This window comes from Streptomyces sp. NBC_00249, assembly GCF_026342355.1.
Taxonomy (GTDB): Bacteria; Actinomycetota; Actinomycetes; order Streptomycetales; family Streptomycetaceae; genus Streptomyces.
On record NZ_JAPEMV010000008.1, the window covers coordinates 1 to 55,100 of the forward strand.

Annotated in this window: 59 protein-coding genes and 1 tRNA gene (1 of these 60 running past the window's edge); 35 read left to right on the top strand and 25 right to left on the bottom strand. The window is 71.2% G+C overall.

Annotation, left to right across the window (positions count from 1 at the left end; translation table 11 throughout):
* On the top strand, positions 1-569 hold a 569-nt coding region (locus OOK31_RS29650; protein WP_267090463.1), incomplete at its 5' end, for an MAE_28990/MAE_18760 family HEPN-like nuclease.
* A complete protein-coding gene (locus OOK31_RS29655) occupies positions 566-1,663 on the top strand; it encodes a DNA cytosine methyltransferase (protein ID WP_267090464.1) in 1,098 nt (365 codons plus the stop codon). The genes OOK31_RS29650 and OOK31_RS29655, both read left to right, overlap by 4 nt.
* 502 nt (positions 1,664-2,165) lie before the next feature.
* Here OOK31_RS29655 and OOK31_RS29660 read toward each other — a convergent pair.
* Together OOK31_RS29660 and OOK31_RS29665 are read right to left on the bottom strand one after the other, a co-directional pair.
* Positions 2,166-2,843, bottom strand: a complete 678-nt coding sequence (locus OOK31_RS29660; protein ID WP_267090465.1) for an HAD family hydrolase — start codon at positions 2,841-2,843, stop codon at positions 2,166-2,168.
* Entirely contained in the window at positions 2,840-3,694 is an 855-nt protein-coding gene (locus OOK31_RS29665; protein ID WP_267090466.1) for a GntR family transcriptional regulator, read from the bottom strand. The genes OOK31_RS29660 and OOK31_RS29665 overlap by 4 nt, the downstream gene beginning before the upstream one ends.
* 124 nt (positions 3,695-3,818) lie before the next feature.
* Between OOK31_RS29665 and OOK31_RS29670 the strand changes: the two genes are divergently transcribed.
* From OOK31_RS29670 to OOK31_RS29730, 13 genes are all read left to right on the top strand, one after another.
* Positions 3,819-4,160, top strand: coding sequence for a hypothetical protein (locus OOK31_RS29670; protein WP_267090467.1), 342 nt, complete (start codon positions 3,819-3,821; stop codon positions 4,158-4,160).
* Positions 4,161-4,162: 2 nt separating this feature from the next.
* Positions 4,163-5,521: an FtsK/SpoIIIE domain-containing protein gene (locus OOK31_RS29675; protein WP_267090468.1), complete on the top strand. Its 1,359-nt coding sequence runs from the start codon at positions 4,163-4,165 to the stop codon at positions 5,519-5,521.
* Between the two features lie 77 nt (positions 5,522-5,598).
* The gene (locus OOK31_RS29680) at positions 5,599-5,745 is read left to right on the top strand and encodes a hypothetical protein (RefSeq protein WP_267090469.1); all 147 of its coding nucleotides are present in this window, start codon (positions 5,599-5,601) and stop codon (positions 5,743-5,745) included.
* On the top strand, positions 5,742-6,407 hold the full coding sequence (locus OOK31_RS29685; RefSeq protein WP_267090470.1) for a DUF2637 domain-containing protein: 666 nt from the start codon (positions 5,742-5,744) through the stop codon (positions 6,405-6,407). Before OOK31_RS29680 ends, OOK31_RS29685 begins: the two co-directional genes overlap by 4 nt.
* A 12-nt stretch (positions 6,408-6,419) precedes the next feature.
* Positions 6,420-6,611, top strand: a complete 192-nt coding sequence (locus OOK31_RS29690) for a mobile element transfer protein (protein ID WP_267090471.1) — start codon at positions 6,420-6,422, stop codon at positions 6,609-6,611.
* Between the two features lie 17 nt (positions 6,612-6,628).
* Complete coding sequence (locus OOK31_RS29695; protein WP_267090472.1) at positions 6,629-6,787, top strand: hypothetical protein; 159 nt, start codon at positions 6,629-6,631, stop codon at positions 6,785-6,787.
* A gap of 23 nt (positions 6,788-6,810) precedes the next feature.
* Entirely contained in the window at positions 6,811-7,128 is a 318-nt protein-coding gene (locus OOK31_RS29700) for a SpdD protein (protein WP_267090473.1), read from the top strand.
* 93 nt (positions 7,129-7,221) lie between these two features.
* Positions 7,222-7,770 (top strand): GGDEF domain-containing protein, encoded by a 549-nt coding sequence (locus tag OOK31_RS29705; RefSeq protein WP_267090474.1) that lies wholly within the window; start codon positions 7,222-7,224, stop codon positions 7,768-7,770.
* Between the two features lie 89 nt (positions 7,771-7,859).
* Positions 7,860-8,048, top strand: coding sequence for a hypothetical protein (locus OOK31_RS29710; RefSeq protein WP_267090475.1), 189 nt, complete (start codon positions 7,860-7,862; stop codon positions 8,046-8,048).
* Positions 8,045-8,377: a hypothetical protein gene (locus OOK31_RS29715; protein WP_267090476.1), complete on the top strand. Its 333-nt coding sequence runs from the start codon at positions 8,045-8,047 to the stop codon at positions 8,375-8,377. The genes OOK31_RS29710 and OOK31_RS29715 overlap by 4 nt, the downstream gene beginning before the upstream one ends.
* Positions 8,374-9,765 (top strand): replication initiator protein RepSA, encoded by a 1,392-nt coding sequence (gene repSA, locus OOK31_RS29720; RefSeq protein ID WP_323188269.1) that lies wholly within the window; start codon positions 8,374-8,376, stop codon positions 9,763-9,765. Before OOK31_RS29715 ends, repSA begins: the two co-directional genes overlap by 4 nt.
* Entirely contained in the window at positions 9,762-9,947 is a 186-nt protein-coding gene (locus tag OOK31_RS29725) for a helix-turn-helix domain-containing protein (protein ID WP_267090477.1), read from the top strand. The genes repSA and OOK31_RS29725 overlap by 4 nt, the downstream gene beginning before the upstream one ends.
* A complete protein-coding gene (locus OOK31_RS29730) occupies positions 9,947-11,101 on the top strand; it encodes a site-specific integrase (protein WP_267090478.1) in 1,155 nt (384 codons plus the stop codon). Before OOK31_RS29725 ends, OOK31_RS29730 begins: the two co-directional genes overlap by 1 nt.
* Positions 11,102-11,169: 68 nt before the next feature.
* Here OOK31_RS29730 and OOK31_RS29735 read toward each other — a convergent pair.
* Both OOK31_RS29735 and OOK31_RS29740 read right to left on the bottom strand, forming a co-directional pair.
* Positions 11,170-11,244, bottom strand: a tRNA-Val gene (locus OOK31_RS29735).
* Positions 11,245-11,403: 159 nt separating this feature from the next.
* Entirely contained in the window at positions 11,404-12,609 is a 1,206-nt protein-coding gene (locus OOK31_RS29740) for a transposase (protein WP_267090479.1), read from the bottom strand.
* Positions 12,610-12,752: 143 nt separating this feature from the next.
* Between OOK31_RS29740 and OOK31_RS29745 the strand changes: the two genes are divergently transcribed.
* The 3 genes from OOK31_RS29745 (at position 12,753) to OOK31_RS29755 (ending at position 15,091) form a co-directional block, all read left to right on the top strand.
* Positions 12,753-13,997, top strand: coding sequence for a hypothetical protein (locus OOK31_RS29745; RefSeq protein WP_267090480.1), 1,245 nt, complete (start codon positions 12,753-12,755; stop codon positions 13,995-13,997).
* Positions 13,998-14,093: 96 nt separating this feature from the next.
* Positions 14,094-14,786, top strand: a complete 693-nt coding sequence (locus tag OOK31_RS29750; protein ID WP_267090481.1) for a DUF4383 domain-containing protein — start codon at positions 14,094-14,096, stop codon at positions 14,784-14,786.
* A gap of 80 nt (positions 14,787-14,866) precedes the next feature.
* Positions 14,867-15,091, top strand: coding sequence for a zinc ribbon domain-containing protein (locus tag OOK31_RS29755; RefSeq protein ID WP_267090482.1), 225 nt, complete (start codon positions 14,867-14,869; stop codon positions 15,089-15,091).
* 25 nt (positions 15,092-15,116) lie between these two features.
* Here the strand turns inward: OOK31_RS29755 and OOK31_RS29760 are convergent, their stop codons facing one another.
* Genes OOK31_RS29760 through OOK31_RS29775 form a run of 4 tightly spaced genes read right to left on the bottom strand, consistent with a single transcriptional unit; the run spans position 15,117 to position 20,339 of the window.
* A complete protein-coding gene (locus tag OOK31_RS29760) occupies positions 15,117-15,776 on the bottom strand; it encodes an O-methyltransferase (RefSeq protein WP_267090483.1) in 660 nt (219 codons plus the stop codon).
* Positions 15,773-16,594, bottom strand: a complete 822-nt coding sequence (locus OOK31_RS29765; RefSeq protein ID WP_267090484.1) for an HAD family hydrolase — start codon at positions 16,592-16,594, stop codon at positions 15,773-15,775. The genes OOK31_RS29760 and OOK31_RS29765 overlap by 4 nt, the downstream gene beginning before the upstream one ends.
* Entirely contained in the window at positions 16,591-19,119 is a 2,529-nt protein-coding gene (locus OOK31_RS29770; protein ID WP_267090853.1) for a phosphoribosyltransferase, read from the bottom strand. The genes OOK31_RS29765 and OOK31_RS29770 overlap by 4 nt, the downstream gene beginning before the upstream one ends.
* Before the next feature lie 44 nt (positions 19,120-19,163).
* Positions 19,164-20,339 (bottom strand): HpcH/HpaI aldolase/citrate lyase family protein, encoded by a 1,176-nt coding sequence (locus OOK31_RS29775; protein ID WP_267090485.1) that lies wholly within the window; start codon positions 20,337-20,339, stop codon positions 19,164-19,166.
* 194 nt (positions 20,340-20,533) lie between these two features.
* Here OOK31_RS29775 and OOK31_RS29780 point away from each other — a divergent pair, with 194 nt between their 5' ends.
* Complete coding sequence (locus tag OOK31_RS29780) at positions 20,534-21,319, top strand: TerD family protein (RefSeq protein ID WP_267090854.1); 786 nt, start codon at positions 20,534-20,536, stop codon at positions 21,317-21,319.
* Positions 21,320-21,377: 58 nt separating this feature from the next.
* On the opposite strand, the gene OOK31_RS29785 is transcribed toward OOK31_RS29780, so the two are convergent.
* From OOK31_RS29785 to OOK31_RS29810, 6 genes are all read right to left on the bottom strand, one after another.
* Complete coding sequence (locus tag OOK31_RS29785) at positions 21,378-22,121, bottom strand: Tellurium resistance (RefSeq protein ID WP_267090486.1); 744 nt, start codon at positions 22,119-22,121, stop codon at positions 21,378-21,380.
* Positions 22,122-22,239: 118 nt separating this feature from the next.
* On the bottom strand, positions 22,240-23,355 hold the full coding sequence (locus tag OOK31_RS29790) for a DUF475 domain-containing protein (RefSeq protein WP_267090487.1): 1,116 nt from the start codon (positions 23,353-23,355) through the stop codon (positions 22,240-22,242).
* Between the two features lie 25 nt (positions 23,356-23,380).
* Positions 23,381-23,956, bottom strand: coding sequence for a TerD family protein (locus OOK31_RS29795; protein ID WP_267090488.1), 576 nt, complete (start codon positions 23,954-23,956; stop codon positions 23,381-23,383).
* Positions 23,957-24,097: 141 nt separating this feature from the next.
* Positions 24,098-24,673: a TerD family protein gene (locus tag OOK31_RS29800; RefSeq protein WP_030160471.1), complete on the bottom strand. Its 576-nt coding sequence runs from the start codon at positions 24,671-24,673 to the stop codon at positions 24,098-24,100.
* Positions 24,674-24,812: 139 nt separating this feature from the next.
* Positions 24,813-25,271 carry a peroxiredoxin gene (locus OOK31_RS29805; protein ID WP_267090489.1) on the bottom strand — a complete coding sequence of 153 codons (459 nt, stop codon included), beginning with the start codon at positions 25,269-25,271 and terminating at the stop codon, positions 24,813-24,815.
* A 154-nt stretch (positions 25,272-25,425) separates the two neighbouring features.
* Positions 25,426-25,851 (bottom strand): DUF3052 domain-containing protein, encoded by a 426-nt coding sequence (locus tag OOK31_RS29810; protein ID WP_267090490.1) that lies wholly within the window; start codon positions 25,849-25,851, stop codon positions 25,426-25,428.
* A 435-nt stretch (positions 25,852-26,286) separates the two neighbouring features.
* Here OOK31_RS29810 and aceE point away from each other — a divergent pair, with 435 nt between their 5' ends.
* Entirely contained in the window at positions 26,287-29,019 is a 2,733-nt protein-coding gene (gene aceE, locus OOK31_RS29815; protein WP_267090491.1) for a pyruvate dehydrogenase (acetyl-transferring), homodimeric type, read from the top strand.
* A 77-nt stretch (positions 29,020-29,096) separates the two neighbouring features.
* Positions 29,097-29,912: a potassium channel family protein gene (locus OOK31_RS29820; protein ID WP_267090492.1), complete on the top strand. Its 816-nt coding sequence runs from the start codon at positions 29,097-29,099 to the stop codon at positions 29,910-29,912.
* Here the strand turns inward: OOK31_RS29820 and OOK31_RS29825 are convergent.
* Together OOK31_RS29825 and OOK31_RS29830 are read right to left on the bottom strand one after the other, a co-directional pair.
* Positions 29,893-30,273, bottom strand: coding sequence for a peptidase inhibitor family I36 protein (locus tag OOK31_RS29825; protein WP_267090493.1), 381 nt, complete (start codon positions 30,271-30,273; stop codon positions 29,893-29,895). The two genes, OOK31_RS29820 and OOK31_RS29825, sit on opposite strands and share 20 nt — an antisense overlap.
* A gap of 187 nt (positions 30,274-30,460) precedes the next feature.
* On the bottom strand, positions 30,461-32,053 hold the full coding sequence (locus OOK31_RS29830) for a DHA2 family efflux MFS transporter permease subunit (RefSeq protein WP_267090494.1): 1,593 nt from the start codon (positions 32,051-32,053) through the stop codon (positions 30,461-30,463).
* A gap of 117 nt (positions 32,054-32,170) precedes the next feature.
* On the opposite strand from OOK31_RS29830, the gene OOK31_RS29835 reads away from it, so the two are divergent.
* The 3 genes from OOK31_RS29835 to OOK31_RS29845 all read left to right on the top strand — a co-directional run bounded on the left by OOK31_RS29835 (position 32,171) and on the right by OOK31_RS29845 (position 35,088).
* Positions 32,171-32,851, top strand: coding sequence for a TetR/AcrR family transcriptional regulator (locus OOK31_RS29835; protein WP_267090495.1), 681 nt, complete (start codon positions 32,171-32,173; stop codon positions 32,849-32,851).
* A gap of 234 nt (positions 32,852-33,085) precedes the next feature.
* Positions 33,086-34,225 carry an alpha/beta hydrolase gene (locus OOK31_RS29840; RefSeq protein ID WP_323188275.1) on the top strand — a complete coding sequence of 380 codons (1,140 nt, stop codon included), beginning with the start codon at positions 33,086-33,088 and terminating at the stop codon, positions 34,223-34,225.
* 98 nt (positions 34,226-34,323) lie between these two features.
* Entirely contained in the window at positions 34,324-35,088 is a 765-nt protein-coding gene (locus OOK31_RS29845; protein WP_267090496.1) for a DUF4429 domain-containing protein, read from the top strand.
* Positions 35,089-35,113: 25 nt separating this feature from the next.
* On the opposite strand, the gene OOK31_RS29850 is transcribed toward OOK31_RS29845, so the two are convergent.
* Positions 35,114-36,139, bottom strand: a complete 1,026-nt coding sequence (locus tag OOK31_RS29850; RefSeq protein ID WP_267090497.1) for an aldo/keto reductase — start codon at positions 36,137-36,139, stop codon at positions 35,114-35,116.
* The gene (locus tag OOK31_RS29855; protein ID WP_267090498.1) at positions 36,139-36,543 is read right to left on the bottom strand and encodes a MerR family transcriptional regulator; all 405 of its coding nucleotides are present in this window, start codon (positions 36,541-36,543) and stop codon (positions 36,139-36,141) included. Before OOK31_RS29855 ends, OOK31_RS29850 begins: the two co-directional genes overlap by 1 nt.
* A gap of 69 nt (positions 36,544-36,612) precedes the next feature.
* On the opposite strand from OOK31_RS29855, the gene OOK31_RS29860 reads away from it, so the two are divergent.
* Entirely contained in the window at positions 36,613-37,440 is an 828-nt protein-coding gene (locus OOK31_RS29860) for a serine hydrolase (protein ID WP_267090856.1), read from the top strand.
* Here the strand turns inward: OOK31_RS29860 and OOK31_RS29865 are convergent.
* Complete coding sequence (locus OOK31_RS29865) at positions 37,437-38,096, bottom strand: pirin family protein (protein ID WP_267090499.1); 660 nt, start codon at positions 38,094-38,096, stop codon at positions 37,437-37,439. The two genes, OOK31_RS29860 and OOK31_RS29865, sit on opposite strands and share 4 nt — an antisense overlap.
* An 81-nt stretch (positions 38,097-38,177) precedes the next feature.
* On the opposite strand from OOK31_RS29865, the gene OOK31_RS29870 reads away from it, so the two are divergent.
* From OOK31_RS29870 to OOK31_RS29890, 5 genes are all read left to right on the top strand, one after another.
* Positions 38,178-39,389 carry a CdaR family transcriptional regulator gene (locus tag OOK31_RS29870; RefSeq protein WP_267090500.1) on the top strand — a complete coding sequence of 404 codons (1,212 nt, stop codon included), beginning with the start codon at positions 38,178-38,180 and terminating at the stop codon, positions 39,387-39,389.
* 89 nt (positions 39,390-39,478) lie between these two features.
* On the top strand, positions 39,479-40,411 hold the full coding sequence (locus OOK31_RS29875) for an ACP S-malonyltransferase (protein WP_267090501.1): 933 nt from the start codon (positions 39,479-39,481) through the stop codon (positions 40,409-40,411).
* Between the two features lie 19 nt (positions 40,412-40,430).
* Positions 40,431-41,435, top strand: a complete 1,005-nt coding sequence (locus tag OOK31_RS29880) for a ketoacyl-ACP synthase III (RefSeq protein WP_267090502.1) — start codon at positions 40,431-40,433, stop codon at positions 41,433-41,435.
* A gap of 59 nt (positions 41,436-41,494) precedes the next feature.
* Positions 41,495-41,743 (top strand): acyl carrier protein, encoded by a 249-nt coding sequence (locus OOK31_RS29885; RefSeq protein WP_053677848.1) that lies wholly within the window; start codon positions 41,495-41,497, stop codon positions 41,741-41,743.
* 79 nt (positions 41,744-41,822) lie between these two features.
* Positions 41,823-43,100, top strand: a complete 1,278-nt coding sequence (locus OOK31_RS29890) for a beta-ketoacyl synthase (RefSeq protein WP_267090503.1) — start codon at positions 41,823-41,825, stop codon at positions 43,098-43,100.
* Between the two features lie 78 nt (positions 43,101-43,178).
* On the opposite strand, the gene OOK31_RS29895 is transcribed toward OOK31_RS29890, so the two are convergent.
* The 3 genes from OOK31_RS29895 to OOK31_RS29905 all read right to left on the bottom strand — a co-directional run bounded on the left by OOK31_RS29895 (position 43,179) and on the right by OOK31_RS29905 (position 46,513).
* Positions 43,179-44,393, bottom strand: a complete 1,215-nt coding sequence (locus OOK31_RS29895) for an IS30 family transposase (RefSeq protein WP_267090504.1) — start codon at positions 44,391-44,393, stop codon at positions 43,179-43,181.
* An 82-nt stretch (positions 44,394-44,475) separates the two neighbouring features.
* Positions 44,476-45,942, bottom strand: a complete 1,467-nt coding sequence (locus tag OOK31_RS29900; protein WP_267090505.1) for a PQQ-binding-like beta-propeller repeat protein — start codon at positions 45,940-45,942, stop codon at positions 44,476-44,478.
* A gap of 76 nt (positions 45,943-46,018) precedes the next feature.
* Complete coding sequence (locus OOK31_RS29905) at positions 46,019-46,513, bottom strand: DUF3145 domain-containing protein (RefSeq protein ID WP_030160508.1); 495 nt, start codon at positions 46,511-46,513, stop codon at positions 46,019-46,021.
* 249 nt (positions 46,514-46,762) lie between these two features.
* Between OOK31_RS29905 and OOK31_RS29910 the strand changes: the two genes are divergently transcribed.
* Complete coding sequence (locus OOK31_RS29910; protein ID WP_267090506.1) at positions 46,763-47,659, top strand: SGNH/GDSL hydrolase family protein; 897 nt, start codon at positions 46,763-46,765, stop codon at positions 47,657-47,659.
* Between the two features lie 147 nt (positions 47,660-47,806).
* Here OOK31_RS29910 and OOK31_RS29915 read toward each other — a convergent pair whose 3' ends face one another.
* Positions 47,807-50,257, bottom strand: a complete 2,451-nt coding sequence (locus OOK31_RS29915; RefSeq protein ID WP_267090507.1) for a beta-glucosidase — start codon at positions 50,255-50,257, stop codon at positions 47,807-47,809.
* A 150-nt stretch (positions 50,258-50,407) separates the two neighbouring features.
* Here OOK31_RS29915 and OOK31_RS29920 point away from each other — a divergent pair, with 150 nt between their 5' ends.
* The 3 genes from OOK31_RS29920 to OOK31_RS29930 all read left to right on the top strand — a co-directional run bounded on the left by OOK31_RS29920 (position 50,408) and on the right by OOK31_RS29930 (position 53,291).
* Positions 50,408-50,983 carry a TetR/AcrR family transcriptional regulator gene (locus tag OOK31_RS29920; protein ID WP_267090508.1) on the top strand — a complete coding sequence of 192 codons (576 nt, stop codon included), beginning with the start codon at positions 50,408-50,410 and terminating at the stop codon, positions 50,981-50,983.
* Between the two features lie 54 nt (positions 50,984-51,037).
* Positions 51,038-52,189 (top strand): low temperature requirement protein A, encoded by a 1,152-nt coding sequence (locus OOK31_RS29925; protein ID WP_267090509.1) that lies wholly within the window; start codon positions 51,038-51,040, stop codon positions 52,187-52,189.
* Positions 52,190-52,574: 385 nt separating this feature from the next.
* Complete coding sequence (locus tag OOK31_RS29930; protein WP_267090510.1) at positions 52,575-53,291, top strand: carbon-nitrogen hydrolase family protein; 717 nt, start codon at positions 52,575-52,577, stop codon at positions 53,289-53,291.
* A 7-nt stretch (positions 53,292-53,298) separates the two neighbouring features.
* On the opposite strand, the gene OOK31_RS29935 is transcribed toward OOK31_RS29930, so the two are convergent.
* The gene (locus OOK31_RS29935; protein WP_323188270.1) at positions 53,299-53,634 is read right to left on the bottom strand and encodes a helix-turn-helix domain-containing protein; all 336 of its coding nucleotides are present in this window, start codon (positions 53,632-53,634) and stop codon (positions 53,299-53,301) included.
* A gap of 96 nt (positions 53,635-53,730) precedes the next feature.
* Between OOK31_RS29935 and OOK31_RS29940 the strand changes: the two genes are divergently transcribed.
* Positions 53,731-54,630: an NAD(P)-dependent oxidoreductase gene (locus tag OOK31_RS29940; protein ID WP_267090511.1), complete on the top strand. Its 900-nt coding sequence runs from the start codon at positions 53,731-53,733 to the stop codon at positions 54,628-54,630.
* A gap of 24 nt (positions 54,631-54,654) precedes the next feature.
* On the opposite strand, the gene OOK31_RS29945 is transcribed toward OOK31_RS29940, so the two are convergent.
* Positions 54,655-55,100, bottom strand: the end of a protein-coding gene (locus tag OOK31_RS29945) for an EI24 domain-containing protein (RefSeq protein WP_267090512.1). 469 nt of this gene lie beyond the right edge of the window; only the last 446 of its 915 coding nucleotides appear in the window; its start codon lies off the right edge, out of view — the gene reads right to left on this strand; it ends in the stop codon at positions 54,655-54,657.

The window sequence follows — 55,100 nt, forward strand, 5'->3', positions numbered from 1 at the left end:
ACAACCTCGTGGAAGCTACCGTCTCCCGCTGCGTGGATGCGATAACCCAAGCGGCAGCTTTGGCCGGCCAGTGGAAACCCCACCAGCTTAACGCCGATCTGCAGCGCGAATGGGTCAGGTCTATAGCGCGCACCCATACGGACATGAGCCCAGAGAATCGCTTGAAGCATGCGATGCAGCTCAGTGAGCACATCGTCCAACAACTTCCCGTCGCAAGCTTCTCTGTCGAATCTGGCGGTGGGGGGAATTGGGACGACGAGGCGATCTTCGCCATGGGTAAGCGCCTGGGCTGTGTGATCTCCGTCACCGATTCCACGCGCAGAGGCGTCAAGGCCAGCATGCGCGACGACCTAGGCCCCCTGAAGCTGGTCAAGGATCGCAGGAACGGCCTGGCGCATGGGTCCATCTCGTTCGTCGACTGTGCCGATGGCGTTGACGTGGAAGAGCTCCGCCGGATGGCGTCCAGCGTCGAGAGCTACCTGCGAGAAGTGATAGACTGCTTCATTCGCTATATTGAATCCCATAATTTCTTGCGGCCAGATTGCAGGCCAAATGGCGGTGCACCGTGACAAGTACGACTCCAACCGTCTCCGCGGTCGATCTCTTCTGCGGCGTGGGTGGGCTCACTCATGGCCTGGTTCGGAGCGGTATTGACGTCCGAGTCGGCGTCGACTTGGATCCGTCAAGCAAGTACCCCTATGAGGCGAATAATCCGTCGCGTTTCGTCGAGCGCGACGTGAACAGCCTCACTTCGGATGAACTCGCGTCGTACATCGGAACCGGGGGGGACTATTCGCTCCTTGCCGGGTGCGCGCCGTGTCAGCCATTTTCCACGTACAGCCAGAGCGGCCGGAGCAAGAAGCGCGGCCTCGACTGGCAGCTTGTTTCCAAATTTGGCGAGCTAGTTGCTGATGTGCAACCAGACCTCGTCACCATGGAAAATGTTGCCCAGCTTGCCGACCATGACGTTTTTGAGCAGTTCCTCGGGAACCTAAAAGGGTACGACGTCCAGGTATCCGTTGTGGAATGCACGAAAATCGGGATTCCCCAGTCACGAAAGCGACTCGTAGTCGTCGCTTCCAAGTTGGGAATTATCGATTTCGACCCCACCACCGGCGGCATCAAGCCAAGAACGGTTCGCCAGGAAATTGGGAAACTTCCTCCGATCCGTGCAGGGGAACAGCACCCCAGTGACCCACTTCACGCAGCTTCAGGCCTGAGTGAAATGAACATGCGTCGCATCAAGGCTTCGAAGCCAGGAGGTACCTGGCGAGACTGGGATCCTGAACTGCTTGCCGCTTGCCATAGGAAGGCAACAGGAGCCACGTACCCCAGCGTGTACGGACGGATGGAATGGGATGCGCCGGCTCCCACCATCACCACGCAGTGTTTCGGGTACGGTAATGGCCGTTTTGGTCACCCCACTCAAGATCGCGCTATCTCGCTGCGTGAAGCCGCCATGATCCAGACTTTCCCTCGGGACTACAAATTCCTAGAAGCAGACGAGCCGGTCCGCTTTAACCGCCTGGGCAGGCTGATTGGGAATGCCGTACCAGTCCGCCTTGGCGAGGTGATCGGAGATGCCCTTATCGCGCATGTCCGTAAGGCCGCTGCCGGAGAGCTGAAGCCTTTGAGCGAGGCTACCTCCGGACGTCTCTTCTAAGTTTGGCTCAAGCTGGCGGATCGGCCTGGGGTGGGTGGACAGTGACTGGCTGCGGCAGACTGCACCCCGGCTGTCATCCCGTCTGCCGTCGTCCCACACGGAGTGGTAGCGGGGCAGTCGTCAGGGGCCCAGGTGGAGCGCCCCACTGGACGAACGACCTGGGCCCCTGACGGCTGGTCTGCTACGGCTTGCCCTGGGACGACGGCAGACGGGATGACAGCCCCCACCCCGAACCACAACGGAGCCGCGGTCGCACGACTGGCCCCCGCATCCCAGAGTCAGAGGGCCCCCGCCGGAGGCATCGTCTTGACGGGCGGCTCACCGATCAGGCCGGGCTCGTCCAGCCCATCAAGTCCTTAGCCATTGGCGCGCGGCCGGCGGTCCGGGCTGGAGCGGGGCGCAGACAGGAGCGCAGGCCCGGGGCGACGGGCGCGCGACGCCGCCTTGGCGGCGGAAGCGCCCTTGATGAAGTAGGGAAACTCTTACCGCATCGCGCTCGGGCTCAGATGGCGTTGAGCAGATCCGCCATGTCCTCGATGACTACGGTTGCACCGGCATGGGTCAACGCCTCGGCCTTGCCCGGCTTGTTCGCGTAGCCGATCGACAGCACCCCCGCCGCGCGGGCGGCCTGGATGTCGGTCACCGAGTCGCCGATGAGGACCGCGCGGCCTGGCTCCACCGCATGAGCATCGAGTGCCAGGAAAACCATGTGCGGGTCAGGCTTCATCTGCCGCAAGCGAGCCGGTTCACGGCCGATCAACGGTGCTACGTACTGATCAAGCCCTCGCGTTGCGAAATACCGCTGCAGGGCTGACGTGCTGTTGTTGCTGACTGCCGCTAGGCGACGTGAGCCGTTCCGAAGCGCCTTGATGACCTCGTCGGCGTGAGGAGTCGGGTCTGCCAGGTCGACAGCCGCGACTTCGAGGCTCGTCAGCATCGCTTCAAGCTCGGTGACCGCCGGCAGGTCGTGCTCGCTCGCGAGCTTCACCACTTCCAGTGGGTCATCACCTGGACTGAGCAGTGAGGCGGAGCCTTGAGCCTCGGCGTATGCGTGGCGTAGGGACCTTGCCACGTCCGCAGCGGACACGCCGGAGAAGACACGGCAGATCGGCCCGTCGAAGTCGAAGAAGACTGACTCGACCCCGCGCAACACCGCACGGACCTCCCCGGCCTGGGTCACGGCTGGAAGTCCTCGCCGAGGTTGTCCCACATGCTGTCGAACCAGAGCTGACCTTGCTCAAGCCACTGCGAGCCGTGTCCCCGGTCGTCGCCGTCGGCGTACGAGAAGAGCACCGAGTCCAGCCCGAGGATGTCCAGGATCTTCGTCGGCTTTCCGTTCACCGGCACGGTGTTGGGAGCGATCGGATAAAAGCCGAAGAACGCTTCCCGCCGGTTGAGGACGTAGAGCTTGAACGAGGGGGTGATGTTGTGCACTCGCACGCTCACGCGCGCCTGCTCGACCAGCCCCAGGGTTTCCAGCTCGTTGACCGCGTCGACGATGGCGCCGGCATTCCGCAGCATGATCTTGTGCGCCCGCTTGAGTGGGGTCTCGGCACCCTCGGCTGCTTCCGTGTCCGGAGCGTCGATGGGTGCCGGAATGACCTGAGGCTTGCGGGTGTCGGGGACAAGAATCCTGACGTTGATGCTCTGCGGCCTGAGTCGACCGGAGCGGATCTTGTCGATCGGCTCGCGGATCGCGCTGTGCAGCGTCTCACCGGAGAATCCGGCGAAGTCGATGGTGACCTCTTCCGCGGCGAACGCCTGCTCGATGTGCGGCCGAAGGCCCATCGGGCGCTCGGTCCGGCTGCGTACGAAGACGCCGCTGCCCTGGCGGGCCACGATCAGCCCTTCGTCCTGCAAGTCCCGTAGGGCACGCTGCACCGTTGCCCGCGAGACCTTGTAGCGCTTGGTCAGGTCGTTCTGTGAGGGGAGCTTCTCGCCCGGCGCAAGCGTCTTGGTCAGGATCGCAGCACGGAGGGCGTTGATGATCTGCGCGTATGGCGGGCGCGGGTCGTCTGGATCAAGGCTCATGTCCGAATCGTCTCACGACTGGTGCAGCTTGCCTAGCCAAGCATTGACATGACTAACCAACCTGGCTACGTTACTCACATAGCCAAGTTGGCCAACTGGCCAGCGCACACAAGGGAGTTCCGTCATGCGCCAGATTCCCGTCGACACCACCGGCGCGACCGTGATGGTCGCCCAGCCCCCGCAGCTCAAGATGCGTGACAAGAAGACCGGTCAGATCGCTGTCGACAGCGAGACCGGCAAGAACCTGATGACCGTGGACGTGCTGTTCGTGATGAACGGCAACGCCGAGGTGGTGTCCGTGACCGTGGCCGAGTCCGACATCTCCGGTGAGCTGATGACGGGGACCCCGGTGGCGCTGACCGGTCTGGTCGCCCGTCCGTGGGAGAACGAGTTCAACGGTCAGAAGCGCCACGGGCTCAGCTTCCGGGCCGTCGCGGTCACCTCGCTTGCCGCCAAGGCTGGCTGAGCGTGAACGCCTTATGGGTGACGCTGCTGGTGGCGCTGGCCATCGCGCTCGTTCTCCGCTGGCTGCGGCCCACCTGGTACTGGTTGACCTTCGGGGTCACCTTCGCGGCGGTCCGCGTCCTGGTCCGCTACCGCTCGGTGATGGATGCCTGTGGGCTCACCGTCCCGCCTTCCCGCTGGCGGCTGGCGTTGGCCCGGGTTGCGCACCGTCCCGTTCCTGAGGCACGCTCGCCGCGCATCCTGCGGCTTCGGCCCACCGCGACAGGCCTCGTCCTGAGGCTGAAACTCCGGCCCGGACAGGACGCGTTCGACTTCTCCGCCTCCTCCGACCGGCTCCGGCACTCCTTCGCCCTGCACAACGTCGTCTCGCGGGAGGTCCGCTCCAGCGTCGTCGAGCTGCGGATGACCGGCTACGACGTACTCAAGCGGGTCCGCATGCCGGCGGCCGTGCCCGCTGAGGTGCTCAGGGTGCCCGTGGCCTTGCGGGAGGACGGGGAGGTCCACTACCGGGACTACCGGCAGGTCCCGCACGCCCTGAACGTCGGTGCGACCAAGTCCGGGAAGTCCGTCTACCAGCGCACGCTGGTCGCCGGTCTGGCATCACAGAACGTCGCCCTCGTCGGGATCGACTGCAAGAACGGTGTCGAACTCTTCCCGATGGCACAGCGGTTCACCGCCCTGGCCGACAACCCGGACGACGCCGCCGGACTGCTGGCCGCGCTCGTCCAGTACATGGGCGGGGTCTACCAGGTCATCCGTGCCGAGCAGCGCATCAGCGTTTCCTTGCCGGATGAGGAGATCACCGCCGACATCTGGGACCTGCCGACACACCTGCGCCCCGTGCCCGTCGTGCTCTTCGTCGACGAGGTCGCGGAACTCGCGCTCGCCGCGAACAAGGCGGAGGAGATCCGCCGGGACCGGATCGTCACCGACCTGGTGCGCCTGGCCCAGCTCGGCCGCGCCGCCGGCATTCATCTGGAGGTCTGCGGCCAGCGCTTCGGCTCCGAACTCGGCAAGGGCATCACCATGCTCCGTGCCCAGCTCACCGGCCGCACCGCCCACCGCGTGAATGACGAGACCTCGGCGAACATGGCCTTCGGGGACATCTCCCCGGACGCCGTCCTCGCCGCCGTCCAGATCGACAAGGAACGCCCCGGCACCGCCGTGGCCGGTGACTCCTCCGGCGGCTGGTCCCGCATCCGGGCCCCGCACACCACGCTCCGCCAGGCCGTGGACACGTGCAACGCCCACGCCTACCGCACCCCGGAAATCACCGAGCTGGACTCCTTCCGGCCCGCGCCCCCCGTGCGCGTCCTCGTCGGCGAGGTCCAGCCGAAGACCACTGCGGCAAGCGCCTTCTAAGCGCCTGGCCCACCCGGTCGGCGCGGCCCATCGCGCCAGGTCCCTACCCCACCCATGCCCCGACCCGGGAGAACCCGATGTTCTGCACGCTCTGCGGCGACGACAACGGAGAGAAGACCGGCTTCGACCACGAGATCGACAACTGCATCTGGCGCGGCGTCTCCGAGGAGGAGATCACGCTGATGCTCGGCCTGCCTCACCCCGCCGACCGGCCGGGAACGTGACGGCCCGCCTGCGCCTGGACGCCGTCCTCGTCCAGGCCGTCATCGCCGGAGCTCTCTCCTTCGCCCACCTGCACGACCTCGCCGAAGCCGCCGGACAGCACGGCTGGAAGGCCTGGGCCTACCCCGTCAGCGTGGACCTGCTCCTCGTCGCCGCCTGGCACCGCCTCCGCACGTTGAAGGACGCCGGGGAACCGTCGCGCTCGGCCTGGTCCTGGTTCGCCGTCGCCCTAGCGGCCTCGCTCGGCGCGAACGTCGCGACCGCCGGCCTCCTCGACCTCGGCGATGTCCCGGACTGGCTCCGGATCCTCGTCGCCGGATGGCCCGCACTCGCCTTCCTCGGCGGCACGCTCCTGGTCCACCGGCCCACGCCGCCCAGCGAGCCGGAACCCGAGCCTGAGCCCGCTCCCGAGCCCCTGCCCGTGGTCGAGCGGGAGACAGAACCCGGCGTACAGGCCGACGCGGTCCCCGCCCTGCCCGCCCCGGCCCCGAATCCGGCACCCGCCCCGGCGGTCACCGCCCCGCCCGCCCTCGTCGCCCACGCCCAGAAAATCGCCGCTGACCACCGCACCCGCACTGGCTCGGACATCGACACCGAGACCCTGCGCGCCCGGCTCGGCGTCCCGCCCACCCTCGCCGAAGCCATCGCCGCCCAGCTCACCTGACCGGAGACCGCCATGCCCGCCCGGATCAACTTCCGCTCGCTCATGAAGATCGGCCCCGTCCAGATCGGCACCTACCGCGACCGCCACGGCCGGATGAAGGACGCCGCTGTCTGCACCAACGACGGATGCGGCTGGTCCTCCGACTACAGCTCCTCGACCGCCGCCCAGCTCGCCGCCCGCTCCCACCGCTGCCGCGTCAGCTGACCCGAAAGGCCAACGCCATGGACGTCCCGCTCTGGATCGCCCTGCTCATCGTCGGTGTCCTCGGCTACAAGCTCATCCGCCCGCCGCTCTGGCTCGTCGCCGTGATCCTCCTCGGCGGCTTCCTCCTCGCGGACAGCTTCCTCGCCCCCGCCATCGACACCGCGATCAACAAGTAGCCCACCCCGGAAGGAGAACGACCGTGTTCAAGCCCCAGTACCCCCGCCCCGACACCTACACCCCGGCGACCCGCCCGACCCCGGCGCCCGTCGAACCGTCCACCCCGGCACCGGCCCCGGTCCCCGCGAAGCCCCCGACCGCGTTCGGCGCCCTGGTCCAGCAGTCGCCCGGCTCCGCGCTCCTCCTCTTCGCCGGCGGAATCGCCGGAGTCCTCGCGCTGGCCTCCGTCGCCGTCTCGCTCCTCCTGGCCGTCGCCGTCACCGCCGTCGCCCTGTCCATCAGCGGCGTCGTCCTGCTCTTCCTCGTCCGCGCCCTGCGCCAGGAGTTCAAGGGCCACTGACCGGCCGGGTCTCCGCCAGGCGCCACAAGCCGCCAAGCATCGCCGCCACCCGGAACCCGCACACCACCACTTCCGACCGCACGAAGGAGCATCGTGGACACCCAATCGCTCGCCTTATCCCTGCCGCTCGTCGGCTGGGCCGCCCACTCCGCCCTGCTGACCCACCGCCTCGCCGCCGCCCGCCGCGACCCGCTGACCGGCCTCCACACCCGCGCCGGATGGACCACACGCGCCGAACGCTTCATCCGCCGGCACCGGGACTCCGTCGTCCTCCTCCTCGATCTGGACGACTTCAAGACCCTCAACGACACCCACGGCCACGCCGCCGGAGACGCCGCCCTCACCGCGACCGCCGACCGCCTCACCGCCTGGTGCGACCGCTACGGCTTCGCCGGGCGCCTCGGCGGAGACGAGTTCGTCGCCGTGCACCGGCACCCGCACCTGAACGGCCTGACCGCGATCCTCAACGCCCCCCTGATGTACGAGGGTCACTGGCTGCCGGTCTCCGTCTCGGTCGGCTCCTGCCACCTCGCGGACCTGCCCCACCGCAGCCTCTCCGAGGCCCTCGCCGCCGCCGACGCCGCCATGTACGAGCACAAGGGCACCACCGGCCGCCGAGGCCCGCGCACCACCACTCACTGACCGGCCTCCGGGCGGCGCACAAGCCGCCAAGCATCGCCGCCGCCCGGCGGACCGGCCCCTCCCAACCGCAATCGAAAGGGACAACCATCATGGCCCAGCCCCACCACACCCCGCCCCAGATCTGCCCGAACTGCGACGGCTTCCCCGCCGTCCACATCACCCTCGGCGGCCGCGACCGCACCGGCAACCTGCGCACCATCACCGCCCACTGCCCGGCCTGCCACGGCACCGGCAAGCACTTCGTCCGCCGCATCGTCATCACCACGGCCGGGCGGTGACCACCATGCTGACCGACCTCGACCTGACCAACCCGCTGACCGCACAGGCCGCCGTGTTCGCCGCCCTGGCCCAGCTGGCCGAGCTCCACCCGGATCTGCCCGGCGCCTACATCACCATCAGCCACATCACCCCCACCGAGGCATACGTCCTCCTCGACAGCCCCGCCGATGTGGAGGCCTGGCGCCTGGCCACGCACACCGACACCGATGACGTGCACCTGACCGACCGCAAGGGCGACAAGAAGCTCCACTTCACCGCGCCGCTCGGCCGGGTCACCCTGAAGGTGTTCACGGTCTTCGTCCCGGCCTGCGTGGCGGTGGCTGCGTGACCGACTCCGCGACCCTCGCGGACCTGGACCCCGGCCTCCTTCGCGACATGCTGAAGGTGGCCGGGGCTCCCGGTTACGCCCGCTGGGAAGACCAGATCCGCCGCACGGGCGGCTGCTCCGACCCGATCCACATCACCGGCTGGACCGTCGCCAAGGACAAGACCTCCGGCGAAGTCCTGCACCGCTACTCCACAGGCGACGAGCCCGGCGCCCGCCTCCGTATCGCCTGCGGCAACCGCCGCGCGTCCCGCTGCCCCTCCTGCGCCTGGACCTACGCCGGAGACACCTACCACCTCATCCGGGCCGGGCTCGCCGGAGACGACCGCCGCGACATCCCGGCCACCGTCCGCGAGCACCCCCGCGTCTTCACCACCCTCACCGCCCCCTCCTTCGGACCCGTCCACAACCGCCCCGCCAGCCGCCCCTGCCGCTGCGGCACCCACCACCAGGAGGACGCGCCCGAGCTCGGCACCGCCCTCGACCCGAACACCTACGACTACGCCGCCGCCGTCCTCTTCAACAACCACGCCGGACAGCTCTGGCAGCGCTTCACCACCCGCCTGCGCCGCGAGATCGCCGCTTACGCCGGACTGACCCAACGCGAACTGAAGGAAGAAGCCCGGATCTCCTACGGCAAGGTCGCCGAGTTCCAGAAGCGCGGAGCCATCCACTTCCATGCCGTCATCCGCATCGACGGCCCGGCCGGCCCTCTCAGCCCGCCGCCGTACTGGGCCAGCACCGAACTCCTCGACCGCGCGATCCGGGCCGCCGTCGCCCACTCCTACACCTCCGTCAGCGTCCCGGCCGCCACAGACCAGCCCGCCCGCACCTTCCGCTGGGGCACCCAGCTCGACGTACGCCCCATCAAGGCCTTCGGCGACGGCTCCGACATCACCGAACAGGCCGTCGCCTCCTACGTCGCCAAATACGCCACCAAAGCCGCCGAGAACACCGGCACCCTCGACCGCCGCATCGGCAATCGCGACGCCCTCGTCATCCTCGACGTCCCCACCCACACCGCCCGCCTGATCGAAGCCTGCTTAGACCTCGACCCGCTCTACCCGGACCGCCGCCTCGCCGCATGGGCCCACATGCTCGGCTTCCGGGGCCACTTCTCCACCAAGTCCCGCCAGTACTCCACCACCCTCGGCGCCCTCCGCCAGACCCGCGCCGACTACCGCGCCGCACAGGAAGCCGAAGCCCGCGGCCTCGACGACCTCGATCCGGACACCGTCCTCGTCCTCGCCTCCTGGCAGTACGCCGGCCACGGCCACACCCCCGGCGAATCCGTCCTCGCCGCCACCATCGCCCGCGACATCCAGCTCAACCGCCAAACAGCCCGCGAAGCCCTGCCCGACCAACTCGCCCTGGAAGGAGCCGCGTCATGACCACCGCCACCCCTGAACTGCTGACCGTCCCTGAGGTCATGCAGCGGCTCAAGCTCGGGCGCTCGACCGTCTACGACCTCATCCGGTCCCGACGGCTGGTCTCCATCACCATCGGCCGGGCCCGGCGCATCCCTGCCGACTCCGTCCGGAAGTTCATCGACCACGAGATCGAGGCTGCCTGATGGCCACCCAGCGCAAGCGCAACCCGAACGGAGCGGGCACCATCACCCAACGGAAGGACGGCCGGTACCAAGCCGCCGTCTACGTGCTCCAGCCCGACGGCACCCGCGCCCGCAAGTTCGCCTACGGCAAGACCTGGGCCGAGTGCGATGTGAAGCGGCGGGATCTGCTCGCCAAGGTGGACCAGGGCGTGCCCGTGCCCACCCGGTCCGCCAAGCTCTCCGAGTGGCTGCCGTACTGGCTCGACAACATCGTGAAGCCGCACCGTAAGCGCACGACCTTCGCCAAGTACGAGGTGCACGTCCGGCTGTACCTGGTGCCCCTGCTCGGGTCGAAGCGGCTGGAGTCTCTCAGCGTCGGGGACGTCCGGCGCACGCTCGTGCAGCTCCAGAAGAAGACCAGCGCCGCCACCGCCAAGGAGTCGCACCGGGTACTACGGACCGCTCTCGCGGCGGCCGTCCGGGAGGAGCTGGTCACACGGAACGTGGCAACGTTGGTCGAACCGCCCAAGGTTGAGGCGCGGGACCTCTCCCCTTGGAGCCTCCAGGAGACGCTGGACTTCCTCGCCGCCGGCCGCAAGGACCCGCTGTACGCCGCCTTCGTCCTGGCGATCGCGCTCGGCTTACGGCGGGGCGAGATCGTGGGGCTCAGGTGGGAGAACGTAGACCTCGACAAGCGCGAGATCCGGGTCCGAACCCAGCGACAGCGCGTCGGCGGCGAGGCCTACGAAGACGACCCCAAGGGCAAGCGGCGCCGGCAGACCCTCCCCCTGCCCGGGATCTGCGTCGCTCCCCTGCGCTGGCAGCGCATGAAGCAAGCGGAGATGCGGGCCAAGGCCGGGAACGCCTGGCAGGAGACCGGGTACGTGTTCACCACTCGGACCGGACGGCCCATCGAGCCCCGGAACGTCTACCGGTCCTTCACCCGCGTCGCCAAGGACGCCGGCCTCAGGGTGATTCGCCTGCACGACGCACGGCACGGGACAGCGACCCTGCTGACCGCCGCCGGCGTACCGCCCCGGGTCGTGATGGAGATCCTCGGGCACTCTCAGATCGCCGTCACGATGAACGTGTATGCGCACGTCGTCCAGGACACGCAGCGCGAGGCCATCGGGCATATGGACCGCCTGCTGAGGCAGCGACCCGGTCGTCCCTGACCGCTCCCGTTGATGTCAGATCTGGATGCAAAAGACCCCCCGCCATGATCGGCGGGGGGTCTTTTCACTGGTGGGCGCGGACGGTTTCGAACCGCCGACATCTGCTTTGTAAGAGCAGCGCTCTACCCCTGAGCTACGCACCCGTGGATGAGTGGACAGCCTACATGGAGGGCGTACCCCCCACGCAAACCCGTTCCCGTGGGGGAGAATGGACCGGGGCTTGGCGGACGCGGCACGGGAGAGGGATTTTGACTCCTCCCCTCCCTAAAGGGAGAGGATTCCTAGCTCACTTTGCCTGACACCTAGCAGGTGGCAGGTCTTACAAGATCAGCACTAGCCGGGTTGAGGCCAGCCCGGACGAGCACCACGCGGGCGGAGTTCTTGTCCCTGGGGGACACGGTTCCGCAGGCGGTGCACGTATACGTTCTCTCGGAGAGGGGGAGGCGGTGCTTGGCTCTCGCTCCGCAGTGCGCGCAGTCCATGGTGGTGTGCGCGGGGTGGACAAGGTGCACGGTCTTGCCGTGCTTGCGGGCCATCGCGATGAGGGCCGTCTTTGTGGCGCCGATCGCCGCGTCGGCCGCTTTGCGGGCCATGGTCGTCTTCGCGAGGAACTTCGGCCGGAAGTCCTCCACGGCGAGGTGGTCGAAGTCGCGTACGAGACGCTTGGCCCATTTCCGGCCGGTGTCCTGCCGCTGCCGGGCGATCTTCTTCGACACCTTCGCCGCCGCCTGTCGGGCCTTCTTGTATCCCTTGGTGTCGGGCTGGCTCTTCGGGGTCCGGCGTCGGGCCATCATCCGCTGGTAGCGGGCGAGCTTCGCAGCAGCACTCTTACCGTGCTGCGGGTGTGGCAGGTCGTGGGCGTCGCTGGTGGTGGTCGCGGTCTCCTTCACACCCCAGTCCACGCCGATCACTGCACCGGTCTCCGGCAGGGCCTCGGTCGCGGAGGGAACAACGAAACTGGCGTACCAGTGGCCGAGGCTGTCGCGGTGGACACGGACGGAGGACGGGGGCTTGGGCAGATCCCGCGACCACACCACCGCCAGTACGATTCCACCGGCCAGGTGCAGACGGCCGTCTTTGAGCCGGAACCCGCGCTGCGTGTAGTTCAGCGACGGTGCGGCTTCCCGCTTCCTCTTGATGCGGGGCATCCCGGCCCGCTGCCGCATCGGCAGCTCCGCCTTGATGTCCTTGAGCGCCTTCGTACGGGACTTCGCGAAGTCTCTGATGGTCTGCTGCTGAGGAACCGAGGCGCCCTCGCGCAGCCAGGGCATCGCGGCGCGGGCCTCAGTCAGCATCTTGTCGAGCTGCGCCGGCCCGCACGTCGTCTTCGTCCCGGCCGCCTTGTTGAGCTTGTGGACCTTGCGGGACATCGCCACGCACTCGTTCCACACCCAACGACACCGGCCCCACTCCGCTTCCAAAGCGGTACGGGCGGTGGACGACAGGCGCAGTCGGTAGGTGTACCGGGCGTGCCCGGCCACCTCGACGGCCATCGCTGCAGTCGTCATGATCGGAACCTAACAGCCGCCACTGACAACGGAAGAGAGTGCGGGTCAGAACAGATGAGCAGCGAACTCCGCCGCTTCGCGGTTCCGCTCCAAGGACCCAACCCTCCCCGGCCTGAAGCCCGGGGCATCCTGGGGGAAATCCGGTGACGACGGCATCCCGGCGGTGGTTCGGTGGGCGGGACGAGGGGCGGCGGGCCGATGCGCAGGCGGCCAAGGATGCCGCCGCGGCGGCGTTCTACGAGCTGGACACCGCGCAGCGGGATCTGCGGATCTCGATCGAGACCATCGCCGCCGCCGACGGGTCTCCCGCCGGGCGGCAGGCCACCGAGGGGTTCGCCGCGCTCGGCCGGCGGATCGACGAGGTCAGCCACGTCTACATCGAGGCCGTCGACGCGCACGACCTGGACCGGGTCGACCTGGAGGGCTCCGTCGCCTCGCAGGCGCGGGAGCAGCTGACGCGGGCGCGGGACGAGCTGGTGCGGGTGCAGAAGGAGCTGGAGCGGTTCGCGCAGGGGCTGCAGCCCTTGCTGGACAAGGCCGAGACGCAGCTGGCGCGGGTCGCGCCGGCCCGGGAGCGGGCGAAGGCGGCGCTGCTGGCGGCGAGCGACGCGTTGGACGCGGTACGGGCCGAGGGGATGCGGGCCGACGATCTGGCGGCGCGGCTGGCCGCGCTGGGGCCGGAGCTGACGAAGCTGAACCAGGGGGCCGCGCAGCACGGGGTCCAGGCGACGGTGCAGCGGGCGGACCGGATCCTGCGCGACGCGGAGGCGATACGGGCCGAGGCGGCCCGGCTGCCGGAGCGGGCGGCGGAGATCGACCGGCGGCTGGTGAGCCTGCGCACGCGGGCGCAGGCGCTGCGCAACCGTGCGGACCGGGTGGACCCGGTACTCAGCGAGCTGCGCCGCCGGTTCAGCGCGGCCTGCTGGCAGGACCTCCAGCAGGTCCCCGCCCAGGCGGTACGGGACGTCGCGCTGGCGGAGGACCGCCTGCGGGAGGCCGGCCGGGCGCGGGAGGAGCAGCGCTGGGCCGACGTAGGGGCTCTGGTCGAGGCGGTGCGGGCCTCCCTGGACGCGACCGACGAGGCGGTGTCGGCGGCGCAGGACCGGCTGACGCGGCTGGAGGCGGTGGCGCGGGATCCGCAGGCGGAGGTGCAGCGGACCAGGTTCGCGATCCGGGACGCGCAGCGGCTGGCGATGGCGGGCCGGAGCGTGCCCGAGCCGCGGCACGCGCGCCCGCTGGACGAGGCGGTGGCGCGGGTGGATCGGGCCCTCGCGGGGCTGGAGGAGCGGCACCCGGACTACTGGGCGTTCCTGCTGGAGATGGAGGGCGTACGGGGAGCCGTGCACCGGGTCGTCGAGGACATCCGCACGGAGCGCGGCCAGGGCTGAGCCCGGCCGTGGCGGGGCCTGCGGGCCCCGCAGAGTTGTCCGCGAGCGCCCCGCGGCGGATGCTGGAAGGGCAGGCCCGGAGCAGAGGAGGGCGTCATGGCCGCCCACACGTCCCGCACGCCCGCGCCCCATGAGTCCTACGCGCCTCATGCGGCCTACGGGTGCCACCAGCCCCACGAGCATTACGCGCCCTACATGGCGCACGAGCCGTACGAGTCCCACGCGCCGCAGCGTTCCCACCTCGTGCGGCGCCTCCTGCACCCCGTCAACGCCCGGCTCGACGAGCACCTGCCCAGCGACCACAAGCTCAGCAAGATCTACCGCGTCGGCGCCGGCCTGACGGGCCTGCTGCTGGTCGTCTTCGGGGTCCTGGGGCTCGTCCACCGCATCGGATTCTTCGACACCGGCGGCGACACGGTGCTGGCCCTGAACACCAACGGCGCGCTGAGCGTCCTGTCGATCTGCATCGGCGGGCTGCTCTTCGTGGGCGCGCTGATCGGCGGGACCTTCGCCTCGACCCTGAACATCGTGCTGGGCCTGCTGTTCATCGCGAGCGGCTTCGTGAACCTCGCGCTGCTGGACACGGGGCTGAACTTCCTGGCCTTCAAGATCCCGAACGTGCTGTTCAGCTTCGTCGTCGGCGTGATGCTGATGTGGTTCGGGATGTACGGGCGGGTGGGCAGCGCCCTGCCGCACGACAATCCGTACTGGCGCGCCCGCCACCCCGAGCAGGCGGCCCGGGAGCGGCGGGCGCCCCGTGGAGGAGGACCGGTCCTGCACGGCGGGTAGGGGCGGGGCGGGGTTTGCGGTCGGCGGCGGCGGGGCTGCCGGTGCTTCCCGCGCGTCGGCGGGCTGCGTAGCCTGTGCGCATGCCTCGTTACGAATACCGCTGCCGGACCTGCGACGACACCTTCGAGCTCAGCCGGCCGATGGCCGAGTCGTCCGCGCCCGCCGACTGCCCCTCCGGGCACGCCGACACCGTCAAGCTGCTGTCCGCCGTCGCCGTGGGCGGCAGCAGCAGTGCCCCCGCGCCCGCCGCCCGGGCCATGGGCGGCGGAGGCGGTGGCTGCTGCGGCGGGGGCGGCTGCGGCTGACCCCGGAAGGGACCGAAGGGACCGGCTAGCGCTTGCGCGAGAGCGTCAGGCCGTCCGAGATGGCCAGCAGGACGGACTCCATGCGGGTGTCCGCCATGACGTGGTCGTTGAAGGCGCGGACGCTCGCGCCCCGGCTGTCCGGGGACTCGTCGAGGACCGTCCCGTGGAAGAGGGTGTTGTCCGTGACGATCAGGCCGCCCGGACGCAGCCTGGGCACCAGTTCCTCCCAGTAGAGGATCTGGTTCTCCTTGTCGGCGTCCAGGTAGGCCAGGTCGACGTGCTCCTCGGACGGCATCGCGCGCAGGGTGTCCAGCGCGCGGCCGATCCGCAGGTCGATGCGGTCGGCGACGCCGGCGGCCTCCCACGCCTCGCGGCCGTACGCCGTCCACTTCTCCGACATGTCGCACGCGACGAGGCGGCCGTCGGCCGGCAGGGCGCGGGCCATGGACAGGGTGGAGAAGCCGGTGAAGGTGCCCACCTCGACGATGTGGCGGGCGCCGGTCAGCCGGACCAGGAAGGCCAGCAGCGGCCCCTGCTCCTCGGCCGACTGCATGTCGGCCCAGTCCGGGAACTTCTCCCACGTCGTCCGCACCAGGCCCCGCTGGATCTCGTCCAGCGGGGGGTTGTGGTCGAGGACGTACCGGTAGAGCTCATCCGTGATCTTGGTGCTGTTGCCCTTGGTCATGCGCCCAGTGTCGCAACCGCCCCGCCGAAAGCGCGGACGATTTCCTCCCCCGCGAGGACGCCGGCCGTGGCCAGTGCCGTCACCGAGGGCGCCGTCCAGCCGGCGTCCGCGAGCTCCCCGTGCCCCGGCCGCCAGGCCCGGTCGGCGGCCAGCAGCAGGTCGGCGTCCAGCAGGGAGTCGCCGGCGGCGAGCGTGGCCGTGGCGCCGGTGCGCCGGGCCACTTCCCGCATCGCCGCGCTCTTTGTCAGCGGGCGCGGCACGGCGTAGATCTTGCGGCCCTGGAGCGAGACCGTCCAGCCCCGCGCCTCGGCCCACTCGGCCAGGGACTTGAGCCATTCGTCCGGGACCAGGGCGCGCTCGACGACCAGGTACGCGAACAGGTCCTCCGCCACCCGCGTCTTGCGCAGCCACGCCGGGTCCGCCGAGGCCAGCAGGTGCGCGTGCACGTCCTCCAGCGGGGCGCACTCGCGCTCCAGCCGGGCCGCCACGGCCCGCCGCCAGTCCCGGTCCGGCACCCCGTCGACGAGCAGCTGCCCGCCGTTGGCGCAGATCGCGTAGCGGGCCGGGCGGCCGGGGAAGCGGATGCGCTGGTACTGCTTGCGGGTGCGGGTGGTCGTCGGGACGAAGACCACCGACGGGTCGGCGGAGAGCTCCGCCAGCAGCCCCGCCGCGGTCTCGGTCATGTACGAGAGCGGCTTGCTCTCGTGGACCTCGACGCACAGCAGCCGGGGGGCCTCCGCGTCGGGCATGGTCAGGCCGAGCGCGGCCGACGAGTAGATGAGCGTGCGGTCGAGGTCACTGGCTACGAGGACGGTCACTTGGCTGCCACGGCCTTTCCGTCGGCGCCGGTGGCGCCGCGTGTGAAGCGGGGATGGATGAGGCCCACGCAGCTGTAGGGCAGCCCGTCGACCTCCTCGACCGGCACCCCCCGCTGCTCCGCGAGCAGGCGTACGTGGTCCAGGTCGGCGCCGGCTCCGCGCTGGGCGAGGATCTTCCACGGGACGCGGCGCAGCAGCACCCGCGTGGTCTCGCCGACGCCGGGCTTGACCAGGTTCACGTCGTGGATGCCGTACTCCTCGCTGATGCGTTCCACCGCCGCCCAGCCCACCCAGGTGGGGGCGCGGTCGGCGGCGAGGAGCTCCTTGACCTCCTCGTCGACGGCGTCGGCCACCTCCTCGAAGCGGGCGGCCACCGCGTCGACGAACGCGGTGGAGACGTCGGCGCCGGCCAGCTCGCGGTAGAACTTCGCGCCGTGGAAGTCGGCGGGACCGACCAGGTCGGACCGCAGCACCGTGCGCGAGACGAGCCCGGAGACGGTGGAGTTCAGGCAGGCGGAGGGGATGAGGAAGTCCTCGCGGGTGCCGTACGTGCGCACGCAGGAGCCGGGGTCGGCGAGGACCACGATCTCCGGGTCGAAGCCCTGGAAGGCCTCCAGGGCCTCGCGCAGCTCGCGCGTGATGGCTCCCTTGCCGGTCCAGCCGTCGACGAAGACCACGTCGGCCGGGTCGTGGTGGGCGGCCAGCCAGCGCAGGGCGTTGGCGTCGATGCCCCGGCCGCGCACGATGGAGACGGCGTAGTGCGGCAGGTCCAGGCCGTGCCGCAGCTGGGCCCAGCGGCGCATCAGCACGCCGACGGGGGTTCCGGCGCGGGCCAGGGAGACCAGGACGGGGGCGGGCGAGCGCTCGGCGAGCACGGTCTCGGTGACGGTCCCGACCGCCCGGGCCATGCGGGCGGCGGAGACGTCCAGCGCGCTCCGGTAGAGGGCCTGGTAGGCCTCGGAGGGCTGGTACTCGACCGGCAGGGACTCGGCGTAGTGGGCGCCGCCCGCCTGGATGGCCTCCTCGCGCTCCTCGGTCGGGGCCTCCAGCTCCACCCCGGAGAGGTCCTGGAGGAGCCAGCCGACGTCCTCGGAGGCGTACGAGGAGAAGGCCGGGCCGCGCAGGGGCTCGGCCAGGGCGACGGGCTCGGACATGATCGGCTCCTGCCGGTCGGGGCGGTACGGGTCGGACACGTACGGGTCACGGGCGCGCGCGTCGGGGACGTACGACGGTACGACGGCCAGCAGGACCCGGCCGGTGTGCGGGGCGAGCGCGGCCAGCAGGCCCGTACGCAGCTCGGGGGTGTCGCCGGCCGAGTCGACGACGGCGACGACGGTGTCGAAGCCGGCGCCCCGGACGTTGTAGGCGTACCGGTCGCCGGGCCCGTCGGCCGGGGTGTCGTGGGCGGGGAAGACCAGCCGGGTGCGGATGGCGTAGCCGGGGTCGTCGACGGCCAGCACCGGGGAGCGGGTCGTGGTCGAGTAGCGCACCTCGGCGGCCGCCCGGGACTCCTCCAGGGCCAGGGCGAGGCGCAGCGGCGCGTACATCAGCTCCTCGTTGCCGAGTACGAGGACCCGTCCGGGCTCTGCTCCGAGCGCGTCGGCGAGCTGCCGGGCCAGCCGCGGGAGCGCCGCCTCCAGGGCGGCCCGGTGGGCGGGGGTGAAGCCGTGCCGGCCGCCGTCGGGGACCCCGGCCGGCCAGTCGAGGGCGACGCGGTCGAAGGCGGGGGCCGACTCGGCCGCCACCTCGGCGATGCCTGCCTGCGCCTCGTACTCCTCGACCAGCGCCTGCCCCTTGGCCAGTACCCCTTCGGGGAGGGAGACGGTGCCGGAGGCGAGCGCGATCAGGTCGACGCGGGCGCCCAGCGCCTCGGCGAAGGAGGTCAGCCGGTCGCGGTCGGCCGGGGAGCGCATGTCGACGAGGGCGACGACCACGTAGTGGCCGCGCGGGTTGCGGGAGTGCAGGTCGCGGATGGTGTTGAGGACGGTGTTCCCGGTGGAGAACTCGTCGTCGACGAGGACGAGCGGGCCGCTGCCCGCCAGCAGGCGCGGGTCCTCGGGCAGCAGGAGGTGCGAGGTGGCGTGCGAGTGGGCCTCCTCGAAGCCGCCCGCGGGCTCGACGCCCGGCACCGGGCGGCGGGTGGAGTGCAGGTAGGGGGCCGGGCCCAGGCCGTCGGCGACGCAGTGGCCGAGGCCGGTCGCGGTCTCGGCGTAGCCGAGGACCACCGCCGCGGCGGCCCCTTCGGCGCCGAGCAGTTCGCGGACCCGCTGCCCGAGGCCGTACCCGGCGGCGTGGACCACTGCCGGGGACTGCGGGACGTGCTTGCCCAGGACCTGCGAGACCAGCAGGTGGGCCCGTTTGGGGTTGCGCCGCAGGGCGAGCCCCAGCAGGCTCTCCAGCGGCGGGGCGGCCCCGGAGCCGCCGCCGTCCGCCGGGCCGGCGTCCTCCAGGCCCACGCCCAGCCGCCGCGCGACCCAGTCTCCCGACCACACCTCGTCGATCGTCTCGCCCTTCTCCACAGACATCTCTACCGGTATCTCCACGGGAATCTCCGTCGTCACGGCGGCCCTCACACCTGGAGCCCGGCCGTGAGGAGGTCGACGAAGCCGACCTCCTCCTTCGCCACACCGAAGACCTCGGCGCGCAGCATGGTGCGCTCGGCCCAGGCCCGGTGGGGCTTCACCTCGTTCATCTTGTTCGTGTAGGCGGAGCGCATCACTCCGCCGCCGCCGCGCTCGGGGCGCAGGATGTCCTGGGCGTCGCTGAACTCCTCGTGGGAGACCACCGACAGCGCGTGGACGGGCGTGACGTGCGCCGGGTGGATGCAGGTCTTGCCCAGCAGGCCGTTGGCCCGGTCGAGTTCGATCTCGCGCAGCAGCCCGTCGAGGTCGTGCTCGATCAGCGCGGTGCGCAGCTCCTCCACGCCCTCCTCCAGGAAGGGGCTGCGGCGCAGCTGTGGCTTGAAGAGGCGCTGCTGGCTGCGGAAGTACTCCCAGACGGGCCCGGTGACGGTGAAGCCGGTGCCGTCGGCGCGGCTGAGGACGTTGACCACGTCGGCGATCACCCCGGCCACGATCTGGACGTCGTAGGCGGTCATGTCGGGGGTGCGCCGCAGCCCGTAGACGGAGCAGAAGTCGGTGACGCCGAGCCGCAGGGCGAGGACCCGCTCGCGGTAGCGGTTCACGGTGCGGGAGATCCCGGCGAGGGCCTCGACGCGGGTTTCGAGGTGGAGGAGGTCGGGGGTCTCCAGGACGGGCATGGCATACAGCCGGGGCAGGCCGGAGGCGGCCTCCGCCTCGGCGACGGCGTCGAGGAAGGCCGTTCCGCGACTCTCCGTGAACTTGGGGAGTACGAATCCGGCCAGGTGCCGTACGGGGCCGCCGAGCCGGCGCACCAGATCGGGGATCTGCTCGGGGGTGCGGACGCGGATGAACAGGAGCGGGAGCTCGGCGCCGCCCGCGCTCCCCTCGTCGAGGGCCGCGAACTGCCGGACGAGGTTCTCCTCGCCGTCCACGACGTCGGCGTCGCTGATGGAATCCTCCAGGCAGAGGACCATGGAGACGACGCCGCGGCCGGCCTGCTTGCGGATGTCGGCGGCGAGGCTGGGCCGGGTGGCGGGGCTGTAGAGGGTGGCCCCGAGCGCGGCGGCGAGCGTACGGGCGGGAGAGGCGAGGGTGAATTCCGCCGGTTCCTGGTGGAAGAGGTCCTTGCGGACAGTGGGCGATATGTGCCCGAAGTGACGCATGTGCTTCCCCCGTACTGCCTCGGCGGCCCAACTGGCGTGGCCGGTAATAGTACGTACGAACACGAGTCAAGAGTTCCTCAAGCACATGAAGTTCAGGTAACCCTCTTGCACCATGCCCAGCCGCGGCCCTCAGGACAAGGCCCTACGGGGGGCCGCATTGTCCCGGTCGTGTCCGGGAGGGCAGGATGACCGGCATGACGCACGCGATGCAGAAGGGCTCGAACATCCCGGTGGCCCCCGTGGCGGTCCGGGCTGTGCTGCGCTGGACCACCGGGCCCGACGTGCCGGACGTGGACGCCTCCGCGCTGCTCGTGGGCGCGGACGGGCGTGTGCGCTCGGACGAGGACTTCGTCTTCTACAACCAGCCCCGTCACCCCTCGGGGGCCGTCTGGCGGCTGGGCAAGAAGCAGCTGGGCGACGGGGTCACCGACGCGGTCCAGGCGGACCTGCGCAACGTGCCCCCGGAGGTCGACCGGATCCTGGTGGTGGCCTCCGCCGAGGACGTCCCCTTCGAGCGGGTCCGGGACCTGCGGATCCTGCTCTACGACGCCACCCCGGGCGGCGGCCCCGAGCCGCTGGCCTACTTCGACGTGCGGCCCGAGACGGGCGCCGAGACGGCCCTGATCTGCGGGGAGCTGTACCGCCGCGGCGAGGGGTGGAAGTTCCGCGCCCTGGGCGAGGGCTACTCCGACGGGCTGGTGGGCCTGGCGACGGACCACGGGATCTCCGTCGACGAGAACGCCGCCGCCGCGGAGGGCGACGGGCCCGCCGCCCCCGGGTCCGGCGACGACCGGACGGCCGCCATGCGCCCGCCGGTGCCGCCCACCCCGGTGGCGCCCGCCCCGCCCACCCAGGCCCCGCCGGCCGTCCAGCCCGCCTACGGGTACCCGCAGCCGGTGTCCCCGGCGCCGGTGCCCGCCCCGGGCGGCGACCCGTCCTTCCGGCTGCCGGTACAGGGCCCGCAGTTCATCCGCCGCTGACGGCCGCACCACGGAGAGTCGCCCCGAGGCCTGACCGGAGTCCCGTACGGGGCCCCGGTCAGGCCTTGGTGCTCTTGTAGCCCCGCCCCCACTGGAGCCCCCAGCCGTACAGCCGGTCCAGCTCGGCCTGGAAGCCGTACACGAACTTCACCTCGCGGCGGACGATCAGCTCGCCCTTGACGTTCTCCAGGGAGACCACCGCGCAGGAGCGGGCCTGCGGGTGCCGCTCGTCCAGCGGGATCTCGATCCTCGGCCCGGTGACCGGGTAGAGGGTGACCAGGGCGTGCGTCCGGTCGAAGGCCGGGGTCTGGTCGTAGATGTATACGAAGACGAGCAGCCGCTTGATCTCGTCGGCGTGGTCGAGGTTGATGTACAGCGTCTCGCCGGAGGCCGAGCCGAAGCGGTCGTCGCCGCTGAGCTTGACGTACGGCGGGTCGTTGAGGTCGCCCAGCAGGTTGCCCAGCGGCTGCACGGCGCCCCGGGTGCCGTCGGTCAGCTCGTAGAGGCAGCCCATGTCCAGGTCGACGTTGACCATGCCCTGGGTGTGCGCCTGAACCATGTCGGGCTTGAACAGTTTGAACGGGTGCCGCAGCAGCTGCCCGCTCTGGCCCGCCGAGCGGCCGCCGATGTCGGAGGTGCGCATCCTCCAGGAGAGGTTCACGCGCAGATTGCCGTGCACCGCCTGCTGGCGGGTGAGCGACACCGTCGACTGCCGCTTGGTCAGCTCGATCGCGTTCGACGAGGCCTGGCCCGAGTCGAACCCCATGGCGCGTGCGCCCCTGATCCCGTCGAAGAACCCCATGTCCCCACTACCCCCTGGTCCCCTTGTCCCCTCACACGTACGAAATGCGGGGCGGCCCGCCGGGTCCGTGGACCCCCAGGCCGCCCCGCATCTGGAGCGTTCCGCATTACCGGCGAGGTCATGCCTCGGCGGCGGCACCCTCCACTTCCATGCGCTTGTTGCGGCGCACCGAGGACCAGAAGGACCAGGCGATCAGCACGACGCCGACGAGGCCGGTGATGACCTCGTTGATCTCGTACTGGATGGTGACGAGCAGGAGGACGGCGAGCGCGCCGATGGCGTAGTGCGCGCCGTGCTCCAGGTAGACGTAGTCGTCGAGGGTGCCCTGGCGGACCAGGTAGACCGTCAGCGACCGGACGTACATGGCACCGATGCCGAGGCCGAGGGCCATGAGCACGATGTCGCTGGTGATGGCGAAGGCGCCGATGACCCCGTCGAAGGAGAAGGAGGCGTCGAGGACTTCGAGGTAGAGGAACATGAAGAACGCGGCCTTGCCGGCCATGGCGACGACCGAGACGGGCTTGCCGCTCTTCTTCGCCTCCTCCTCGGCCTCGTGCTCGTTCTCCTCCTCTTCCTCCAGCTTGTTCTCGAAGTAGCCGGAGAGGCCGCCGACGATCATGTAGGTGATCAGGCCGAGGATGCCGGAGACCAGGACGGTCTGGGCCTTGTCCACGTGGACGCCGCCGTGCTGGTGGGCGTTGGTGGCGAAGGTCATCGAGGTGACGACCAGGACGATCAGCGCGATGCACGCGGAGAGCATGTCGATCTTGCCGAGCTTGGCGAGCGGGCGCTCCAGCCACGCGAGCCACTTGATGTCACGGTCCTCGAAGATGAAGTCGAGGAAGATCATCAGCAGGAACATGCCACCGAAGGCGGCGATGGACGGGTGGGCGTCCGTGACGAGCTGCTTGTACAGGTCCTGGTCGGACACCGCGAGATCGACGGCCTCGATCGGCCCGATCTTGGCGCTGATCGCGACGATCACGATCGGGAAGACCAGGCGCATGCCGAACACGGCGATGAGGACACCGACAGTGAGGAAGATCTTTTGCCAGAAGGCATTCATCTTCTTCAGGATTCCGGCGTTGACCACCGCATTGTCGAAGGACAGCGAGATCTCCAGGATGGACAGGATCGCCACGATCCCAAAAGCGGGCCATCCCCCGTAGAACACCGCTGCGACCAGACCGAGCGCAGTGACTGCGAACGACCAGCCGAAGGTTTTGAGAACCACTGGCACCCCATCGTCTTGTACGGCTTTACGAAACGTTGACCCCGAAGTCTAGAGCGATGCCCCGCAGGCCCGACGCGTACCCCTGCCCTACGGCTCGGAACTTCCATTCACCGCCGTAGCGGTAGACCTCGCCGAAGATCATCGCGGTCTCGCTGGAGGCGTCCTCGGTCAGGTCGTAGCGGGCCAGTTCCTGGTCGTCCGCCATGTTGACCACGCGGATGAAGGCATTGCTGACCTGGCCGAAGCTCTGTCGGCGGCTGTCCGCGTCGTGGATGGAGACCGGGAAGACGATCTTGTCCACCTGGGCCGGCACCTTCGTCAGGTCGATGATGATCGACTCGTCGTCGCCCTCACCCTCGCCGGTGAGGTTGTCCCCCGTGTGTTCGACGGAGCCCTCGGGGCTCTTCAGGTTGTTGTAGAAGACGAAGTACTCGTCCCCGAGCACCCGGCCGCTGTTGCACAGCAGCGCGCTGGCGTCGAGGTCGAAGTCGGCCCCCGTGGTCGAGCGTGCGTCCCATCCGAGACCGATCAGAACCCGGGTGAGGTTCGGTGCGGCCTTGGACAGGGAGACGTTGCCCCCCTTGGCGAGTGTGACGCCCATGTTGTGGTCCTCCCCGGACGACGTGGTGCGTGGCGATGGTGACGAAGCCACCGGGATCCATGGTGGCAAAGCCGGTCCGGCGCCGTACACACAGTGCACGGCGCCGGACGGACGAACTGCTCAGCTGCTCCCGCTCTGACCTCAGACGTTGACGCCGAAGTCCTGCGCGATGCCGCGCAGGCCCGAGGCGTAGCCCTGGCCGATGGCACGGAACTTCCACTCCGCGCCGTTGCGGTACAGCTCGCCGAAGACCATGGCGGTCTCGGTCGAGGCGTCCTCGGAGAGGTCGTAGCGGGCCAGCTCGCTGTTGTCGGCCTGGTTCACGACGCGGATGTAGGCGTTGCGGACCTGGCCGAAGCTCTGCTGACGGCTCTCGGCCTCGTAGATCGAGACGGGGAAGACGATCTTCGCGACGTCGGCGGGGACGCCGGCCAGGTTGACCTTGATGGCCTCGTCGTCGCCCTCGCCCTCACCGGTGGTGTTGTCACCGGTGTGCTCCACCGAGCCGTCCGGGCTCTTCAGGTTGTTGAAGAACACGAAGTTCGAGTCGTTGGCGACCTTGCCCTGGTCGTTGGTCAGGATCGCGCTGGCGTCGAGGTCGAAGTCGACACCGGTGGTGGTGCGAGCGTCCCAGCCGAGACCGACGATGACCGCCGTCAGGTTAGGCGCGGCCTTGGTCAGCGAGACGTTGCCGCCCTTGCTGAGGCTGACTCCCACGGGTCCTCCATTGGTATTGGTGTGGGGCGGAGCCCCGTCGTGCGGTTACTACCGGATCAACGGTTCGATCCTAGTGACGGGTTCCCGCCCGCAGGCGCTTTTCGGACGGATACGGCCCGCGGAACCCGCTCCGGGGACATCAGAGGCTGTCGAGGGCCTTGATGTACTCGTTCAGGTCACGCGCGTCGGGCAGTCCGTTGACGACAGTCCAGCGCACGATGCCGTCCTTGTCGATGACGAAGGTGCCACGGACCGCGCAGCCCTTGTCCTCGTCGAAGACGCCGTAGGCGCGGGAGGCCTCGCCGTGCGGCCAGAAGTCGGACAGCAGCGGGTAGTCCAGGCCCTCCTGCTCGGCGAAGACCCGCAGGGTCGGCACCGAGTCGTTGGAGACGGCGAGGAGCTGCACGTCGTCGTTCTGGAAGCGCGGCAGCTGGTCGCGCAGCTCGCACAGCTCGCCGGTGCACACGCCGGTGAAGGCGAACGGGTAGAAGAGCAGCACCACGGCCTTCTCCCCCCGGAAGTCGGAGAGCCGCACGGTGGCGCCGTGGTTGTCCTTGAGCTCGAAGTCCGGGGCCTTGTTTCCGACCTCGATCGCCATGTGTCGCATCCCTTCGATCCTGCGTGCCCCGTCCGGGGCCGTTCGGGTGAGTCCCAGCCTAGGTGTCCCGCCGGCCGCGGAACGAGCACACCCCGCCGACCTCGGAAGGATCCGGGTCGGCGGGGTGTGCGTCCGCTCGGCTGCGGGTTGCAGCTCAGCGCTTGGCCTTGGCGGCCTTCGGCGTCACCAGCTTGGTGGAGGTCCACTTCTGGCCGACGGGCAGGCCCTTGGCAAGAGAGAGACCGGCCGTCTCGGCGGCCTCGCTGATGTCGCTGGCCTCGACGTAGCCGTCACGGCCCGTCTTGGGGGTCAGCAGCAGGATCAGTGCGCCGTCCTCGACCAGCTCGGTCGCATCGACCAGGGCGTCCGTCAGATCGCCGTCCTCGTCGCGGAACCACAACAGCACCGCGTCGGCGACGTCGTCGTAGTCCTCGTCTGCGAGCTCGCTGACGAGCTTTTCGACGGCGTCACGGAATTCCTGATCGACGTCCTCGTCGTAGCCGATCTCCTGGACCACCTGTTCGGACTGGAAACCCAGCCGGGCGGCCAGGCTCTCCGCGTGGTCCGCGGTCGCGCTCACGGGGTGCCTCCTGCTCATGTTCGGTGAATGTCTTTCGGCGGCGCGCGTACGCGCAGCATTGGGCGTAGTCCACACGGGCGCGGCGGATCGCGCAAGTACCCGGCCGCCGAGACCGTCGAAACGGTGACGATTACGGCCGTCTCGCCGCAACTTTCAGGCTTCCCCGGTGTACCACTGGTGATTCATCCCACACCATTCCAGCTCATTCGGCATCGCATGAGGACTTTCCTACCTGTTTGAGGGACGAACGGCCTTACGAACCCACTGATCGACTTGGGCGTAGGGTGGCGATTCGACCAGGCCGCACCCGGCCCGGTGGCCGCTCCTTCCCCGCTCCAGGTGTTACCCAGTGGTAGAGGTGAAGATTTCGGCCGGGCGTAAGACCATGGGAGGCGGCGACCCAAGGCACGACTCCCCTGACAGCGAAGGAACAGCGTGGCTTCCGCATCCGATCGCAATCCGATCATCATTGGCGGCCTGCCGAGCCAGGTCCCGGACTTCGATCCGGAGGAGACGCAGGAGTGGCTCGACTCCCTGGACGCCGCCGTCGACGAGCGGGGCCGTGAACGTGCCCGCTACCTGATGCTGCGACTGATCGAGCGGGCCCGCGAGAAGCGCGTGGCCGTGCCCGAGATGCGCAGCACGGACTACGTCAACACCATCGCCACCAAGGACGAGCCCTTCTTCCCCGGCAACGAGGAGATCGAGCGCAAGGTCCTCAACGCCACCCGCTGGAACGCGGCCGTCATGGTCTCGCGCGCCCAGCGCCCCGGGATCGGCGTCGGCGGTCACATCGCGACCTTCGCCTCCTCCGCCTCCCTCTACGACGTGGGCTTCAACCACTTCTTCCGGGGCAAGGACGAGGGCGACGGCGGCGACCAGATCTTCTTCCAGGGCCATGCCTCCCCGGGCATCTACGCCCGCGCCTACCTCCTGGACCGGCTCTCCGAGCAGCAGCTCGACGCGTTCCGGCAGGAGAAGTCGAAGGCCCCGTACGGCCTGTCGAGCTACCCGCACCCGCGTCTGATGCCGGACTTCTGGGAGTTCCCGACCGTCTCGATGGGCCTCGGCCCGCTCGGTGCGATCTACCAGGCCCGGATGAACCGGTACATGCAGGCGCGCGGGATCGCGGACACCTCGAAGTCCCACGTGTGGGCGTACCTCGGCGACGGCGAGATGGACGAGCCGGAGTCGCTCGGCCAGCTGTCCATCGCCGCTCGCGAGGGCCTGGACAACCTGACCTTCGTCGTCAACTGCAACCTCCAGCGCCTCGACGGCCCGGTGCGCGGCAACGGCAAGATCATCCAGGAGCTGGAGTCGCAGTTCCGCGGCGCCGGCTGGAACGTCATCAAGCTGATCTGGGACCGCTCCTGGGACCCGCTGCTGGCGCAGGACCGCGACGGCATCCTGGTCAACAAGATGAACTCCACCCCGGACGGGCAGTTCCAGACGTACGCCACCGAGTCCGGCGCGTACGTCCGCGACCACTTCTTCGGCGGTGACCAGCGGCTGCGCGCGATGGTCGAGAACATGACCGACCAGCAGATCCAGCACCTGGGCCGCGGCGGTCACGACCACAAGAAGGTCTACGCGGCCTACGCGGCGGCCAAGGCCCACAAGGGCCAGCCGACGGTGATCCTCGCGCAGACGGTCAAGGGCTGGACCCTGGGCCCGAACTTCGAGGGCCGCAACGCCACGCACCAGATGAAGAAGCTGACGGTCGACGACCTCAAGCGCTTCCGCGACCGCCTGCACATCCCGGTGACGGACAAGCAGCTGGAGGACGGCGCCCCGCCGTACTACCACCCCGGCCGCAACTCCCCCGAGATCCAGTACATGCACGACCGCCGCAGCGCCCTGGGCGGTTACGTCCCGACGCGCGTGGTGCGCGCGAAGCCGCTCCAGCTGCCGGACGAGAAGACGTACGCGAGCGCCCGCAAGGGTTCGGGGCAGCAGTCGATCGCCACCACCATGGCCTTCGTCCGCATCCTGAAGGACCTCATGCGGGACAAGGAGATCGGCAGGCGCTTCGTGCTGATCGCGCCCGACGAGTACCGCACCTTCGGCATGGACGCCTTCTTCCCGAGCGCCAAGATCTACAACCCGCTGGGCCAGCAGTACGAGGCGGTCGACCGCGACCTGCTGCTCGCGTACAAGGAGTCCCCGACCGGCCAGATGCTGCACGACGGCATCTCGGAGGCCGGCTGCACGGCCTCGCTGATCGCCGCCGGTTCGGCGTACGCGACGCACGGCGAGCCGCTGATCCCGGTCTACGTCTTCTACTCGATGTTCGGTTTCCAGCGCACCGGTGACCAGTTCTGGCAGATGGCCGACCAGCTCGCGCGCGGTTTCGTCCTCGGCGCGACCGCCGGCCGGACCACCCTCACGGGTGAGGGCCTCCAGCACGCCGACGGTCACTCCCAGCTGCTGGCGTCCACGAACCCGGGCTGCGTGGCGTACGACCCGGCGTACGGGTACGAGATCGCGCACATCGTCCGGGACGGCCTGCGCCGCATGTACGGTCCCGACGCGGAGGACGTCTTCTACTACCTGACCGTCTACAACGAGCCGATCCAGCACCCGGCCGAGCCGGCCGACGTGGACATCGACGGCATCCTCAAGGGCATCCACCGGGTGTCGCAGGGCACCTCGGGCGCCATCGGGGCGCAGCTGATGGCCTCGGGCGTGGCGGTGCCGTGGGCGCTGGAGGCGCAGCGGATCCTGGCGGCCGAGTGGAACGTGCGGGCGGACGTCTGGTCGGCGACCTCCTGGAACGAGCTGCGCCGCGACGCGGTGGAGGTCGAGGAGTACAACCTGCTCCACCCGGAGGAGGAGCAGCGGGTCCCGTACGTGACGCGGAAGCTGTCCGGCGCCGAGGGGCCGTTCGTGGCGGTGTCGGACTGGATGCGCGCGGTGCCGGACCAGATCTCGCGCTGGGTGCCGGGCACCTACACCTCGCTGGGCGCGGACGGTTTCGGTTTCGCGGACACGCGGGGCGCGGCCCGGCGCTTCTTCCACATCGACGCCCAGTCGGTGGTCCTGGCGACGCTCACCGAGCTGGTCCGTGACGGGAAGATCGACCGTTCGGTGCTGAAGCAGGCCGTGGACCGGTACCAGCTGCTGGACGTAACGGCGGCGGACCCGGGGGCGGCGGGCGGCGACGCCTAGGCCCGTGAGTCACTCGTGAGAGGGGGTGCCGGGACAGCTGTCCCGGCACCCCTTACGCGTTCTTTACGATGCGTGGCATGAAACAACCCTCCCGTCAGGCGCGGTGGGAGCGCCGTACGCAGATCCCGCTGCTGGTGCTCGCCGTGGCCTTCGCCGTCGCCTACGCGGTGCCGATCGTCGCCCCGGACGCGGGCGCGGAGCTGCACCGGGCCTGTACCCACGCGGAGTGGGTGGTGTGGGGGGCCTTCGCCGCCGACTACCTCGTCCGGCTCGGCCTCGCGGCGGACCGCAAGGTGTTCGTGCGCTCGCACTGGCTGGATCTGGCGGCGGTGGTGCTGCCGCTCGTACAGCCGCTGCGGCTGCTGCGGCTGGTGGCGACCCTGATGCTGGTGGGGCGGCGGGCGCGGATGGCCCCGCAGGTCCGGCTGACGACCTACGTGGCCGGGGCCGTGGTGGGTCTGCTGATGTTCGGCTCGCTCGCGGTGCTGAGCGTGGAGCGGGACGCCCCGGAGGGGAACATCCGGAACCTGGGCGACGCGGTGTGGTGGTCCTTCACCACCATGACGACGGTCGGGTACGGGGACCACTCCCCCACCACCGGGCTGGGCCGGCTCGTGGCGGTCGGGCTGATGCTGTCCGGGATCGCCCTGCTGGGTGTGGTGACGGCGAACATCGCCGCCTGGTTCATCGCCCGCTTCGAGCGCGACGACCAGGTGGAGCGGCTCCAGCTGGCCGCCCTGAAGGAGCTCCAGGGGGAGGTACGGGCGCTGCGCGCGGAGGTCGCCCGGCTGGGCGGCGGCCCGGGCCCGATGCCGGTCCAGCCCCCCGCCCCGGCCCCCGCCTCCACCCCGGTCCCCGCCGGTCAGGCCGGGGTTACGTCTCCCACACCTTGAACGCCCTGACCTGGTAGGGGGACTGGGGCAGCAGGATCCCGTCGCCCGGGTAGGTCTGGAACTCGCCGGTCTCCGCGCACACGTCCGACTGGTACGTGGTCACCGGGCGCCCGGTCCGGTTGACCAGCGACTGGTAGTTCCCGGCGGGCAGCGCGGTGCAGCTGTTGATGGAGAGGGTGCTGAGGTCGTAGGTCTGCTTGGTGCCCTTGAAGTCCGGTTTGGCCCACAGGCACAGCTCCCCCGTGGCGCAGGACGCCGTGCCGGCGGCGTGGGCTCCGGTGGCGGTGCCCGGGATCAGGGTGGCGGCGGCCAGCAGGGCGGCGGCGAGGGTGGTGACGCGAGCGGTGGTCCACGTACGCATGACGAAGTCAGCTCCTCATTGACGACACGGGCCCCGGACGGTTTCCGAGGCTCCGTGGCACCACGCTGACCTGCGAGGACGGCCGGGCGGAAGGGGCTGCGGCCGGGTCCACCCTGATAGGCGACAGCCCCGCCGGAACCCTCCGGCGGGGCTGTCGGGGCCTCGGGTTGACCCGGCGGCCGGCGGCTCAGATGTGGGCCGCGCCCGCGCCCGCCTCGGCGTTCGCACCGCGCTTGGTGAAGCAGGCCACGACGGCGGCGAGGACCGCGACCACACCGGCGACGGTGAAGGCGGTGCCCATGCCGGACACGAAGGTGTCGTGGGCGACCGAGGCGATGGCCCGGGCGACCGGCTCGGGCGCGCCCTCCGGGACCGGGGCGAAGCCCACCTGGGCCGCCTTCTGCGCGAGGTCGAGCTGCTCGGGGCTGAGCGGGGGCAGCTGCGCCGCGTCCCAGTTGTCCCCGAACGTGTCACTGACCCGGGCGGCCATGACCGCTCCGAGGACCGCGGTGCCGAGGCTGCCGCCGACCTGCATGGCGGCCTGCTGGAGTCCGCCGGCCACGCCGGAGAGCTCCAGCGGGGCGTTGCCGACGATGACCTCGGTGGCGCCGACCATGACGGGGGCCAGGCCCAGACCCATCAGGGCGAACCAGAGCGACATGGTGAGGGTGCCGGTGCCCGGGGTGAGCTGGGACATCCCGAAGCAGGCGGCGGCGGTGGCGACCATTCCGGCGACCAGCGGGAGGCGCGGGCCGGCCTTGGAGATGGCCACCCCGGCCAGCGGTGAGCCGATGATCATCATTCCGGTGAGCGGCAACAGGTGCATGCCGCTGTCGACCGGGCTCATGCCGTGCACGTTCTGCAGGTAGAAGGTGACGAAGAACAGCCCGCCCATGAAGGCGAAGGCCATCAGGACCATGAGCACGGTGCCCGCGGACAGCGGCAGCGAACGGAACATGCCGAGCGGGATCAGCGGCTCGGAGACCTTGGCCTCCCAGACCGCGAAGAGCACGAAGCAGACCACCGAGAGCGCGAGGAAGAGCAGCGTCCTCGTGTCGCCCCAGCCCCACTCGGACGCCTTGATGAGCGCCCAGATCAGGGAGAACATCGCCACCGACAGCAGCGCGATGCCGAGCACGTCGAAGGAGCGCGGGGCGTTCTCGGCGCGGTGGTCGCGCAGGATGAACAGGCCGAAGAGGAGTGCGGCGCCGCCGACGGGCACGTTGACGAAGAAGACCGACTGCCAGCTCACGTGCTCGACGAGCAGGCCGCCGACGATCGGTCCGGCCGCGGTCGAGGCGCCGATGACCATGCCCCAGATGCCGATCGCCATGTTGAGCTTCTCGGCGGGGAAGGTGGCGCGCAGCAGGCCGAGGGCGGCGGGCATCAGCAGGGCGCCGAAGACGCCCTGGGCCACGCGGAAGCCGATGACGGAGCCGACCCCGGTGGACAGGCCGATCGCGGCGGAGGAGAGGGCGAAGCCGGCGATGCCTATGAGGAAGGTCTGGCGGTGCCCGAAGCGGTCGCCGAGCTTGCCGGCGGTGATCAGGGAGACCGCGAGGGCCAGCAGGTAGCCGTTGGTGATCCACTGCACCTCGGCGAGCGAGGCGCCGAGGTCCTTCTGGATCGCAGGGTTGGCGACGGCGACGATCGTGCCGTCGAGGGTGACGACCATGACGCCGATCGCCACGGCGACGAGGGTGAGCCACGGGTGGCCGCGCAGACCCGAGCGCCCCGGCTCCGGCCCCGCTTGCTTGGCGAGGGTGATCTGACGAGTCATGCGAACAGGCTAGTGACAGCGACTGACACTTCACAAACGGCTCAGCGTGACAGTCTCTGTCAGGTCGGTCACAGGTACCCTGACCGCTCACTCCGCGTCAGGAAGGACCCTTCGGTGATGACCGAACCGCGGCCGGCCCCGGCCGGCCCGGCAGCCCCGCCGGCCGGACTTCGCGAGCGCAAGAAACGCCGCACCCGCGACGCCCTGCTGCGCTCCGCCCTCCTCCTCTTCATCTCTCAGGGGTACGAGCGGACCACCGTCGACGAGATCACCGACGCCGTCGAGGTCTCGCAGCGGACCTTCTTCCGCTACTTCGCGAACAAGGAGGAGGTGGCCTTCGCGGTCCAGGACCTCGTCGAGTCCCACTTCGTCTCCGCCCTGCGGGCCCGCCCGGCCTCCGAGAGTCCCTTCGAGGCCATGCGCAGCGCCGTCCTCGACGCCTGGGACACCGTCGACCAGGCCATTTCCGATGTCGTGCCCGTCGACCTGTACATGCGGGGCTACCAGCTGATCGAGTCCACCCCGGCCCTGCTCGCCGTCCACCTGCGGCGCTCGACCGAGTTGGAGGAGGAGATCTCCCGGCTGATCGCCGCGCGCGAGGGCCTCGACATCGACTCCGATCCGCGGCCCCGGGTGGCCGTCGCCGCCTTCTGCGGGGTGATGCGCGTCACCGGCCGGCTCTGGGGCCAGGGCGAGGACACCAGCGTGGCCGCCATCCGCCGGCTGACCGAGACCTACCTCGACCAGATCGGCCCGGCCCTGGCGGCCGACTGGCGCAAGGCCTCCGACCCGGACTGACCGCTCGCGGGCACGGCCCCCGGGGCGGGCACCGCACGGCCACGCTGCGTCACCACCGGGACCGCCCGTCCCACGGTCGGCCGTGAGCCCGGTCACCCGGCACACCACGGCCTCAAGTGGTCTCCTAGGCTGGCTCCAGTGAACCTGCCCGGCCACCACGCCCACTCCATCTCCGGTGCCCCCGAGCGCCCCGCCGCCCTGCGCACCCTGCTCGCGCTCGCGGTGGTCTTCCTCATGCTCGCCACCACCGGCTGGACCGCCGTGCACCGCCCCGAGGGCGGGGTCGCGGCGCGCGCCGCCGCACTCGCCGCGTGGGCCTCGGCCCGGATCGACGGCAGGCCCGTACCGCCCGCCGACGCCCCGGTCCGCACGGTCGAACGCTTCTTCGCCGACCTCGACGGCCACCAGCGGTCCCGGCTCGCCGACGGCTTCCCCCTCGTCGTCGGCAACCTCGACGGAGCCCCCGTCCAGACCCGCTACCGGGCCAACCGGAACTCCCTGGAGCACGCCGAGCGGGTCGAGCAGGCCCGCGCCAAGGACGTGGCCCTCACCCCCGCCGACCGCGCCACCGCCGTCCGGCGCTCGCACCGCTTCGCCTCCCTCGCCGAAGCCGGCCGCCAGATCCTGGTGTTCGACCCGACCGGCAACGGCCTCGTCGCCGAGGTCTTCGGCGATCTCGACGCCGCCCACCGGGTCTCCGTCGTCGTCCCCGGCGTCGACACCGACGCGCTCACCTTCGAGCGCACCCAGCGCCGCCTCATCGCCCCCGCCGGCATGGCGCAGTCCCTGTACGAGGCCCAGCGCGCGGCCGTGCCCGGCAGCCGCACCGCCGTCATCGCCTGGGTCGGCTACACCGCGCCCACCGGGGTCAACGTGGACGCCGCCACCGGCAGGCTCGCCGTCCAGGGCGCGGCCCGGCTCGAAGCGCTCACCTTCGCCCTGCCCGGGGACTCCGCGGTCACCCTCGTCTGCCACAGCTACGGATCGGTCGTGTGCGGGGTCGCCGCGCACCGGCTGCCCGACCGGGTCACGGACCTGGTGGTGGCGGGCAGCCCCGGCATGCGCGTCGCGAACGCCGCCGAACTGCACACCTCCGCCCGGGTCTGGGCGATGCGGGACCAGGGCGACTGGATCGCGGACGTCCCCCACCTGGAGCTCGGCGGCCTCGGCCACGGAGCGGACCCGATGTCCCCCGACTTCGGCTCGCGGCTGCTGGCCTCGACCGGGGCCAAGAGCCACACCGGCTATTTCGAGCCAGGCACCGCTTCCCTCGACAATTTCGCCAGGATCGGAACCGGCGCCGTCGCTTCCGTGGTGTGCGCGGACGGCTCCGACGACTGCCGACGCGCGAATTCCGGCGGCGAGGGGCACTGACCGCAACAGTTCCCCCACTGACACGCGTAGCGTCCGTGGAACATCCTGCTGTGCGACGAGGGGGACGCGCAGGGGTACGTCCCTCTACGATGAGCCGCATGGGTGACGTACTGGCCGGAAACCATGCCGTCTGGGAGTTCGAATCGGACTCGGTGCTCATCCGCTTCGCACGGGGGATGCGCACACCACGGCTCTGGCACGCGCTGGGCCCGCGCCGGATCCCCTTCGAAGCGTTGACCGGGGTGACCGTGACCGACACCGCGGGCCGGCGGGACCCGGTGGTGCTGTACGCCGCACCCCGGGCCGGAGCCGATCCGCTGATGGAAGCTGCCTCCGGGCAGCTCAAGGAAGCCTGCGATCCGTACCGCCTCGTGCTGCCCGCGGACCGGGCGGAGCAGGCGACGGCCTTCGCCGAGGCGCTGCGCGCCCGCCTGGGCCCCGAGGCCGCCGAACCGGCGGACCGGTTCCTCGTGGAGGTCCCACGGCCGCCGGTCCACTTCAAGGCCTACGACGCCCGGGTCGACTTCGACGGCTCGACGATCACCTTCCAGTGGTCCCGGACCGGCGCCACGAGCACCAAATGGAAGGCGGGCGACCAGCGGTACCCGCTGGCCGCCCTCTCCGACATCGAGTGGGTCTCCCCCGACCGCCCGGGCGGCGGCCACCTGCGGCTCCTGCTGCGCGACGGCGAAGGCAACACCGCCGCCGGCTCCGCCACCGACCCCCGGCCCGACCACGACCTGACCGCGGTCGTCTTCGGCGCGGGTGTCGGCGTCGGATCCGGAGGGGTCCACCAGGCCCTGCCGCTGGCGGCGGCCGTACTGGCGGGCCTCAAGGGCTCGGTCCGGCTCCGGGGAGCGTGAAGAGACGGCCTGAGGGAACCCCGGGTCAGTCCTCGCGGGCCGCGGAGGTGGAGGTCATGTCCGGGTAGCGGTCCCCCGCGACCCGGCCGGCGATCGGCTCCAGCAGGGCCAGCTCCTCCCCCGTCAGCGTGATCCGGGTCGCCGCCGTGTTCTCCGCGAGGCGTTCCGGCTTGCGGGTGCCCGGGATCGGGACCACCGTCAGGCCGTGCACCTGGGCCCGCTGGTGCACCCAGGCCAGCGCGATCTGCGCCGGGGTGGCCCCGTGCGCCGCCGCGATCTCCCGGACCGGGGCCAGCAGTTCCGCGTTGGCCCGGGCGTTGTCGCCGGTGAAGCGGGGCTGGTACCGGCGGTAGTCGTCCTCGGAGAGCTCCGCGGTGGCGTCGGCGAAGGCCCCGGTCAGGAAGCCCCGCCCGAGGGGCGAGTACGGCACGAAGGCCACGCCCAGCTCCGCCGCCGCGCCCACCGCGCTGCGCTCCACGTCCCGGCTGAACAGCGACCACTCCGACTGGAGCGCCGCGATCGGGTGCACCGCGTGCGCCTCCCGCAGCTCGGCGCCCGTGACCTCGCTGAGCCCGAGGTGGCGCACCTTCCCCTCCCGCACCAGCTCGGCCATGGCGCCCACCGACTCGGCGAGGGGCACGGCGGGGTCGCGCCGGTGCATGTAGTAGAGGTCGATCACGTCCGTCCCGAGCCGCCGCAGGCTGGCCTCGACGGCCTGCCGGACGTACGCGCGGTCGTTGCGGACGCCCCGGTGGTGGGGGTCCTCGGTGCGCTCCACGGCGAACTTCGTGGCGAGGGTGATCCCGTCGCGGTGGGCGGCCAGGAAGGATGCGAGGAACTCCTCGTTCGCGCCCCTGCCGTAGACGTCCGCCGTGTCGAAGAGGGTGACCCCGGCGGCGAGCGCAGCGTCCAGGGTGGCGCGGGCCGCCGCCTGGTCGGTATCCCCGTAGAACTCGCTCATGCCCATGCAGCCCAGGCCCTGGACGCCGACGACCGGTCCGCCCTTGCCCAGCTCGGCCCGCTCGATGGTGGTGGTGCCGTGCTCCGTCATCACTGTGCCTTCCTCGCGACGGTGTTCTTCGCGTCCGTGTTCTTCGCGTACATGCCGATCTTGAAGTCCAGTACGCCGAGGGCGTCCGTCAGCTCCGCGATCCGGGCCCGTACCTCGCGGCGCGTCCGCTCCAGCAGTTCCCGGCGGGCCTCGACGGTGTGCTCGCCCTCGCGCACCAGTTCCGCGTACCGGACCATGTCCGCCACCGACATGCCGGTGGCGCGCAGCTTGCCCACGAAGGACAGCCAGTCGAGGTCCCGGTCGCTGAACCGGCGCTGGCCCGAATGGGAGCGGTCCACGTGCGGCATCAGTCCGATCCGCTCGTACCAGCGCAGCGTGTGCTGGGTCAGCCCGGTCCGTGCCTCGACCTCGCTGATCGTGTACCGCGTCTCCGTCAGGCTCATGCCCCCACGCTAAAACCTTGGAGTGCACTCCAAGCAAGTAGGCTCGGCCCCATGGAGAGCCCGGAAACCCTGCACAGCCTGCGGACCGTCGAGAGCTGGCCGGTACCGGCCGCCGCGGTGGCCGTCGTACGCGCCGACGGGAGCCTGGCCGGTTCCCACGGCCCCGTCGACCGCCGCTTCCCGCTGGCCTCGGTCACCAAGCCGCTCGCCGCCTACGCGGTCCTCGTCGCCTACGAGGAGGGCGCCCTCGAACTGGACGAACCGGCCGGCCCCGAAGGCGCGACGGTCCGTCACCTCCTCGCGCACACCAGCGGACTTGCCTTCGACGAGCACCGCGTCATGGCCCCGCCCGGACAGCGCCGGCTGTACTCCAACGCCGGTTTCGAGGTGCTCGGCGACCACCTCGCCAAGGCCACCGGGATCCCCTTCGCGGAGTACCTGCACCAGGCCGTCTTCGAGCCGCTGGGCATGACCTCCTCCAGCCTGGAGGGCTCCCCGGCGAAGGACGGCGTCTCCACCGTCGCCGACCTGGTGCGCTTCGCCGCCGAGCTCCAGGTGCCCCGGCTGCTCGACGTCCGCACCGTCGCCGAGGCCACCTCCGTGGTGCACCCCGGCCTCAAGGGCGTCCTGCCGGGCTACGGCCACCAGTCCCCCAACGACTGGGGCCTGGGCATGGAGATCCGCGACGGCAAGTCCCCGCACTGGACGGGCGCCACCTCCTCGCCGCGCACCTTCGGGCACTTCGGCCAGTCCGGCACCTTCCTGTGGGTGGACCCGGACGTCCGCGCCGCCTGCGTGGCGCTGACCGACCGCGCCTTCGGCCCCTGGGCCGTGGAGGCCTGGACCCCCTTCACCGACGCGGTCCTGGCCGAGCTCCGCACGGCAGAGACCGCCTAGAGCGGAAGCTCCCAGATCAGCAGCTCCCCCGGGGACCCGGCCGTGATCCGCAGGTCCTTCTCGCCGGTGATCCGCGCCGAGTCCCCGGGGCCCAGCTCCTGCCCGTCGAGCCGCAGGTCCCCGCGCACCACGTGCAGGTAGACCCGGTCCGCGGCCGGTACGGGGATCCGCTCGCCCGCGCCCGGCCGGCGGACGTGGAGCACCGCGCCCGCCGCCGGGACCTCGTACGGGGTGCCGTCCGCGAGGCCCCGTACGACCTCGTACGAGGGCTCCCCGCCGGCGGTCAGCGGCGCCAGCCAGGTCTGCACGAAGCGCAGCGGCACCGCGGCGGCGTTGCGCTCCACGTGCCGGGCGCCGGAGCCGGCGCCGAGCCGCTGGACGTCCCCGGGCCGGACCAGGCCGGTGTGGCCGCCGGTGCTGTCCTCGTGGGTGAGCTCGCCCTCGACCACCCAGGTGATGATCTCGGTGTGGCTGTGCGGGTGCTCGTCGAAGCCCGAACCGGGGGCGAGGAGCTCCTCGTTGCAGGCGAGTACCGGGCCGAAGCGGATGTTGTCCGGGTCGTAGAAGGACCCGAAGGAGAAGGCGTGCCGGGTGGTGATCCCGGCGTCCCGGTCCCCTCCCTGGTAGCGGTCGGCGGCGCGGCGTACGTCAATCATGGGGGCCACCGTAGCCCCCGGGCGGGAGCGCGGCGGCAGGCCCGAGTCCGCGCCGGGCGGCTGATAAGGCAGTCTTGTCCCGTGCCCCAACCCGAACGTGAGCAGTCCCCCGAGACCCGTCCCGCGCATCCGGCGCACCCCCACACCGCGACGCTGCGACGGCTGGAGAAGTCCTCCGGCAGGCTCGCCGCCAACGCCATCGCGCGCATGGACGAGACCCTGCCGTGGTACCGGGCGATGCCGCCGGAGAACCGCTCGTGGATCGGCCTGGTGGCGCAGGCCGGCATCGCCGCGTTCACCGAGTGGTTCCGGCACCCGGAGACCCCGCAGGCGATCTCCACGGACGTCTTCGGGACGGCTCCGCGCGAGCTGACCCGGGCGATCACCCTGCGCCAGACCGTGGAGATGGTCCGTACGACGATCGAGGTCATGGAGGCCGCGATCGACGAGGTGGCGGCCCCTGGCGACGAGTCGATCCTGCGCGAGGCGCTGCTGGTGTACGCCCGGGAGATCGCCTTCGCGACCGCCCAGGTGTACGCGCAGGCGGCCGAGGCGCGCGGGGCGTGGGACGCCCGGCTGGAGTCCCTCGTGGTGAACGCGGTGCTGTCGGGCGAGGCCGACGAGGGCGCGTTGTCGCGGGCGGCGGCGCTCGGCTGGAACTCGCCGGACCACGTGTGCGTGGTGCTGGGCACCGCCCCGGACGGGGACAGCGAGCTGACGGTGGAGGCGATCCGGCGTGCGGCCCGCCACCACAAGCTCCAGGTGCTGACCGGGGTGCTCGGCGACCGCCTCGTGGTGATCGCGGGCGGCAGTGACAATCCGATGCAGGTGGCGAAATCCCTGATCGGGCCGTTCGCGGCCGGTCCGGTGGTGGCGGGGCCGGTGGTCCCGGACCTGCTGAACGCGACGAAGTCGGCGCAGGCCGCGGCCGCCGGACTGAAGGCCTGTACGGCGTGGCAGGACGCGCCGAGGCCGGTCCTGGCGGATGATCTCCTGCCGGAACGCGCCATCGCCTCGGATCCCTCGGCCAGGGACCAGCTGGTGGAGGAGATCTACAGACCGCTGGAGGAGGCGGGCTCGGCGCTGCTGGAGACGCTGAGCGTCTACCTGGAGCAGGCGAGCAGCCTGGAGGGGGCCGCGCGGATGCTGTTCGTGCACCCGAACACGGTGCGCTACCGGCTCCGACGTGTGACCGACGTCACCGGCTGGTCACCCTCCGACGTTCGTTCGGCGTTCACGCTGCGGATCGCCCTGATCCTGGGGCGCCTGGCCGACGGAGATCCGCAGTCCTAGACTTTTGTCGGACATCAACAATTACCCCGACTGTTCTTCGTCCCTGTCCCCACGGGCGGCGGAGACCATCCACAAGAGAGAGTGTGAGGGTGCTCGTACTCGTCGCTCCAGGCCAAGGCGCTCAGACGCCCGGCTTCCTGACTCCCTGGCTCGAACTCCCAGGCGCCGCTGAACGCGTCGCCGGGTGGTCGGACGCCATCGGGCTCGACCTTGCCCACTACGGCACGAAGGCCGACGCGGACGAGATCCGCGACACGGCCGTGGCCCAGCCGCTGCTGGTGGCGGCCGGTCTGCTGTCCGCCGCCGAGCTCACCGCCCGCCTCGCCGGGGGCCGTACGGCCTTCGGTGCCGTGTCGGGCCACAGCGTCGGTGAGATCACCGCCGCCGCGTACGCCGGTGTACTGGGCGAGCACGACGCGCTGTCCTTCGTCCGTACCCGCGGTCTGGGCATGGCCGAGGCCGCCGCCGTCACCGAGACCGGTATGGCCGCGGTGCTGGGCGGTGACCGGGACGTGGTCGTCGCGCACCTCGAGAAGCTGGGCCTGACCCCGGCCAACATCAACGGGGCGGGCCAGATCGTGGCCGCCGGCACCGCTGAGCAGATCGCCGCCCTCGAGGCCGAGAAGCCCGAGGGTTCCATGAAGGTCGTCGCCCTCAAGGTCGCGGGCGCCTTCCACACGCACCACATGGCTCCGGCCGTCGCCACCCTGGAGAAGGCCGCCGAGGCCCTCTCCCCGGCCGACCCGGCGCTGAAGTACGTGTCGAACAAGGACGGCCAGGTCGTCACCTCGGGAGCCGACGTCGTCGCCCGCCTGGTGGGCCAGGTCGCGAACCCGGTCCGCTGGGACCTGTGCATGGAGACGTTCGGCGCGCTCGGTGTCACCGGGATCGTCGAGCTCTGCCCCGGCGGGACCCTGACGGGTCTGGCCAAGCGCGCGCTCAAGGGCGTGCCCAGTGTGGCTCTGAAGACCCCGGACGATCTCGACAAGGCCGCGGCGCTCGTCGCCGAGCAGACGGCCTGAGAGAAGGAGCCCACACAGCATGTCCAAGATCAAGCCGGCCAAGGGCTCCCCGTACGCCCGCATCCTCGGTGTCGGCGGCTACCGCCCGACCCGGGTGGTGCCCAACGAGGTCATCCTGGAGACGATCGACTCGTCCGACGAGTGGATCCGCTCCCGCTCCGGCATCGCCACCCGGCACTGGGCCTCGCCCCAGGAGACGGTCGCGGCGATGTCCGTGGAGGCGTCCGGCAAGGCCCTGGCCGATGCCGGTGTCTCCCCGGAGCAGATCGGTGCCGTGATCGTCTCGACGGTCTCGCACTTCAAGCAGACCCCGGCCGTCGCGACGGAGATCGCGCACCGGATCGGCGCGGTCAAGCCCGCCGCCTTCGACATCTCCGCGGGCTGTGCCGGTTTCGGCTACGGCCTCACCCTCGCCAAGGGCCTGGTCGTCGAGGGGTCGGCGCAGTACGTCCTCGTCATCGGGGTCGAACGACTGTCGGACCTGACCGACCTGGAGGACCGCGCGACGGCCTTCCTGTTCGGTGACGGCGCCGGCGCGGTGGTCGTAGGTCCCTCGGACGAGCCGGCCATCGGCCCCACGGTGTGGGGTTCGGAGGGCGACAAGTCCGACACGATCAAGCAGACCGTGCCGTGGGACGAGTACCTCGGCAAGGACGGCGGAGAGAAGTTCCCGGCCATCACGCAGGAGGGTCAGGCGGTCTTCCGCTGGGCCGTCTTCGAGATGGCCAAGGTGGCCCAGCAGGCGCTCGACGCGGCCGGGATCACCGCCGAGGACCTGGACGTCTTCATCCCGCACCAGGCGAACATGCGGATCATCGACTCGATGGTGAAGACTCTCAAGCTGCCGGAGCACGTCACGGTCGCCCGTGACGTGGAAACCACCGGCAACACGTCGGCCGCCTCGATCCCGCTCGCCATGGAGCGGCTCCTGGCGACCGGAGCGGCGAAGAGCGGCGACACCGCGCTCGTCATCGGCTTCGGGGCGGGACTCGTCTACGCCGCGACGGTCGTTACCCTCCCCTAGGGCCGGGAACCCGTTCCCGCCCTGTTCAACCCAGTCAGCAGCTAGAGAAGGAGCGCCACATGGCCGCCACGCAGGAAGAGATCCTCGAGGGTCTCGCGGAGATCGTCAACGAGATCGCCGGCATCCCGCAGGAGGACGTCCAGCTCGACAAGTCCTTCACCGACGACCTGGACGTCGACTCGCTGTCCATGGTCGAGGTCGTCGTCGCCGCCGAGGAGCGCTTCGAGGTCAAGATCCCGGACGAGGACGTCAAGAACCTCAAGACGGTCGGCGACGCCGCGGACTACATCCTGAAGAACCAGGCCTGAGCCTGACGAGCGTTTGTCGCCACCTGGCGGTGGCGCCGTGACAATTCAGCACCCCCTTAGACGTGGAGAAAGAATTCCTGTGAGCCCGACCAATCGCACCGTGGTCGTCACCGGTATCGGCGCAACCACTCCGCTGGGTGGCGACAGCGCTTCGACCTGGGAAGGTCTGCTCGCCGGCCGGTCCGGCGTCTCGCCCCTGGAGGGCGAGCGCTTCGCCGAACTGCCGGTCCGTATCGCCGCCCAGGCAGCCGTGGACCCGAGCGAGGTACTGCCCCGCCCGCTGGCCCGCAAGCTCGACCGCTCGGCACAGTTCGCCCTGATCGCCGCCCGTGAGGCCTGGGCCGACGCCGGGTACACCGATCCGGCGGGCACGGAGACGACGACGGGCGCTTCCATCGTCCCCGAGCGTCTGGGCACCGTGATCGCCTCCGGCATCGGCGGCGTGACCACCCTGCTCGACCAGTACGACGTACTGAAGGAAAAGGGTGTGCGCCGGGTCTCCCCGCACACCGTCCCCATGCTCATGCCGAACGGCCCCTCGGCCAACGTCGGCCTCGAGGTCAACGCCCGCGCCGGTGTGCACACCCCGGTCAGCGCGTGCGCGTCGGGCGCCGAGGCCATCGGCTACGCCGTCGAGATGATCCGCACCGGCCGCGCCGACGTGGTCGTCGCCGGCGGTACCGAGGCGGCGATCCACCCGCTGCCGATCGCGGCCTTCGCCAACATGATGGCGATGTCCAAGAACAACGAGAACCCGACCTCGGCCTCCCGCCCCTACGACAAGGCCCGCGACGGCTTCGTCCTCGGCGAGGGCGCGGGCGTCGTGGTGCTGGAGTCCGCCGAGCACGCCGCCGCGCGCGGCGCCCGGGTCTACTGCGAGGTGCTGGGCCAGGGTCTGTCCGCGGACAGCCACCACATCGCGCAGCCGGAGCCGACGGGCCGCGGTGTCGCCGCCGCGCTGCAGAACCTGCTCGACAACACGGGCCTGGACCCGGCCGAGCTGGTCCACCTGAACGCGCACGCCACGTCCACCCCGCAGGGTGACACGGCCGAGCTGAAGGCCCTGCGCAAGGTGCTGGGCGACGACCTCGACCACATCGCGATCTCCGCGACCAAGTCGATGACCGGTCACCTGCTGGGCGGTGCGGGCGGTATCGAGACCGTCGCGACCGTGCTGGCGCTGTACCACCGGATCGCCCCGCCGACGATCAACATCGACGACCTCGACGACGACATCGACGCGGACATCGTCGTCGGCGAGCCGCGCAAGCTGCCCGTCGAGGGCCCGCTCTCCGCGATCAACAACTCCTTCGGTTTCGGCGGCCACAACGTGAGCCTGGCCTTCCGCACCGTCTGAGCTGTCGCGCCGTACGCGTGAAGGCCCGCCCCGGGAATGGCGGTTTCTAGGGGTCGTTGCAACACGTGGTCGGTTTGATCAGGCCGCGAGGAGTTTATGCAGGCGCTCGGCTGGGGTTTCCCAGTCGAGCGTTTTGCGTGGGCGACCGTTGAGCTGGGCTGCGACGGCGTCGAGGCGGTCGCGGGTGTGGAGGGCCAGGTTGGTGCCCTTGGGGAAGTACTGCCGCAGCAGTCCGTTGGTGTTCTCGTTGGAGCCGCGCTGCCAGGGGCTGGCCGGGTCGCAGAAGTAGACCGGGACGTCGGTGGCGGTGGTGAAGGAGCGGTGTGAGGCCATCTCGGAGCCCTGGTCCCAGGTCAGGGACCGCTTGAGGTGGGAGGGCAGGGCCTGGACCGTGGCGATGAGCGCGTCGCGGACGTGTTCGGCGCTGCGGCCGTCGGGCAGGTGCAGGAGCATGACGTAGCGGGTGGCGCGTTCGACGAGCGTGCCGATCGCCGAACTGCCGTCCTTGCCGATGATCAGATCGCCCTCCCAGTGACCGGGCACGGCCCGGTCTGCCGCTTCTGCGGGCCGCTCGCTGATCATGACCATCGGGTCGGTGAAGCGGGGCTGGCGGGAGTTCGCCTGGCGCTGCGGTCTGCGGCGGGCGCGGCCACTGCGCAGGGCGCCGGCGAGCTCGCGGCGTAGCTCTCCGCGTCCTTGGACGTAGAGAGCCTGGTAGACGGTCTCGTGGACCACGTGCATCTCCGGCCGGTCGGGAAAGGTTCTGCGCAGAGCCTGGCAGATCTGTTCCGGGCTCCACCGCTGGTCCAGGCCGGCCTGGACTGCTGCCCGCAGTTCGGGGTTCCGGCCGGTCTTGGACGGCTTGGGGCGCGGACGGCGGGCATCGGCGCGGGCCTGGGCGGCGTGGGGCCGGTACTGCCCGCTGCCGGGGTGCCGGTTGCGGCGGACCTCCCGGCTGACGGTGGAGGGACTGCGGCCCAGTTCCGCCGCGATCGCGCGGATGGTGGCCTTCTCCCGCAGCCGGTCGGCGATGTGGATGCGATCGGCCTCGCACAGGTAGCGCGAGGAAACGGGAGGCGGCACCACCGCGTGTATCGGTGATGCCGCCTTGTTCCCGCCGGACGGATTGCGTCCGTTGCGCCAGCGTCTGCCGGTCTTCGGGTTGATCCCGACGATCCGGCACGCTTCCTTGTTGTTCAGTCCCTGCCGCATGAGCTGGGAGTATGCCGCCCGCTCCGCAGAGAGCTTCTTGGCTCCCTGCGGCTTACGGTCGACCCGGACGTCGAAGTCCATCGCACCCCTTGAGCTGGGGTGTTGCAACAACTCCTAGAACCCAAGAATCCGGGCGGGCCTTCGGCGTGTGACGGGTCCGCGGTCAGCGGCGCAGGCCGTAGAGCGGATGCTCCGAGGTGCTGCCCGAGTTGACCACGACGTAGCCGCCCTCGACGGGCCACAGGCCGGCGCTCTCGGACCATCCGGAATGCCAGTACCGGCCGTTGCCGCGGATGGCCACCCGCTCGGCGCTGTCCTTGCCGGTGCGGCCGTCCAGGGTCCACAGCCGCCGTTCCCCGAGTACGGAGAGCCGGGCGCCGGCCGTCGCGGTGAGCGCGGCCGGCTTCTCGCCGAGGCTCTTGGCCCACACCCGCTTCCCGTCCGCGAGGGAGTACCCGGCGAGGCCCGCCGACTCCGTCCTGCCGGGCGCCTGCACGGCCGTCACCAGCGTGTCCCCGACGACGGCGGCGAGCGGCGCCGGCCGGCCGACGTCGACGTACCGGTCGGTGCCGAGGAGGAGGGTGCCGTCCTTGCCGGAGAGCGGGATCACCGCGCGGCCGCGGCCCTGGCCGTCGTAGGAGAGCACGGCGGCGGTGCCGCGTGGGTCGCTCTCCCAGAAGGAGACGACGGCCGGCTCGACGGAGAGCACGGCGAAGGCCTTCGCCGGAGTCTCCACGGGGAGCGCGCCCTCCCAGAGCTGCGCGCCGGTGCGGGCGTCGAGGGACAGCAGCCGGGTGGCGGCCGTGGTGGCGGCGCCGGGCGTGCGGCACTCCTCCAGCATCAGCACCCGTCCGCCGGCCGCCTCGGCGCCCAGCGGGGCGCAGCCCTGTGCGGACTCCCGCTTCCACTGTTCCTGGCCGGCTTCGGCCGACAGGCCCCGTACGGTGCGCTGTTCGGCGACGACCGCGGTGGTGGCGGAAAGGGCCAGGGCGGCGGTGGTTCTGCGCGCGGCTCCGTCGACGGGCTGCTGCCAGCGGATCTTCCCGGTGCCGAGGTCGACGGCGGCGGCGGTGGTGCAGGGCTTGTCGTGGCCGGCGAATCCGACGACGCCCAGGCCGCGCTCCGCGCGGGGGCTCAGGGCGCAGACGCTCTGGCGGGCCGGGGCGGGGAGGGTCCAGAGCTCCTTGCCGTCGCGTGCGGCGTACGCGGTGAGTCCGTCGGTGCGGACGCGGACGACGGTGTCGCCCACCGGCCAGCTGCCGAGTCCCTCGACGGTGTCGGGCGTGTCCTTCGGTACCTGCCAGGCGCGTTCGAGGTGCTCGCCGCGCAGCCACTGGTAGCCGAGCCAGCCGGGCCAGAGCCCGGCGAGCAGCCCGGTCAGGGCGAGGACGCGGACGGTGCGTCCGGTCAGCGCCCCGGCCACGGAGGTGCCGGTGGCGACGAAGGCGACGATGCCGCCGAAGGTGAGGGCGAAGGCGAGGATGAGGACGGACGGCAGGCCCTGCGGGCAGTTGGAGCCCCCGCACCCGCCGCCGGCCTCCCGTTGGAGCGCGGTCCAGCCGAGGCCGTGGAAGAGCACGGCCCAGCCGACGGCGGCCGCGCTCAGGGCTGTGGCGGCCGCTCTGGCCATGGTCGAGAAACGCACAACTGCCCCCCACGAACGTGATCACGTGTTCGCGGGGGACGGTACCTCAGAGGGGTGTGGTTCAGACGACCTGATGGAGCCAGCGGACCGGTGCGCCCTCGCCCGCGTAGCGGAAGGGCTCCAGCTCGTCGTCCCAGGGTTTGCCGAGCAGTTTGGCGATCTCCGCCTCCAGGTCCGTCTCACCGCGCGCGGAGCGGGCGAGGGCGGCGCGGAGCCGGTCCTCGGGGATCAGGATGTCGCCGTGCATGCCGGTGACGGCGTGGAAGATGCCGAGTTCCGGGGTGGAGCTGTAGCGCTCGCCCTCGGCGGTCGGACAGGGTTCGGCGGTCACTTCGAAGCGGAGCAGGTGCCAGCCGCGCAGCGCCGAGGCGAGTTTCGAGGCGGTGCCCGCTTCGGCCTGCCAGGAGAACTCGGCTCTCCAGGTGCCCGGGGAGGCGGGCTGCCGGATCCAGTCGAGGTTCACCCGCACCCCGAGCACGCCCGCAACAGCCCATTCCACGTGCGGGCAGAGCGCGCGCGGCGCGGAATGCACGTACAGAACTCCACGTGTCGTCACCGGGACCTCCAGTGTGGGACGAGGTCGGGAATAATCTCCAGAAAACGGACAGTATGTGACGTGATGTAATGTAACGGAAATTATTTGACATTGCGCTACGGCGCCTGCGGCCGAAACGCCACGGGAAAAAGCTACCGTGCGCCAGGGGTCATGGTGTGACGTACGGTCGCTCCGAAGCCGGTAAACACAGAGCATTCACTCAGCAGGACGCCCCCGTACGGACACGGGGCGACGAGGGAGGACCACCCGATGCGCACCACCGCTCCGAGCCGCACCCTGCGGCGGACCTTCGCGGGCGTGGGCGTGGCGGTGGCCCTGCTGGCCGCGACGGTCACCGCGTGTGACGAAGCCGCCCCGTCGGCCGAGGGCGAGCGGGGGGCGCAGGCCCGGCCCCGCTGGAACACGGCGCCCGCTTCGGTCGCCGCCGTCGGGGACTCCATCACCCGCGGGTTCGACGCCTGTTCGGTGCTGGCCGACTGCCCGGAGGTCTCCTGGGCCACCGGCAGCGACCCCGCGGTGCGCTCGCTGGCCGCCCGGCTGCTGGGGGAGGCGGAGGTGCCCGCGCGCAGCTGGAACTACGCGGTGACGGGCTCGCGCATGGCCGACCTGCCGGGCCAGCTGGCGGCGGCCGCCGCGCACCGGCCCGGCCTGGTCACGGTCATGGTGGGGTCGAACGACGCCTGCCGGCCCACGGCTTCGTCGATGACGCCGGTGGCGGAGTTCCGGGCCGGTTTCGAGCGTTCGCTGCGGGACCTGCGGGCCGCCTCGCCCGATTCCCAGGTGTACGTGTCCTCCGTGCCCGACCTCCAGCGGCTGTGGGAGCAGGGCAAGGACAGTCCGATGGTGCGGCAGATCTGGAAGCTGGGGATCTGTCAGTCGATGCTGGCCGAGCCGCTGTCGGCGGCGGCGGGGGCGACGGCCCGCCGGGAGCAGGTGCGGGCGCGGGTGGTCGAGTACAACGAGGTACTGCGCGAGGTGTGCGCCAAGGACGAGCTGTGCCGCTACGACGGCGGCGCGGTGTTCCAGTACCCCTTCGCGGCGGATCAGTTGAGCCACTGGGACTGGTTCCACCCGGGCAAGGACGGGCAGGCGCGGCTGGCCGAGCTGGCGCACCGACAGGTGACGTCCGCCCAGCCGCCACGTTGACGCCGGTCGGATCCGGCGGACCGGGGGCGGGTGTCAGGGCCCGCCCCCGGGCCGGTCCCGGGGCTGCCGGACGACGGTGATTTCAGGCCACTTCGGCCCCGACGCCCCTCACGGCGTGTCGCACCGTCCGTCGCGCGGCGGGGCGGCTCACAGGTCGAGGGTGACCGTGAGCCGGGTGTCGGTGTGGGAACGGCTCGCGCGGACCTCGTAGGCGCCGCCGATCCGCTGCCAGCCGCGCGTGTCCTCGTCCCAGATCTCGAAGGCCCGGGCGGGCAGCGGGATCACCGCCTCGACGCTCTCGCCGGGGCCCGCCTCGACGCCCGCGAAGGCGGCCAGCCAGCTCGCCGGGCGCTCCGCCCGGTCGGCGAGGGGCGCCAGGTAGACCTGGACGACCTCGCGGCCGGGCCGGGAGCCGGTGTTGGTGAGGCGGACCCGGACGGTGTCGGGGGTGGCCTCCAGGGATTCGTAGGCCCAGTCGGTGTAGCCGAGGCCGTGCCCGAAGGGGTAGGCGGGGCGCACGCCCCGGGCCTCGTAGGCCCGGTAGCCGGTGAGGAGGCCCTCGCGGTACTCCAGGCGCCCGTCGACGGGGACGACCTCGGTGACGGGGGCGTCGGCGAGGGCGGCCGGCCAGGTGGTGGGCAGGCGGCCGCCGGGCTCCGCGTCGCCGAGGAGTACGTCGGCCAGCGCGGCCCCGCCCTCCTGCCCGGGGAACCAGGTCAGGAGCACGGCGGCGACCTCCTCGCGCCACGGGAGTTCCACCGGGGAGCCCGCGTTGACGACGACGACGGTGTTCGGGTTGGCGGCGGCGACGGCGCGGACCAGGTCGTCCTGGCGGCCGGGCAGCGCGAGGTCCTTGCGGTCGAAGCCCTCGGACTCGACCCGCTCGGTGGTGGCGACGACCACGACGGCGGTGTCGGCGGCCCGCGCGGCCTCCGCGGCCTCGGCGATCAGCTCGTCGGGGTCGCGCCGGGGCCCGAGGTGGAGCAGCGAGAACATGACGGCCTTCAGCGGCAGGGCGCTCATGTCGGGGACCTGGTAGGTCAGGGAGACCGCGACGGGCTCGCCTTCGGTGAGGACGGTGCGGGCGCGTTCGCTGGGGGCGCCGAAGAAGGCCTCGAAGGGGTCGGCCTCGGAGCCCATCTCCTGGACGCCCTCCCAGAGCACCTCGCCGCCGACGGCCAGGGTGAAGGCGCCGAGGCCGCGGGTGCCGAAGGCGTGCTCGCCGTTCTCGCGCGGCACGAAGCTGCCGGTGACCTCGATGGAGGCCATCGTCTCGTACGCGGCTCCGGCCGGCAGGTCGTCGCCGATCCACTGCACCTGGCCGCTGGGCAGGGTGCCCTCGCCGAGGACGGCACCGGAGGCGTCCCGGCAGACGGCGCGCAGGGTGAAGCCCTGGCCGGCGGGGGTGAGTTCGTCGCTGGGGTCGGCGCCGACGGTGAAGGTCAGGGCGCCTTCGGGCAGCGCGGCGGTGAGCCCGTCGAGCGGGGACACCACCCGCTCGGGGAAGACGGTGGCGCTGCCGCCGCCGAGGACGCGGGCGTCGCGGGCGGCGGCGCCGAAGAGGGCCACGGTGCGGCCGGCGCCCGCGTCCAGCGGCAGCGCGCCGTCCTCGTTGCGTACGAGGACGAACCCGCGGGTGGCCAGCTCGCAGGCCAGGGCCTGCCCGTCGAGCGGCGCCGGGGGTTCGGTGACCACGGCGGGGGCGCCCTCCAGGAGGCCGACGCGGGCGGCGAGCCGCAGGACGTTGCGTACGGCGGTGTCGACGGCGGACTCGGGGACCTCCCCGGCGCGGACGGCGGCGGCGAGGGCGGGGCCGTGGACGGTCGTGGGGCCGGGCATGGCCACGTCGAGGCCGCCGAGGATGCCGCCGGTGGTGGAGCGGGCGGCCATCCAGTCGGAGACGTTGCAGCCGTCGAAGCCCCACTCGGCGCGCAGGACCTCGTTCACCAGGTACTGGTGCTCGGTCATGGTGGTGCCGTTGACCCGGTTGTAGGCGGTCATGATGCCCCAGGGGCGGGCATGGGCGACGATCGCCTCGAAGGGGGCGAGGTACATCTCACGCAGCGGACGCGGGGCGATGACCGAGTCGACGGTGAAGCGTTCCGTCTCGGCATCGTTGCCGACGAAGTGCTTGACAGTGGTACCGACCCCGCCGTCCTGGACCCCGTTGACGTAGCCGCTGCCGACGACGCCGGTGAGGTACGGGTCCTCGGAGTAGCACTCGAAGTGCCGCCCGCCCAGCGGGGAGCGGTGCAGGTTGACGGTGGGGGCGAGGAGGACGTGGACGCCCTTGCGGCGGGCCTCCTGGGCGAGGAGCCGCCCTGCGCGGCGGGCGAGGCCCGGGTCCCAGGCGGCGGCGAGGGCCGTCGGGGAGGGCAGGGCGACGGAGGGGTCGTCGGCGCTCCAGCGCACGCCCCGGACCCCGACGGGGCCGTCGGACATGACCAGGGAGCCCAGTCCGATCGCGGGGACGGCGGGCAGGGACCACATGTCCTGGCCGGCCAGGAGGCGGGTCTTGGTGTCGAGATCCAGCTTGCCCAGTGCCGTTTCCACGGCGTCCTCGCGGACCTGGTCGCGGGCCTGATCGGCGTCGGTCACGGCCGTGCCTCCTCATCGGTGCGGTGTGGCCCCATGGTGGACCCGCTCCCTGTAGAACGGTAGGGTTCGTTATGTGTTCGTGATGCATCGATGCCGTACGGTCCTGCTGGCGGGGTGCGGCCGGGATGCGAGCGGAAGGGGTACCGGGCGATGGCCAGGGCGAAGAGCGAGGAACGGCGCGGCGAGATCGTCCGCGCGGCGGTCGAGGTGATCGCGGAGCGCGGCTACCGGGGTGCGTCCCTGGGCTCCGTCGCCGAACGCGTGGGCCTGACCCAGCAGGGGCTGCTGCACTACTTCCCGACCAAGGAGACCCTGCTCGTCGCGGTCCTGGAGGAACGCGACCGCTGGGACACGGGCGGGGGCTCGCGCGCCTCCGCCGGCACCTGGCGCCTCGACCTGCTGGCCTCCCTGGTGGAGTACAACGCCATGCGCCCGGGCATCGTGCAGACCTTCTCGGCGCTGCTCGGCGAGAGCGTCACCGACGGACATCCGGCCCGGGAGTTCTTCACCGAGCGCTACGCGCAGGTCCGCGGGGAGATGGCCGCCGTCCTGCGCGCCGAGTTCGGCGAGCGGCTGCCCTCCGGGCTCACCCCGGAGCAGGCCGCCCCGCTGCTGACGGCGGTGATGGACGGGCTCCAGTACCAGTGGCTCCTCGCCCCGGAATCGGTGGACATGCCCGCCGCCTTCCGCTCCTTCCTCACCCTGCTGCGGGGCCCCGGCGCGTAGTCTCGCGAACCGGCCGGGCATGCTTTCCCCGGGCGCCAACCGGGGGGAGACGCAATGGAGTCGGAGCGGGAACGGCCGGAGAAGAAGGTCGCGTGGTCGGAGCTGTTCTTCGACCTGGTACTGGTCTTCGCCGTCACACAGGTGTCGGCGCTGCTGCACCACGACCACGGCTGGGCGGGCACCGGCCGGGCCCTGATCGTCTTCGTCCCCGTGTACTGGGTGTGGGTCGGCAACACCGTGCGCGCCAACACCACCGACGCGGACGAACCGCTGAACCGGCTCGCACTCTTCGCCGCCGGACTGTGCGGCCTGATGATGGCCCTGGCCGTGCCGGAGGCCTTCGGGGACCGCGGGCTCCTGTTCGCCGGGGCCTACTTCGTCGCCCGCCTGGTGCTCGCCGCGGTCGCGCACGCCCGCAGCAGGCGCCTGACGCCGACGCCGGTGACCCTGTCGGTGCTGATCAGCGGCCCGCTGCTGCTGACCGGTGCCTTCCTGGAGGGCGGCACCCGGATCTGGCTGTGGGCGCTGGCCGCCGCCGTGGACCTGGCCGCGCCCCGGCTGACGCGCCGGAACATGATGCGGCTGAACTTCGACCCGGGGCATCTCGCCGAGCGGTTCGGGCTGTTCGTGATGATCGCGCTGGGCGAGTCGATCGTGGCGGTGGGCGCCCCCGTGGCGACCTCGCCGGAGCTCGGCGCCGGCTCCCTGACGGCCGTGGCCGTGGCCTTCGTCCTGGTGTGCAGCCTGTGGTGGGTGTACTTCCACCTGGCCGCGAGCGCGGTCCGGCACGGGCTGGAGACCGCCGCCGAACGGGCCGACGTGGCCCGGCAGGTCCTCTCGTACGGGCACCTCTCGCTGATCGCCTCGATCATCGCGGTGGCCGTCGGCATGGCCGAGGCCGTCGCCCACCCGGGCGAGCGGCTCCCGCTCGGGGTCGCCGCCCTCCTCTACGGGGGCTGCACCCTCTACCTCGCCACCTTCGGGTACACCCGCTGGCACCTGTTCCGCTCGTGGTCGGTGACCCGGCTGGTGGCGGCGGCCGCCGTGCTGCTCCTGCTGCCCGTGGCCGCGGTGCTGCCGTCGCTGGGCGCGCTGGTCCTGCTGACGGCGGCGGTCACCGTCCTCAACCTGACGGAGCTGCGCCTCGTCCGCGCCGGCGGCACCCTGCCCGGCGACCTCGCACGGGCGGACTCCACGGCGCGGTAGGACCGCGGCCGGGCGGGCCCGGAGGCGTTTCAGCAGGTCAGAGGAGCGAGACGAGGCACCGCCGGGGGCGGAGGGGGCGCACGGCGGGGCGCAGGGCGGAGCATGTGGACAGGTCGGCGACCCCGAAGCGGACAGCATGGTGTCCGATCTGATCGACAACCGGGAGGTCGACGGGGTCAACGCCCTCTTCCGGACGATCGGTTCCCTCGGCCCCGGCCAGGACCTGTCCGAACTGCCGCCCCGGCTGCCAGGACGACCAGCCGCAGATGCGCCAGGAGCTCGACGACGACCGCTGACCCGCCGGGGTCACAAGCCCGACGCCCGCCGTCCGGCCCTCCCCCGGTCCGCCCGGGAGGGGCCGCCGGCGGGCTGGCATCCTGAACGCATGAAAATCGCCGCCGCGCAGCTGACCTGCGCTCCCGCCGAGGTCTCCGTCAACGCCGCCCGCGCCGCCGCGCTCGCCGCACGGGCCCGTGAACAGGGGGCGGAGCTGGTGGTGTTCCCCGAGCTCACGCTCACCGGGTACGAGCTGGAGCCGCTGGCGCAGGATCCCGGTCTGTGGCTGGCCGACGCCGAGGACCCCCGCCTGGACGGGCTGCGCTCCACCGGCACGGCGACCGCCGTCAACGTCGCGCTGCGCACCGGCGGGCCGCTGCCCGCCATCGCGACGCTGGTGTACGACGCGGACGGCGCGCACGTGACGACGTACGCGAAGCACCACCTCTTCGAGCACGAGCAGGGCGCCTTCGCCGCGGGCACCGGCGACGGGCGCTTCGAACTGGGCGGGATCCGCTTCTCGCTGGCGGTCTGCTACGACAACCACTTCCCGGAGCTGACCGGCCGGGCCGCGGCCGACGGCTGCCGGGTGCACCTGGCGAGCTCCCTGTACGGCACGGGCGGCGGCATCGCCGAGCGGGCGAGCATCTACCCGGGGATCGCGAAGGAGCACGGCATGTACGTGGTCCTCGCCAACCACGTGGGACCCGCGGGCCCGTGGACGGGCTGCGGAGGCGCGGCCGTGTGGGGCCCGGGCGGCGAGCTGCTGGCCGAGGCCGACGACCGCACCCCGGGCGTGGTGACGGCCGAGGTGAGCGCCGGCTGAGCCCCGCTCAGGCGGAGTCGGGGAGCAGGTACTTGGTGCCCCACTGGCCGAGGGACTCCAGGGCCGTGTTCAGGTCCTGGCCGAGCGGGGTCAGGGAGTACTCCACGCGCGGCGGGACCTCGTCGTAGACCTCGCGGTGGACGATGCCGTCCGCCTCCAGCTCCCGCAGCTGCACGGCGAGCACCTTCTCCGACACCCCCGGGACCAGTCGGCGCAGTTCGCCGAAGCGGCGCGGGCGCTGCTCCAACTCCCACAAGAGGGAGACCTTCCACTTGCCGTCGATCACCGACATCGCCGCCGCGATCCCGCAGTGGTCCGCCCCCGGCCTTCGTGTCACCGCCACCGCACACCCCTCCCACCTGCTCGCTCACCTCGGGGTAACCACCCACTCCGAAGTGCGTACTTGAGCGCTTCACCGCCTGCCACCAGGCTAAACGGCATGACCGACACACACCTGACGAAGCGCCCGCTCACCCTCCTCGGACTCGGCGACATGGGCACCGCCCTCGCCCGTACCTGGCTCGCCGCCGGACACCCCCTGACCGTCTGGAACCGCACCGCCGCCAAGGCGCGGCCCCTGGAGGCCGAAGGCGCCGCCGTCGCCGCCACCGTCGCCGAGGCGGTCGCGGCGAACGGCCTGGTCGTGCTGTGCCTGCTGGACGACGCCAGCGTCGGCTCCGCCCTGGAGGGCGTCGACCTGACCGGCAAGGACCTGGTCAACCTCACCACCGGCACCCCGGCCGAGGGCCGGGCGCGGGCGGCTTGGGCGCAGGAGCGCGGGGCCCGGTTCGTGGACGCCGGGATCATGGCCACGCCGGACATGATCGGTGTGCCCGAGGCCGGCGGGTACGTCTTCCACAGCGGCTCCCGCGCCCTCTTCGAGACCCACCGGGAGGTGCTGGAGGTCCCGGCCGGAGCCCGCTTCGTCGGCGAGGACCCGGGGCACGCGGCCCTGCACGACGTGGCGCTGCTGAGCGCGATGTACGGGCTGTTCGCCGGGATCTCGCACGCCTACGCGCTGATCGAGGGCGAGGACATCGCGCCGAAGGACCTGTCCCCGCTGCTGTCCGAGTGGCTGGGCGCCATGGGCTTCTTCGCCGGGATCGCCGCCGAGCGGCTGACCTCCCGGGACCTCACCACCGGGGTGGTGTCCAGCCTGGCCATGCAGGTCGCGGGGAGCGGCACCCTGGTCCGCACCGCCGCCGAGCAGGGCGTCAGCACCGAGCTGATCTCCCCGTACCTGGACCTGATGCGGGAGCGGCTGGAGGCCGACCCGGCCCGGCACGGCGGGGAGGACACGGTCGGGGTGATCGGCCTGCTGCGGCGCGACGCCGCGTAGCCCGCGCCCCGGCCGGGTGCGGTCCTACGGGAACGAGGGCGGGGGCGGACCGAAACCGGGGGCCGGGGCCGCGGGGGCCTGCCCCTGGCCCGGGGCCCACCCGCCGGCGTTCTCCGAGCCCGGCCGGGCGCCCTGCTCGCTCTCCCGGCCGGTGTCCTGCTCGGCCTCGGCCTCCGCCTCGGCCCCGTCCTCCCGGTCGCCGTTCTCGCCGGTCAGCTCGCGCGCCATCAGGGTCGCCCCCGCCACCGCGCCCGGCATCAGGAACACGGCGACCAGCGGGACCAGGAACACCAGCACGAGCGGCACGCCGAAGCCCAGCGCCAGGGCCCGGCGCCCGCGCAGCAGCCGCAGCTGCTCGTCGAGGTCCACCCGGCGCCGCTGGAGGGCGACGGAGGTGAGCTCTTGGGCCAGGAAGAAGCCGGAGACGCAGAACCCGATCGCCGGGACCACGGTCTGCCCGATCACCGGGA

Excerpts from the sequence above, each read along its gene's own strand:
- OOK31_RS29850 (WP_267090497.1), bottom strand. The coding sequence starts at position 36,139 with ATGACGGAGCACGGCACCACCACCATCGAGCGGGCCGAGCTGGGCAAG.
- OOK31_RS29940 (WP_267090511.1), top strand. The coding sequence starts at position 53,731 with ATGACCGACACACACCTGACGAAGCGCCCGCTCACCCTCCTCGGACTC.
- OOK31_RS29840 (WP_323188275.1), top strand. The coding sequence starts at position 33,086 with ATGCTCGCCACCACCGGCTGGACCGCCGTGCACCGCCCCGAGGGCGGG.
- OOK31_RS29730 (WP_267090478.1), top strand. The coding sequence starts at position 9,947 with ATGGCCACCCAGCGCAAGCGCAACCCGAACGGAGCGGGCACCATCACC.
- OOK31_RS29680 (WP_267090469.1), top strand. The coding sequence starts at position 5,599 with ATGTTCTGCACGCTCTGCGGCGACGACAACGGAGAGAAGACCGGCTTC.
- OOK31_RS29760 (WP_267090483.1), bottom strand. The coding sequence starts at position 15,776 with ATGACCAAGGGCAACAGCACCAAGATCACGGATGAGCTCTACCGGTAC.
- OOK31_RS29755 (WP_267090482.1), top strand. The coding sequence starts at position 14,867 with ATGCCTCGTTACGAATACCGCTGCCGGACCTGCGACGACACCTTCGAG.
- OOK31_RS29820 (WP_267090492.1), top strand. The coding sequence starts at position 29,097 with ATGAAACAACCCTCCCGTCAGGCGCGGTGGGAGCGCCGTACGCAGATC.
- OOK31_RS29825 (WP_267090493.1), bottom strand. The coding sequence starts at position 30,273 with ATGCGTACGTGGACCACCGCTCGCGTCACCACCCTCGCCGCCGCCCTG.
- OOK31_RS29695 (WP_267090472.1), top strand. The coding sequence starts at position 6,629 with ATGGACGTCCCGCTCTGGATCGCCCTGCTCATCGTCGGTGTCCTCGGC.
- OOK31_RS29845 (WP_267090496.1), top strand. The coding sequence starts at position 34,324 with ATGGGTGACGTACTGGCCGGAAACCATGCCGTCTGGGAGTTCGAATCG.
- OOK31_RS29910 (WP_267090506.1), top strand. The coding sequence starts at position 46,763 with ATGCGCACCACCGCTCCGAGCCGCACCCTGCGGCGGACCTTCGCGGGC.
- OOK31_RS29740 (WP_267090479.1), bottom strand. The coding sequence starts at position 12,609 with ATGACGACTGCAGCGATGGCCGTCGAGGTGGCCGGGCACGCCCGGTAC.
- OOK31_RS29670 (WP_267090467.1), top strand. The coding sequence starts at position 3,819 with ATGCGCCAGATTCCCGTCGACACCACCGGCGCGACCGTGATGGTCGCC.
- OOK31_RS29795 (WP_267090488.1), bottom strand. The coding sequence starts at position 23,956 with ATGGGCGTCACACTCGCCAAGGGGGGCAACGTCTCCCTGTCCAAGGCC.
- OOK31_RS29835 (WP_267090495.1), top strand. The coding sequence starts at position 32,171 with ATGACCGAACCGCGGCCGGCCCCGGCCGGCCCGGCAGCCCCGCCGGCC.
- OOK31_RS29855 (WP_267090498.1), bottom strand. The coding sequence starts at position 36,543 with ATGAGCCTGACGGAGACGCGGTACACGATCAGCGAGGTCGAGGCACGG.
- OOK31_RS29830 (WP_267090494.1), bottom strand. The coding sequence starts at position 32,053 with ATGACTCGTCAGATCACCCTCGCCAAGCAAGCGGGGCCGGAGCCGGGG.
- OOK31_RS29690 (WP_267090471.1), top strand. The coding sequence starts at position 6,420 with ATGCCCGCCCGGATCAACTTCCGCTCGCTCATGAAGATCGGCCCCGTC.
- OOK31_RS29805 (WP_267090489.1), bottom strand. The coding sequence starts at position 25,271 with ATGGCGATCGAGGTCGGAAACAAGGCCCCGGACTTCGAGCTCAAGGAC.
- OOK31_RS29895 (WP_267090504.1), bottom strand. The coding sequence starts at position 44,393 with ATGGACTTCGACGTCCGGGTCGACCGTAAGCCGCAGGGAGCCAAGAAG.
- OOK31_RS29885 (WP_053677848.1), top strand. The coding sequence starts at position 41,495 with ATGGCCGCCACGCAGGAAGAGATCCTCGAGGGTCTCGCGGAGATCGTC.
- OOK31_RS29770 (WP_267090853.1), bottom strand. The coding sequence starts at position 19,119 with ATGTCTGTGGAGAAGGGCGAGACGATCGACGAGGTGTGGTCGGGAGAC.
- OOK31_RS29900 (WP_267090505.1), bottom strand. The coding sequence starts at position 45,942 with ATGGCCAGAGCGGCCGCCACAGCCCTGAGCGCGGCCGCCGTCGGCTGG.
- OOK31_RS29665 (WP_267090466.1), bottom strand. The coding sequence starts at position 3,694 with ATGAGCCTTGATCCAGACGACCCGCGCCCGCCATACGCGCAGATCATC.
- OOK31_RS29920 (WP_267090508.1), top strand. The coding sequence starts at position 50,408 with ATGGCCAGGGCGAAGAGCGAGGAACGGCGCGGCGAGATCGTCCGCGCG.
- OOK31_RS29785 (WP_267090486.1), bottom strand. The coding sequence starts at position 22,121 with ATGGGGTTCTTCGACGGGATCAGGGGCGCACGCGCCATGGGGTTCGAC.
- OOK31_RS29865 (WP_267090499.1), bottom strand. The coding sequence starts at position 38,096 with ATGATTGACGTACGCCGCGCCGCCGACCGCTACCAGGGAGGGGACCGG.
- OOK31_RS29710 (WP_267090475.1), top strand. The coding sequence starts at position 7,860 with ATGGCCCAGCCCCACCACACCCCGCCCCAGATCTGCCCGAACTGCGAC.
- OOK31_RS29725 (WP_267090477.1), top strand. The coding sequence starts at position 9,762 with ATGACCACCGCCACCCCTGAACTGCTGACCGTCCCTGAGGTCATGCAG.
- OOK31_RS29750 (WP_267090481.1), top strand. The coding sequence starts at position 14,094 with ATGGCCGCCCACACGTCCCGCACGCCCGCGCCCCATGAGTCCTACGCG.
- OOK31_RS29930 (WP_267090510.1), top strand. The coding sequence starts at position 52,575 with ATGAAAATCGCCGCCGCGCAGCTGACCTGCGCTCCCGCCGAGGTCTCC.
- OOK31_RS29775 (WP_267090485.1), bottom strand. The coding sequence starts at position 20,339 with ATGCGTCACTTCGGGCACATATCGCCCACTGTCCGCAAGGACCTCTTC.
- OOK31_RS29880 (WP_267090502.1), top strand. The coding sequence starts at position 40,431 with ATGTCCAAGATCAAGCCGGCCAAGGGCTCCCCGTACGCCCGCATCCTC.
- OOK31_RS29780 (WP_267090854.1), top strand. The coding sequence starts at position 20,534 with ATGACGCACGCGATGCAGAAGGGCTCGAACATCCCGGTGGCCCCCGTG.
- OOK31_RS29925 (WP_267090509.1), top strand. The coding sequence starts at position 51,038 with ATGGAGTCGGAGCGGGAACGGCCGGAGAAGAAGGTCGCGTGGTCGGAG.